This is a genomic window from Variovorax ginsengisoli (assembly GCF_030486595.1).
Classification (GTDB): Bacteria; Pseudomonadota; Gammaproteobacteria; order Burkholderiales; family Burkholderiaceae_C; genus Variovorax; species Variovorax ginsengisoli_B.
The window spans coordinates 111,915-155,260 of sequence record NZ_JAUJZH010000019.1 but is presented as its reverse complement, the minus strand read 5'-3'; the positions used below and the strand labels follow the sequence as shown (position 1 = coordinate 155,260).

Annotated in this window: 42 protein-coding genes (1 of these 42 only partly in view); 26 read left to right on the top strand and 16 right to left on the bottom strand. The window is 69.7% G+C overall.

The genetic code is table 11. The features are described from left to right. From QZH52_RS24395 to QZH52_RS24385, 3 genes are all read left to right on the top strand, one after another. On the top strand, window positions 1-385 hold a 385-nt coding region (locus QZH52_RS24395; protein WP_301813088.1), incomplete at its 5' end, for a hypothetical protein. Between the two features lie 116 nt (window positions 386-501). Next, complete coding sequence (locus QZH52_RS24390; RefSeq protein WP_301813086.1) at window positions 502-2,406, top strand: ATP-binding cassette domain-containing protein; 1,905 nt, start codon at window positions 502-504, stop codon at window positions 2,404-2,406. Window positions 2,407-2,481: 75 nt separating this feature from the next. After that, window positions 2,482-4,227, top strand: a complete 1,746-nt coding sequence (locus QZH52_RS24385) for a phospholipase D family protein (RefSeq protein ID WP_301813085.1) — start codon at window positions 2,482-2,484, stop codon at window positions 4,225-4,227. A gap of 19 nt (window positions 4,228-4,246) precedes the next feature. On the opposite strand, the gene QZH52_RS24380 is transcribed toward QZH52_RS24385, so the two are convergent. After that, window positions 4,247-5,671 carry an aminotransferase-like domain-containing protein gene (locus QZH52_RS24380; RefSeq protein WP_301813083.1) on the bottom strand — a complete coding sequence of 475 codons (1,425 nt, stop codon included), beginning with the start codon at window positions 5,669-5,671 and terminating at the stop codon, window positions 4,247-4,249. A gap of 102 nt (window positions 5,672-5,773) precedes the next feature. Between QZH52_RS24380 and QZH52_RS24375 the strand changes: the two genes are divergently transcribed. The 10 genes from QZH52_RS24375 to QZH52_RS24330 all read left to right on the top strand — a co-directional run bounded on the left by QZH52_RS24375 (window position 5,774) and on the right by QZH52_RS24330 (window position 15,179). After that, entirely contained in the window at window positions 5,774-6,373 is a 600-nt protein-coding gene (locus tag QZH52_RS24375; RefSeq protein ID WP_301813081.1) for a LysE family translocator, read from the top strand. Beyond that, window positions 6,370-7,299 carry a DMT family transporter gene (locus tag QZH52_RS24370; RefSeq protein WP_301813079.1) on the top strand — a complete coding sequence of 310 codons (930 nt, stop codon included), beginning with the start codon at window positions 6,370-6,372 and terminating at the stop codon, window positions 7,297-7,299. Before QZH52_RS24375 ends, QZH52_RS24370 begins: the two co-directional genes overlap by 4 nt. A 25-nt stretch (window positions 7,300-7,324) precedes the next feature. Then, window positions 7,325-8,539 (top strand): aminotransferase-like domain-containing protein, encoded by a 1,215-nt coding sequence (locus QZH52_RS24365; RefSeq protein ID WP_301813077.1) that lies wholly within the window; start codon window positions 7,325-7,327, stop codon window positions 8,537-8,539. 21 nt (window positions 8,540-8,560) lie between these two features. Next, window positions 8,561-9,196: a LysE family translocator gene (locus QZH52_RS24360; protein ID WP_286520153.1), complete on the top strand. Its 636-nt coding sequence runs from the start codon at window positions 8,561-8,563 to the stop codon at window positions 9,194-9,196. A gap of 2 nt (window positions 9,197-9,198) precedes the next feature. Beyond that, window positions 9,199-9,840 (top strand): glutathione S-transferase, encoded by a 642-nt coding sequence (locus QZH52_RS24355; RefSeq protein ID WP_301813075.1) that lies wholly within the window; start codon window positions 9,199-9,201, stop codon window positions 9,838-9,840. Between the two features lie 8 nt (window positions 9,841-9,848). Continuing rightward, entirely contained in the window at window positions 9,849-10,754 is a 906-nt protein-coding gene (locus QZH52_RS24350) for a PhzF family phenazine biosynthesis protein (RefSeq protein WP_301813074.1), read from the top strand. A gap of 30 nt (window positions 10,755-10,784) precedes the next feature. Further along, window positions 10,785-11,471, top strand: a complete 687-nt coding sequence (locus QZH52_RS24345) for a VOC family protein (protein WP_301813072.1) — start codon at window positions 10,785-10,787, stop codon at window positions 11,469-11,471. A gap of 507 nt (window positions 11,472-11,978) precedes the next feature. Next, on the top strand, window positions 11,979-14,147 hold the full coding sequence (locus QZH52_RS24340; protein WP_301813071.1) for a PAS domain-containing hybrid sensor histidine kinase/response regulator: 2,169 nt from the start codon (window positions 11,979-11,981) through the stop codon (window positions 14,145-14,147). A 123-nt stretch (window positions 14,148-14,270) separates the two neighbouring features. Continuing rightward, complete coding sequence (locus tag QZH52_RS24335; protein WP_301813070.1) at window positions 14,271-14,420, top strand: hypothetical protein; 150 nt, start codon at window positions 14,271-14,273, stop codon at window positions 14,418-14,420. 84 nt (window positions 14,421-14,504) lie between these two features. Continuing rightward, window positions 14,505-15,179, top strand: coding sequence for a histidine phosphatase family protein (locus tag QZH52_RS24330; protein WP_301813067.1), 675 nt, complete (start codon window positions 14,505-14,507; stop codon window positions 15,177-15,179). 3 nt (window positions 15,180-15,182) lie between these two features. On the opposite strand, the gene QZH52_RS24325 is transcribed toward QZH52_RS24330, so the two are convergent. Genes QZH52_RS24325 through QZH52_RS24305 form a run of 5 tightly spaced genes read right to left on the bottom strand, consistent with a single transcriptional unit; the run spans window position 15,183 to window position 20,581 of the window. After that, on the bottom strand, window positions 15,183-15,947 hold the full coding sequence (locus QZH52_RS24325) for an SRPBCC family protein (RefSeq protein WP_301813065.1): 765 nt from the start codon (window positions 15,945-15,947) through the stop codon (window positions 15,183-15,185). Next, window positions 15,937-16,413, bottom strand: coding sequence for a (2Fe-2S)-binding protein (locus QZH52_RS24320; RefSeq protein ID WP_301813063.1), 477 nt, complete (start codon window positions 16,411-16,413; stop codon window positions 15,937-15,939). The genes QZH52_RS24325 and QZH52_RS24320 overlap by 11 nt, the downstream gene beginning before the upstream one ends. Then, on the bottom strand, window positions 16,410-17,288 hold the full coding sequence (locus QZH52_RS24315) for an FAD binding domain-containing protein (protein ID WP_301813061.1): 879 nt from the start codon (window positions 17,286-17,288) through the stop codon (window positions 16,410-16,412). The genes QZH52_RS24320 and QZH52_RS24315 overlap by 4 nt, the downstream gene beginning before the upstream one ends. After that, entirely contained in the window at window positions 17,281-19,578 is a 2,298-nt protein-coding gene (locus QZH52_RS24310; protein ID WP_301813059.1) for a xanthine dehydrogenase family protein molybdopterin-binding subunit, read from the bottom strand. The genes QZH52_RS24315 and QZH52_RS24310 overlap by 8 nt, the downstream gene beginning before the upstream one ends. Window positions 19,579-19,588: 10 nt before the next feature. Beyond that, window positions 19,589-20,581, bottom strand: coding sequence for a Bug family tripartite tricarboxylate transporter substrate binding protein (locus QZH52_RS24305; RefSeq protein WP_301813057.1), 993 nt, complete (start codon window positions 20,579-20,581; stop codon window positions 19,589-19,591). Window positions 20,582-20,822: 241 nt separating this feature from the next. On the opposite strand from QZH52_RS24305, the gene QZH52_RS24300 reads away from it, so the two are divergent. Then, window positions 20,823-21,383, top strand: a complete 561-nt coding sequence (locus tag QZH52_RS24300) for a MarR family winged helix-turn-helix transcriptional regulator (RefSeq protein WP_301813055.1) — start codon at window positions 20,823-20,825, stop codon at window positions 21,381-21,383. Window positions 21,384-21,387: 4 nt separating this feature from the next. Here QZH52_RS24300 and QZH52_RS24295 read toward each other — a convergent pair whose 3' ends face one another. Then, window positions 21,388-21,684: a hypothetical protein gene (locus tag QZH52_RS24295; protein WP_301813103.1), complete on the bottom strand. Its 297-nt coding sequence runs from the start codon at window positions 21,682-21,684 to the stop codon at window positions 21,388-21,390. A 64-nt stretch (window positions 21,685-21,748) separates the two neighbouring features. Next, the gene (locus QZH52_RS24290; RefSeq protein WP_286533785.1) at window positions 21,749-21,997 is read right to left on the bottom strand and encodes a GlsB/YeaQ/YmgE family stress response membrane protein; all 249 of its coding nucleotides are present in this window, start codon (window positions 21,995-21,997) and stop codon (window positions 21,749-21,751) included. Window positions 21,998-22,133: 136 nt separating this feature from the next. Here QZH52_RS24290 and QZH52_RS24285 point away from each other — a divergent pair, with 136 nt between their 5' ends. Further along, window positions 22,134-22,763, top strand: coding sequence for a YbhB/YbcL family Raf kinase inhibitor-like protein (locus QZH52_RS24285; protein WP_301813052.1), 630 nt, complete (start codon window positions 22,134-22,136; stop codon window positions 22,761-22,763). Window positions 22,764-22,781: 18 nt separating this feature from the next. Here QZH52_RS24285 and QZH52_RS24280 read toward each other — a convergent pair whose 3' ends face one another. Together QZH52_RS24280 and QZH52_RS24275 are read right to left on the bottom strand one after the other, a co-directional pair. Continuing rightward, a complete protein-coding gene (locus tag QZH52_RS24280; RefSeq protein WP_301813050.1) occupies window positions 22,782-23,600 on the bottom strand; it encodes a creatininase family protein in 819 nt (272 codons plus the stop codon). Further along, window positions 23,597-24,526: a LysR family transcriptional regulator gene (locus tag QZH52_RS24275; RefSeq protein ID WP_301813048.1), complete on the bottom strand. Its 930-nt coding sequence runs from the start codon at window positions 24,524-24,526 to the stop codon at window positions 23,597-23,599. The genes QZH52_RS24280 and QZH52_RS24275 overlap by 4 nt, the downstream gene beginning before the upstream one ends. A gap of 85 nt (window positions 24,527-24,611) precedes the next feature. Here QZH52_RS24275 and QZH52_RS24270 point away from each other — a divergent pair, with 85 nt between their 5' ends. After that, the gene (locus QZH52_RS24270; protein ID WP_301813047.1) at window positions 24,612-25,622 is read left to right on the top strand and encodes a zinc-binding alcohol dehydrogenase family protein; all 1,011 of its coding nucleotides are present in this window, start codon (window positions 24,612-24,614) and stop codon (window positions 25,620-25,622) included. 12 nt (window positions 25,623-25,634) lie between these two features. Here QZH52_RS24270 and QZH52_RS24265 read toward each other — a convergent pair whose 3' ends face one another. Further along, window positions 25,635-26,981 (bottom strand): PQQ-dependent sugar dehydrogenase, encoded by a 1,347-nt coding sequence (locus tag QZH52_RS24265; RefSeq protein ID WP_301813045.1) that lies wholly within the window; start codon window positions 26,979-26,981, stop codon window positions 25,635-25,637. A gap of 113 nt (window positions 26,982-27,094) precedes the next feature. On the opposite strand from QZH52_RS24265, the gene QZH52_RS24260 reads away from it, so the two are divergent. The 5 genes from QZH52_RS24260 to priA all read left to right on the top strand — a co-directional run bounded on the left by QZH52_RS24260 (window position 27,095) and on the right by priA (window position 34,487). Next, window positions 27,095-27,841: an alanyl-tRNA editing protein gene (locus QZH52_RS24260; RefSeq protein ID WP_301813043.1), complete on the top strand. Its 747-nt coding sequence runs from the start codon at window positions 27,095-27,097 to the stop codon at window positions 27,839-27,841. A gap of 39 nt (window positions 27,842-27,880) precedes the next feature. Continuing rightward, entirely contained in the window at window positions 27,881-30,073 is a 2,193-nt protein-coding gene (locus QZH52_RS24255; protein WP_301813041.1) for a protein-disulfide reductase DsbD family protein, read from the top strand. A gap of 91 nt (window positions 30,074-30,164) precedes the next feature. Then, on the top strand, window positions 30,165-30,857 hold the full coding sequence (locus QZH52_RS24250) for a redoxin domain-containing protein (protein WP_301813040.1): 693 nt from the start codon (window positions 30,165-30,167) through the stop codon (window positions 30,855-30,857). A gap of 58 nt (window positions 30,858-30,915) precedes the next feature. Next, window positions 30,916-32,019 carry a uroporphyrinogen decarboxylase gene (gene hemE, locus QZH52_RS24245; protein ID WP_301813039.1) on the top strand — a complete coding sequence of 368 codons (1,104 nt, stop codon included), beginning with the start codon at window positions 30,916-30,918 and terminating at the stop codon, window positions 32,017-32,019. A 371-nt stretch (window positions 32,020-32,390) separates the two neighbouring features. Further along, window positions 32,391-34,487, top strand: a complete 2,097-nt coding sequence (gene priA, locus QZH52_RS24240) for a replication restart helicase PriA (RefSeq protein ID WP_301813038.1) — start codon at window positions 32,391-32,393, stop codon at window positions 34,485-34,487. An 89-nt stretch (window positions 34,488-34,576) separates the two neighbouring features. Here the strand turns inward: priA and QZH52_RS24235 are convergent, their stop codons facing one another. Then, on the bottom strand, window positions 34,577-34,783 hold the full coding sequence (locus QZH52_RS24235) for a hypothetical protein (RefSeq protein WP_286533772.1): 207 nt from the start codon (window positions 34,781-34,783) through the stop codon (window positions 34,577-34,579). Window positions 34,784-34,986: 203 nt separating this feature from the next. On the opposite strand from QZH52_RS24235, the gene QZH52_RS24230 reads away from it, so the two are divergent. Continuing rightward, window positions 34,987-35,667, top strand: a complete 681-nt coding sequence (locus tag QZH52_RS24230) for a hypothetical protein (protein ID WP_301813037.1) — start codon at window positions 34,987-34,989, stop codon at window positions 35,665-35,667. On the opposite strand, the gene QZH52_RS24225 is transcribed toward QZH52_RS24230, so the two are convergent. Beyond that, the gene (locus tag QZH52_RS24225) at window positions 35,640-36,695 is read right to left on the bottom strand and encodes an AEC family transporter (RefSeq protein ID WP_436411626.1); all 1,056 of its coding nucleotides are present in this window, start codon (window positions 36,693-36,695) and stop codon (window positions 35,640-35,642) included. The two genes, QZH52_RS24230 and QZH52_RS24225, sit on opposite strands and share 28 nt — an antisense overlap. An 83-nt stretch (window positions 36,696-36,778) precedes the next feature. Between QZH52_RS24225 and QZH52_RS24220 the strand changes: the two genes are divergently transcribed. Genes QZH52_RS24220 through QZH52_RS24210 form a run of 3 tightly spaced genes read left to right on the top strand, consistent with a single transcriptional unit; the run spans window position 36,779 to window position 40,475 of the window. Continuing rightward, window positions 36,779-38,881 carry an ATP-dependent helicase gene (locus tag QZH52_RS24220; RefSeq protein WP_301813036.1) on the top strand — a complete coding sequence of 701 codons (2,103 nt, stop codon included), beginning with the start codon at window positions 36,779-36,781 and terminating at the stop codon, window positions 38,879-38,881. Next, window positions 38,878-39,336 (top strand): hypothetical protein, encoded by a 459-nt coding sequence (locus QZH52_RS24215; RefSeq protein ID WP_301813035.1) that lies wholly within the window; start codon window positions 38,878-38,880, stop codon window positions 39,334-39,336. The genes QZH52_RS24220 and QZH52_RS24215 overlap by 4 nt, the downstream gene beginning before the upstream one ends. Further along, on the top strand, window positions 39,333-40,475 hold the full coding sequence (locus QZH52_RS24210) for a phospholipase A (RefSeq protein WP_301813033.1): 1,143 nt from the start codon (window positions 39,333-39,335) through the stop codon (window positions 40,473-40,475). Before QZH52_RS24215 ends, QZH52_RS24210 begins: the two co-directional genes overlap by 4 nt. A gap of 101 nt (window positions 40,476-40,576) precedes the next feature. On the opposite strand, the gene QZH52_RS24205 is transcribed toward QZH52_RS24210, so the two are convergent. Together QZH52_RS24205 and QZH52_RS24200 are read right to left on the bottom strand one after the other, a co-directional pair. Further along, on the bottom strand, window positions 40,577-42,100 hold the full coding sequence (locus QZH52_RS24205; protein WP_301813032.1) for a DHA2 family efflux MFS transporter permease subunit: 1,524 nt from the start codon (window positions 42,098-42,100) through the stop codon (window positions 40,577-40,579). Beyond that, window positions 42,097-42,558, bottom strand: a complete 462-nt coding sequence (locus QZH52_RS24200) for a MarR family winged helix-turn-helix transcriptional regulator (protein ID WP_301813030.1) — start codon at window positions 42,556-42,558, stop codon at window positions 42,097-42,099. Before QZH52_RS24200 ends, QZH52_RS24205 begins: the two co-directional genes overlap by 4 nt. Before the next feature lie 63 nt (window positions 42,559-42,621). On the opposite strand from QZH52_RS24200, the gene QZH52_RS24195 reads away from it, so the two are divergent. After that, window positions 42,622-43,290, top strand: coding sequence for a YceH family protein (locus QZH52_RS24195; RefSeq protein ID WP_301813029.1), 669 nt, complete (start codon window positions 42,622-42,624; stop codon window positions 43,288-43,290). A 24-nt stretch (window positions 43,291-43,314) separates the two neighbouring features. Here the strand turns inward: QZH52_RS24195 and QZH52_RS24190 are convergent, their stop codons facing one another. After that, window positions 43,315-43,346 carry the 3' portion of an RtcB family protein gene (locus tag QZH52_RS24190; RefSeq protein WP_301813028.1) on the bottom strand. 1,189 nt of this gene lie beyond the right edge of the window, so the window shows 32 of its 1,221 coding nt (coding positions 1,190-1,221); its start codon lies off the right edge, out of view — the gene reads right to left on this strand; the stop codon is at window positions 43,315-43,317.

Here is a 43,346-nt window from a genome sequence, read left to right as displayed (position 1 = left end):
GCTGTATATTTTTAACGATCCGTCAAAACAATCTCTTGTTTTGCTTGCTTCGCTGCGATCAGCGGAGCCTTCGATTATGACACGGTTTTTTAAGAACCGGCAAACTTTTTTCGCTTTCTTTCGCTTCTCACAACCGCTTCACTGGGAAGCCGCTGCAGTTCGCGTTTTCTGCGGAGCCTTCGATTATGACACAGTTTTTTCAACTTCGTCAACCTCGAGAGGTCTTTTTCTTTCCCGCCAGTCACTTCGATCAACTCGCAACCCGGAAGCTGCCTCGTCGCCGTCGTTTTCAGCGGAGCCTTCAATTATGACACGATTCTTAGAACCAGATCAAGACCGAAGGGCCTTTTTTGTTCTCGGCGATCTTGCGATCTTCTTGTTGTAGTCCCCTGAAGTTTCCTTCCTGGAACCCGGCGAAGTTGCCTTCGCGTTTTGCCGAGCCCACGAGTATATGCCACTTTTGGAGCCTCGCCGGCACTTCGCTCCGATAATCGCTCCCACATGGCACTCATCACACTCCTCGACGCGCAACTCGCGTTCGGCCACGTCCCGCTGCTCGACCATGCGGACTTCTCTCTCATCGAAGCGGAGCGCATCGGCTTGATCGGCCGCAACGGCGCGGGCAAGTCCTCGCTGCTCAAGATACTGGCGGGGCTCGAGAAGCCGGACGACGGCACGCTCCAGATACAACAGAACGTGCGCGTGACCTATGTCGCCCAGGAGCCCGTGCTGGACATGGAGGCGGACGTCTTCACGGCCGCCAGCGCGGGACTGGGCGAGGTGATCGCGATCCGCGACCAGTACCTGTCGGGCGCGCCCGGGCTGGACCTGGACGCCCTGCAGTCCCAGATCGAGTCCTTCGACGCCTGGAACTGGGAACAGCGCGTGGAAGAAACGCTGCATCGGCTGCATCTCGATGGCGCCGCCCGCGTCGGCTCGCTGTCGGGCGGCACGCGCAAGCGCGTCGCCCTGGCGCAGGCACTGGTGGCCGCCCCCGACGTGCTGCTGCTGGACGAGCCCACCAACCACCTGGACCTCGATTCGATCGAGTGGCTGGAGCAGTTGCTGATCGACTTCAAGGGCAGCGTGGTGACCATCACCCACGACCGCAGCTTCCTGAACCGAGTCGCCACCCGGATCGTGGAGCTCGACCGCGGCAAGCTCGGCTCCTACCCGGGCAATTTCGAGCAGTACCTTCTACAGAAGGAAGAGCAGCTGGCCCAGGAAGCGGTGATCAATGCCAAGGCCGACAAGCTGCTGGCGCAGGAGGAGATCTGGATCCGCAAAGGCGTGGAGGCGCGCCGCACGCGCAGCCAGAGCCGCATCAGCCGGCTGCAGGAGCTGCGCGCCAACCGCGCGTCCCGGCGCGAGGTGCAGGGCAGCGTGAACATGGACGTGGCCTCGGGGCAGTCGAGCGGCAAGATCGTGGCGGAGCTGACCGAGGCGACGAAGTCCTTCGGCGACAAGACTGTGATCCGCGGCTTCACCGGCACCATCCTGCGAGGCGACAAGGTCGGCCTGATCGGCCCCAACGGCGCCGGCAAGACCACGCTGCTGAAGCTGATCCTCGGCGAGCTCGAGCCCGATGCCGGCAAGATCCGCCGCGGCGCCAACCTGCAGGTGGCCTATTTCGACCAGATGCGCAACGCGCTGAACCTGGACGCCACGCTGGAAGACTTCATCAGCCCGGGCAGCGAATGGATCGAGATCGGCAACCAGCGCAAGCACGTCAAGAGCTACTTGGCCGATTTCCTGTTCTCGCCGGCGCGCGCGCATTCGCCGGTGCGCTCGCTGAGCGGCGGCGAGCGCAATCGGCTGCTGCTGGCCCGCCTGTTCGCGCGGCCGGCCAACGTGCTGGTGCTCGACGAGCCGACCAACGACCTCGATATCGACACACTGGAATTGCTCGAGGACCTGCTGCAGAACTACGACGGCACCGTGTTCCTGGTAAGTCATGACCGGACCTTCCTCGACAACGTGGTGACCAGCACCATCGCCTTCGAGGGCGACGGCCGCTGGCGCGAGTACGAGGGCAGCGTGCAGGACTGGCTGACCCAATCCAAGCGTGCCCGCGAGATCGCGCAGCAGCGCGCCGCGGCCGCACCGCCGCCGGCCACCGCCGCCCCGGTCACTGCCGCGCCGCCCCCCGCGGCCGCCGCCAAGCCCGCGGCGACCCGCAAGAAGCTCAGCTACAAGGAACAGCGCGAACTCGAGACGCTGCCGGCGCGGATCGCCGAGCTCGAGGAAGAACAGAAGCGGATCAGCGAGATCCTGGCGCTCGACGGCGGCGCGATCTACGCCACCGACGCCTCGCGGGCGGCCGAGCTTGCCGAGCGCCATGCCCGCATCGACGAAGAGCTGATGGCCGCACTGGAACGCTGGGAAGCGCTCGGGTCCGCAGGCTAGCGGAGGCTTTGTCCGACGCGGCGGGGGAAGACGGCGCTCTATATATAGCGCCGTCCTGGTTCTTTTCCTCGCCTCATGCCATTTAGAAACGCCCTCGGGCGAACCGCCGCCTGCCTCGCACTCTTCCTGGCCCTGGGCCTCGGGGCCTGCGCGGAACTGCCCAAGGACGTCGATCGGCCGGTCTCGACCGCGCTGCCCGCTCCCGCAACGACACCGCTGGGCGAGCTGGTGCAGCAGCGGCGGGCCGCCGCCGGCACGCGCTACGAATCCGGCTTCGTCCTGCTCGACGGGGCACCGGCCGCGTATGGCAGTCGGCTGGCGCTGGTCGAGGGCGCCCGCAAGACGCTGGACCTGCAGTACTACGCGATCCACGCCGACGCCAGCACGGCCCGGCTGCTGAAGGCGGTGCGCGAGGCCGCCGAGCGCGGCGTGCGGATTCGAATCCTGCTCGACGATCTGCACAGCACCGGCCGGGACGCGGTCGTGATGCGAATGGCGCTGGTGCCGAATGTAGAGATGCGGATGTTCAATCCGCTGGCGGGCGCCCGCGCCTCGACGCTGGGCCGCCTGTTCGGCTCCATCGACGATGCCGCGCGGATCCAGCAGCGCATGCACAACAAGCTGTTCATTGCCGACAACGTGCTGGCGGTGGCCGGCGGCCGGAACCTCGGCGACGCCTACTTCGGCAAGGACCGCAAGGGCAACTTCATCGATCTCGACGTGCTGGTGGCGGGGCCGCTGGTACAGGACCTGTCCCGGAGCTTCGACGCCTACTGGAACAACGAGCGCGCCTACCCGGTGCAGTCCTTGGTCACGGCCAAGGACCTGGACCAGATCCGCGAGCAGGCGCGCGCCGACGCCAAGGCGGAGCGCGAACGGCAGGCCGGCAACCCGCCGCCGGCCGATGGCGCAGCGGACACCGGCGCCTCCGCCGCCGAGGTCCGCGCGCAGGTCTGGGACGAACGGCCATTGGACCTCCGGACCGCCGATTTCGTCTGGGCCCCGGCGGTCGTGCTGGCCGACAAGCCGGGCAAGATCCCGCCGGACGGCGCCAATGCCAGCGCCGATGTCGGCAAGGCACCCGGACTCACGGTGACGCAGACGGGCCGGCGCCCGCAGGGCGGGGCCGCAAAGAACGATGCGTCGCTTGCTGCCGCAGCCGACGCCGCGGCCGATGGCGAGACGGTGGTCGATGGACTGCTGCAGCTGATCGGCCAGGCCCGCAGCGACCTGCTGGTGATCTCGCCCTATTTCGTGCCCGGCGCCGACATGAAACAGGCCTTCGCCGCGGCCCGGGCCCGTGGGGTGCGAATCCGCGTGCTGACCAACTCACTGGCGTCGAACGATGCGCCCGTGGCCCATGTGGGCTACGCCCGGCATCGCGACGAACTGCTCGCGATGGGCGTGGAGCTCTACGAACTGCGCAGCGAGCAGGCCGGACTCGGCAACGCATTCGGTTCAGGCAGCGGCGGCGGCAGCGCGCCGGGCGGATCGCGCTCGATGCTGCATTCGAAGGTGCTGGTGATCGACGGCCGGCTGCTGGTGGTCGGGTCGATGAACCTGGACCTGCGCTCGCAGCACCAGAACACCGAGATCGCAGTGCTGGTGCGCAGCGATACGCTGTCGCGGACGGCCGCCCAGAAGATCGACCAGGTGATGCGCGAAGGCGCTTGGCACGTGGTGCGCAGCGACGGGCGCATGGTGTGGAAGGCGCCCGAAGGCAGCGGCCTCGAGGACGCCACCGCCGAGCCCGACACCAGCGCGGGCCTGCGGGCGATGGTGAAGCTCTTCGGCCCCCTGGCACCGGACGCCCTGCTCTGAGCGCTGGGCGCAGCCCCGGTCAGATCTGGTCGCGGACCCTCGCGAACACCTTCCAGAAGGTCGCGTCCTGCGCGGTCGCGAAGTTGATCCGCATCAGCGTGGTCGGCGGCCGCCGGGCATGGAACAGCGAGCCGGGCGCCAGCAGATAGCCCTCGTCGAGCATGCGCTGGGTCAGCGCGTCGGTGTCGACACCGGTGTCGACCCAGCCGAACAGGCCGGCCGGCTCCGAGGCCAGCGTGCAGCCGGCGGCCAGTGCCAGCTTGACCGTGCGGCCGCGGGCGCCGTCGAGCCTGACGCGCACCCGCTCGGCATGCCGGCGCAGCTGGCCCTGGTCGATGCACCAGGCCAACGCGCGCTCGAACAGCGCGGGCGAGGTCAGGGTCGCGAGCAGCTTGGTCTCGAGCAGGCGGCCGATCAGCGCCGGCGAGGCGGCGACGAAGCCGATGCGCCAGTTGGGCGCCAGGATCTTGGCGAAGCCGCCGACATAGATGGTGCGCTGCAGCCCGTCCATCGCGCAGAGGCGGGTCGCGTGTTCGGGCGCCAGGTGGCTGTAGGTGTCGTCCTCGACGATGTGGAAGTCGTGCCGGTTGGCGAGCTGCAGCACCCGGTGCGCGCTGCCCGGCGTCAGGCTGTAGCCGGTCGGGTTGTGCAGCACGCTCACGCTGACGAAGAGCTTGGGCTTGTGGGCGTCGCCCGCCGTGCAGTAGCGCTCCATCACCTCCAGGTCGGGGCCGTCGGCCTTGCGCGGCACCGGCAGGATGCGCATTCCCAGCGCCTCGAGTCGCGCGAACTCGAGCGCCCAGCCCGGCTCCTCGACCATCACGGGATCGCCGGGCCGCAGCAGGGTGCGGCTCACGATGTCGAGCGCATGGGTGGCGCCGATGGTGGTCACGATCTGCTCGGGCGCGGCCGGCACGCTGATGGCGGCCAGCCGGGTCGACAGGCTGCGCCGCAGGCTGCCGTCGCCCGCGGGCTCGCCATACTGCAGCGACAGTTCCTGCAGCGCCTTGCCGCTGGTCACCCGGCGCACCGCCGCCGGCATGAAGGTCGATTCGAGCCAGTCGGGCGGAAAGACGCCCATGCCGGGCTGCGGCTTGTCGCTCGGGCGATGGAACATGCCGCGGATGAGCGTGCTGGCATCGGCCGCCACCAGGGGCGCGGGTGCCAGGGCCGGCGCCGGGCCGGCGCTGTCCGGCGGCGGACCCGCGGCGGGGCCCGAATCGCGCACGTAGAAGCCGCGCTGGCGGCGCGCCTCGACCAGGCCCTGGGCCAGCAATTGATCGTAGGCGGCAACCACGGTGTGCGGGCTCACACCCTGCTGGCGCGCACACTCTCGAACCGAAGGGAGCCGCGCGCCGGGCGGCAGCAAGCGGTTGCGGATGCGCTCGGAAAAGCGGTCGGCGAGCTGCCCGGTCAGTGACTGGGCGGAGGTTCGTGTCAGCATGACGCGTATTGTTCTGTGTCAACGGGTCGACAGATACAGATGGCTTCCATGTTCGACTATCTGTATCGGTACTGTAATGGTCATCAGTTTAAAGTGTGTCCCATGAACTGGCAAGAATTCACTGCGCTGCTGGTGTTGGCCACGGCGATGAGTTTCTCGCCGGGCCCCAACACCACGCTGTCGACCGCGCTCGCCGCCAACGGCGGCCTGCCCCGCGCCATGCGCTTCGTCTGGGCCGTGCCGGTCGGCTGGAGCCTGCTGCTCGCCCTGTGTGCGGCCGGCATCGGCGCCCTGGTGGTCGCGGCGCCTTCGCTGCGCTGGTTCATCAAGGCCTTCGGCATCGCCTACCTGCTCTGGCTGGCCTGGAAGCTCAGCGGCAGCCGGGCCCTCGGCCAGGCCGACGGCGCGCAGCTGCGGGTCGGCTTCAAGCAGGGCGTGATGCTCCAGTTCCTCAACATCAAGGCCTGGCTGCTGGCGCTGACCCTGGTCGCCAACTTCATCGCCGGCCAGTCCGATGCCTTGCAGCGCTACGCGATCGTGGCGCCGGTGATGCTGGTCTATGCCTTCGCCAGCAACTTCCTCTATGCGCTGGCCGGCGCCGTGCTGCGCCATTGGCTGGCCCAGGGACAGCGCCTGCTGTGGTTCAACCGCGCGATGGCGGCCCTGCTGGCACTCACGGCCTGGTGGATGGCGGGCGCATGAAGACCCGAGACGAAACCCTCGGCATGTGGCTGGGCGTGCTCGGCGTCGCCATCTTCGCGGTGACGCTGCCGATGACCCGGCTGGCGACCGGCACGCAGGCCGCCCCGCAGCTCTCGCCCTGGTTCGTGACGCTCGGGCGGGCGGCGCTGGCCGGCGTCCTGTCGGTGATCTTTCTGCTCGCCACCCGCTCGCCGCGACCGCAGCGCGTGCACTGGAAGCCGCTCGGCATGGCGGTGCTCGGCAACGCGATCGGCTACCCCTTGCTGCTCGCCTATGCGCTGCGCGTGGTCAGTGCCAGCCATGCCGCGGTGATCACCGCGCTGTTGCCGCTGGTGACCGCGGCCTGCGCCGCCTGGGTGCTGCACCAGCGCGCGCGCCTGGGCTTCTGGCTCTGCGCCATCGCCGGCAGTGCGCTGGTGGTCGCGTTCTCGGTGCTGCGGGCCCAGTCGCACGGCAGCGGCTTTGGCTTCGAGTGGGCCGACGTGCTGCTGGTGGGGGCGGTCGTGGCCGCCTCGCTGGGCTACATCTACGGCGCCCAGGTGACGCCGGCGCTCGGCGCCGAGCGCGTGATCTGCTGGGTCTGCGCGATGGCGCTGCCTGTGACCTTGCCCGGCACCCTGCTGCTGTGGCCCGCACAGCCGGTCGCGGCTTCGGCCTGGGTCGGCTTCGTCTACGTCGGCGTGTTCTCGATGTGGATGGGCTTCTTCGCCTGGTACCGCGGGCTGGCGATGGGCGGCGCACTGCGCGTCAGCCAGACCCAGCTGCTGCAGCCCTTCCTCTCGATCCTGGCGGCCGTGCCGCTGCTCGGCGAGCCGCTCGATGTCGTCACGCTCGGCTTCGCCGCGGCGGTGGTGGCCACCGTGGTCGCAGGCAAGAAGCTGTCCCAGCCGCGCGCGCCGCTGGTCGCCGCCGCGGCCTCCCGTTAGTCTCACGCACTCCAAAGGAAACAACATGAACTGGAAACTCGCCGCCCGCGCCGAAAAGATGAATCCTTCGGTGCTGCGTGAAATCCTCAAGGTCACCGAACGCCCCGGCATCATCAGCCTGGCCGGCGGCCTGCCCTCGCCCAAGGCCTTCCCGATCAACGCCTTCGCCGAAGCCTGCGCCGAAGTGCTGCACAAGGATGGCCAGGCCGCCCTGCAGTACGGCGCGAGCGAAGGCTACACCCCGCTTCGCGAAGCGGTGGCCGCGATGCTGCCCTGGCCGGTGGACCCGGCGCAGGTGCTGATCACCACCGGATCGCAGCAGGGCCTGGACCTGGTCGCCAAGGTGCTGCTCGACCCGGGCAGCCGGGTGCTGGTCGAGACGCCGACCTACCTCGGCGCCCTCCAGGCCTTCTCGCCGATGGAGCCGGAGCCGGTCAGCGTCGCCAGCGACAACGAGGGCGTGGTGGTCGACGACATGGTTGCCAAGGCGCAGGACGCACGCTTCATCTACCTGCTGCCCAATTTCCAGAACCCGACCGGCCGCACCATGACCGAGGAACGCCGCGCCGCGGTGTCGGCGGCCGCCGCGAAGGCCGGCCTGCCGATCGTCGAGGACAACCCCTACGGCGAGCTCTGGTTCGACAGCGCGCCGGCGCTGCCGCTGACGGCCCGCAACCCCGACGGCTGCATCTACCTGGGCTCGTTCTCGAAGGTGCTGGCACCCGGCCTGCGCCTGGGCTTCATGGTGGCGCCCAAGGCGATCTTCCCCAAGCTGCTGCAGGCCAAGCAGGCGGCCGACCTGCATTCGCCGAGCTTCAACCAGCGCATGGTGCACGAGGTCATGAAGGACGGCTTCCTGTCGCGCCACGTGCCGACCATCCGGGCCCTCTACAAGCGCCAGTGCGAGGCCATGGTGGCGGCGCTGCAGCGCGAGATGAAGGGCCTGTCGGTCGAGTTCGTCAAGCCGGCCGGCGGCATGTTCCTGTGGGTGCGGCTGCCCGAGGGCATCGATACCGTGGCGCTGCTGCCGAAGGCGGTCGAGCGCGGCGTGGCCTTCGTGCCGGGCGCGCCTTTCTATGCCGGCCAGGGCGATCCGCGCACCTTGCGCCTGTCCTTCGTGACCGCCAGCGTCGACGAGATCGACACCGCGATCGCCGCCCTGGCCGAGGTCGTGCGCGAACAGCTCGCCCACCACATGGCGGCCGAGGTGCAGCGGCAGCTGGCCGCCAGTCCCGCCTGACACGCCCCGCAGCCCTCCGCGATGATCGACGCCGGAAGCTTCCTGCTGTTTCTCCTCGCGGTGCTGGCGTTGTTCGTCTCGCCCGGGCCCAACATGGCCTTCGTGCTCTCGCACGGCGTCTCGATGGGCCCGCGGGCCGGCCTCGCGGCCGGACTGGGCATCGCCGCGGCGGACCTCGTGCACACCGTGTCGGCGGCGACCGGCGTGACGGCGCTGGTGGCGGCCTGGCCGCCCGCCTTCGACCTGCTGCGCTACGCCGGCGCACTCTACCTGCTGTGGCTGGCCTGGCAGGCGCTGCGTGCCGGCAGCGTGTCGCCAAAGGCGCGGGCCGACGCCGCCAGCTTTGCGCGCGTGGTGCGCAGCGCCTGGCTCAACAACCTGGTGAATCCGAAGGCGCTGCTGTTCTTCATGGTGTTCCTGCCGCAGTTCGTCGACCCCGCGCGCGGCAGCGTGCCGATGCAGCTGGTGCTGCTGGGCATCACGCTGTCGCTGGCCGGCCTGCTCTTCAACACCCTGCTCGGCGCCTGCAGCGGGCAGGTCGGCCGCTGGCTGCAAAAACGCGGCGCGGCCGGCTTCCAGCGCGGACTGCTGGCTGCGATGATGGCGGGCCTGGCGTTGCGACTTCTTCTGCTCGATCGCCCATCGAAGGGACTCTGACAATGCTCAATATCTGGGGGCGCATCAGCTCCATCAACGTGCGCAAGGTGGTCTGGTGTGCCCAGGAACTCGGCCTCGACTTCCAGCGCACTGAGGCGGGCGGCCGCTTCGGCGTGGTGCAGACGCCCGAGTACCTGCGGCTCAACCCGAACGCCATGGTGCCGACCATCGACGACGGTGAGGGCGCCGACCGGGTCACGCTGTGGGAGTCGAACGTGATCGTGCGCTACCTGTGCGCCAAGCACTCGCCCGGCAAGCTCTATCCCGAGCCGCTGGCCGCACGCTTCGATGCCGAACGCTGGATGGACTGGCAGCAGACCACCTTGAACCCGGTCAGCGGCGGCGCCTTCAGGCAATGGATCCGCACGCCGCCCGAGCAGCGGCAGCCCGAGGCGATCGCCTATTCGGTGCGCGCCACCGAGCCGCTGTTCGCACTGCTCGACGCCCATCTCGCCGACCGCGCGTTCATGTGCGGCGACAGCTTCACCATGGCCGACATCCCGGTCGGCTGCGAGGCGCACCGCTGGTTCGGGCTGCCCCAGACCGAATACACGCGGCCGGCCTGGCCGCATGTCGAGCGCTGGTTCGCCGACCTGCGCACCCGCGCCGCCGCCCGCGGCGTGCTCGACCTGGCCCTCGAATGACCACCACCATGATCTCCCGCCCCTTCAAGCAGGTCGACGTCTTCACGTCGACGCCCTATTTCGGCAATCCCCTCGCGGTCGTTCTCGACGGCAGCGGCATCGACGACGCCGCGATGCAGCGCTTCGCCGCCTGGACCAACCTGTCGGAGACCACGTTCGTGCTGCCGCCGACCGAGCCGACAGCCGACTACCGGGTGCGCATCTTCACGCCGGGCGGCGAACTGCCCTTCGCGGGCCATCCGACGCTCGGCAGCTGCCACGCGTGGCTGCAGGCCGGCGGCAAGCCGAAGGCGGCCGGCCACATCGTGCAGCAGAGCGCGGTGGGCCTGGTGGCGATCCGGCGCGAGGGCGAGCGCCTGGCCTTCGCCGCGCCGCCGGTGAAGCGCATCGCGCCGAGCCCGACCTTGCTGGCCAAGGTCGCGGCCGCGCTGGGGCTGAAGGCGCAACAGATCGTCACCGCCCAGCTGCTCGACAACGGGCCCGCCTGGCTCGGGCTGCTGCTCGCCGATGCCGACACGGTGCTCACGCTCAAGCCCGACCACCGCGCGCTGCGCGAACTGGGGCAGAAGGTCGGCGTCGCGGGCCTGCCGTCGTCGGCCGCCTCGCCGGTGCTGATCGCGCGCTCGAACCGCGAGGCGCGCGCCTTCGCGCGCACCGAAGAAGCGCCGGCCGACATCGAGGTGCGCGCCTTCGCGGCACCGGTCGGCATCGAGGAAGACCCGGTCACGGGCAGCTTCAACGCCAGCCTGGCGCAATGGCTGATCGCTGACGGGCATCTGCCCGAAAGCTATGTGGCGGCGCAAGGCCAGACCCTGGGGCGCGCGGGCCGTGTGCACATCCAGCGCGATGCCGACGGCCAGGTGTGGGTCGGCGGCGACTCGGTGACCTGCGTCGACGGCAGCGTGATGCTCTGACGACCACGCCGCGCTGAAACGGCCCGCACCATGCCGACGCGCATCGACCACCTCGTGCTGGCCGCCCGCAGCCTCGACGAGGGGGTGCGCTGGTGCGAAGCGACCTTCGGGGTGACGCCCGGCCCCGGTGGCATCCATCCGCTGATGGGCACGCACAACCGCCTGCTGAAGATCGGTTCGGCCGCCTTCCCGCGCGCCTACTTCGAGATCATCGCGATCGACCCGCATGCGAAGCAAGCGCGCGCCGGCGCACGCCACCGCTGGTTCGACCTCGACGACGGCGCGCTGCAGGCCGCGCTGGCGCGCCACGGCCCGCGCTTGGTGCACTTCGTGGCCGAGGTGCCGGACATCGAGGCGGCGGTGCATCGGCTGGCCGCGCTGCGCATCGACCGGGGCCACATCATCGAGGCCTCGCGCGACACGCCGGCGGGCCGGCTCTCGTGGCGCATCACGGTACGCAACGACGGCCAGCGGCTTTTCTATGGCGCGCTGCCGACGCTGATCGAATGGGGGGCCGTGCATCCGACCGACAGCATGGACGAATCCGGCGTCGTGTTGCGCGCGCTTGAGTTGTCGCATCCGCGGGCCGGCGACCTGGCGGCGGCGTTGGGGACGATCGGGTTGTCGGAGCTGTCGCTGGCCTCGGGGGCGCCGGGCCTGCGAGCGATGTTCGACACTCCGCGAGGGCCTGTGACACTGAACTCTGGCGGGGTCTGAGTCCGATTCGATGGCTTCGTCGACCCGGCCCAGGGCGCGTGCGCTATCGAGATCGCGAGTCGTTGCCGGCCAGCGCGCCGGGTCGCATGCGGACGATTTCCGCGTCGCCGTACTTGCGCGAACGCGACCACGCCTGCCGGCGCCTCCTGGCCGGGCACGCGCTTCGAAAGCACCATGCGAGCAAGAGCACAAATCCCCCGATCGGCCATCCCATTCGAAATCCCCCTGAAGCGCTTGACTACGTGACGCCATCTATCGCGGCACCTTGACTGCAAAGCAGCTCGTCCGCGAAACAGCCTGCGGAACACTTCCTCAAAAAACGTTGGAACAATCTCGCCGACACACCGGCGGCGTCTCTGAAAAGACGGAGGTAGTTCGTGCAGTGTTTCTCGAGAAACAGTCAATCCCCAATCTCTCTAGTGCAACTAAATGTGACGAGGACAACGATGGGCGAGCCGCCGCCTTGGCGGTTCACCACGGGAGATCGACATGACATAAGGTTCCACAATGCGTTCGAGGCTGGCCATCGAGCTCCACTGGTTCTGGATGGCGCTGGGTTCGCTGTGCATCATCGTGCTGGCGGCGGTCCAGTTCTTCCATGCCTTGAGCATCCAGCGCCGGGACGACGAACTCCGCGCCATCATCGATGCCGCGCCGCAGAGCCTGTTCTTCAAGGACACGGCCCTGCGGTATCGAGTGGTCACCCGGCTGCGCAAGGGCGCCATGCCGACAGGCCGCGAACTGGTCGATACCGTGATCCTGACCGACCCCAAGATCCGCGAGATCTGCGGCCTGGGCGCCGAGGCCGAGATCAGCTACCACGCGCTCTACCGCATGCTGCACCCGGCCGACCGCGCACGCGTGGCAGCAACGCTGGGCCTGGCGTACCGGCAGGGAACCGGCGCCTATCGCGACCAGTTCCGTGTTCGCGCCCGCGATGGCGTGACGCGCACGGTCGACGTGCGCGGCAGCCTGACGAAACAGGCCGGCCTGCGCCGCGACGAGATCCTGTTCACGGGCATCGCCAAGGACATCACGCGCGAAGAAGCGCTCAAGGCCGACCTCATCACCAAGGCCGAAGAGGCGCGCTCGGCGCTCGATGCCAAGCGGCAGTTCCTGGCCATGATGAGCCACGAGGTGCGCACTCCCCTCACCGGCATTCTCGGCATGATCGACCTGACGCTCGACACGCCCTTGAGCGACGCCCAGCGCGCCATGTTGACGCGAAGCCGTGAATCCTCGGTCGCACTGCTCACGATCATCAACGACATCCTCGACTTCTCGAAGATCACGGCGCGCAAGCTCGACCTCGAGAGCCGGCCGTTGTCCCTGCGCAGCCTGGTCGAGGACATCTGCATGACCCTGATGCCCGAAGCCGCGCGCAAGGGCATCGACCTCGGCTTCGAGGTCGATGCGCAGATTCCCGAGATCGTCCTCGGCGACGCCGTCCGGCTGCGCCAGGTGCTGACCAATCTCGTCGGCAATGCAGTCAAGTTCACGAAGCAGGGCGGCGTCAAGGTCGTGGTCGACCGGAGCGCCGGCGAGGCGCTGCTGCTGAGCGTGCAGGACAGCGGCATCGGCATCGACCCGGAGGCCGCGAAGACCATCTTCCTGCCGTTCAAGCAGGCCGATATCGCGACCACTCGGCGCTTCGGCGGGACCGGCCTGGGGCTGACCATCGTCAAGCAGCTGGTCGAGCTGATGGGCGGGCGCGTCCATTGCGAGAGCGAGCCTGGCGTTGGCAGCCGCTTTGTCGTGGCGCTGCCGCTGCAGCCCTGGATCCCCGGCGCGGGGGCGGTGCAGGGGCAGCCGGCGGCCGATCGGCCGGCAGCGGATGCGCTCGCGCGCTCAAGCACCACAGCTCCCATGGGCGAGGGGCGACGGCTGCTGCTGGCCGAAGACCATCCGATCAACCGCGAGGTCGTCGTCATGCAACTCGCCAAGCTGGGCTTCGCGTGCGACTGCGCCGAGGATGGCGAGGAGGCCTGGGAGCGGCTGCTGGCACCCGGCGCGGCCTATGCGATGCTGCTGACCGACTGCCATATGCCGCGGCTCAACGGCTACGACCTCACGACGCGCCTGCGCGAGCGCGAGGCGGCACTGGGCCTGCCGCGATTGCCGATCATCGCCTTGACCGCCAACGCCCTGCAGGGCGAGCACGAGCGCTGCCTGGCCCTGGGCATGGACAGCTACCTGTCCAAGCCGTTGCAGCTGCATGAGTTTCGTGAGGCGCTGGCCGGGATCCTGGCGCGAGGGCGGCCAGAGGGCCCCGCGCTCCCGCACGGCGCCGTGTCGCAGGCCACGTCAACGGCGCCGTACTATCCGGCCCTGACCCAGCTCTGCGGCGGACAACTCGACAAGGTGGCGGAGCTGCTGCGCATTTTCATCAGCACCACCGAAGGAGACCTGAAGGCGATGGACTTGGCGGCGGACGCGGACGACTCCCAGCAACTCAAGCAATTGGCCCATCGGCTCAGTTCGGCCTGCCACCAGCTCGACGAGACCCGAGCCACCGCCGCGCTCAAGGCCATCGAGCGCCAGGTCAGGGCCGGCGCAGCCGGGCTGGCGGCCGATGTCCGCGCTTTGCACGCGGCAACGCGGCTGGAACTGGCCGAGGTGCTCGCGCGCGCATCGGCGTTCGTGCGGACGCACGCGCCAGCGGCCGCCATCGAATGAAGAGCAAGGACGCGGGCATGGCCGAGATCTCGCTGGCGACCAGGCGGTGGCGCGGGCCCGCCCACAGAGCAGCTTCGACAGGAACAGCGGCGAGTCCGCGCCGCTGTCGCCGCGCGACTCGAGGTGCTGCACCTGTTCGCCTCCAGGCTTTCGGTCACCGAGATCGCCGAGCGTCCGTCGCGCAGCATCAAGACCGTGAGCCGGCAGAAGAACGACCTCGATGTCTTCGTCGACGCCAGCGAGCACCGGCTGACCTCGCAACCCGAGGGCTGACCGCTTGGCGAACCGCGGCGAGCGAGTCCATCCCGGTCGCCGCCGCGACCATCCCCGGCCCGCAACGCGGGCAAAATCCCCTCCATGGGAACCCTCTACCTCGTGCGCCACGGGCAGGCCAGCTTCGGCGCCGCCGACTATGACCAACTCAGCGACCTGGGCCGCAGGCAGTCCGTGCGGCTGGGCGAGTACTGGCGCGAGCGCGGCATGCGCTTCGACGCCGTGATCGCCGGCACGCTGAAGCGCCATCGCCAGACCTGGGAAGGCATCGCCGAGGGCTTGGGGATCGGGCACGAGGACGTGCTGCCCTGGCCCGGGCTCAACGAGTACGACAGCGAGGCGATCATTGCGACGGTCCATCCGGGCAAGCTCGAGAAGCCCGACTCGCCGGAGATGTACCGCCACCATTTCCGCCTGCTGCGCGACGGACTGGGCGCCTGGATGCAGGGGCGCACCGAACCGGTCGGCATGCCCAGCTACCTGGATTTCCTGGCCGGCGTGACGACCGCGCTGGACCACGTGCGCGACAAGCACCACGGTGCGAAGGTGCTGGTGGTGTCCAGCGGCGGTCCGATCAGCACCGCCGTGGGCCATGTGCTGGGCACCAGCCCCGAGACCACGGTCGAGCTGAACCTGCGGATCCGCAACACCGCGGTGACCGAATTCGCCTTCACGCCGAAGCGCCACATGCTGCTGACCTACAACACGCTGCCGCACCTCGACGGCCCGGCCTACGAAGGCTGGGTCACCTATTCCTGAGGACTACTTCGTCACTTCGCGCAGCCAGGCCGAGCAATCGGCTGCGGCTTCGATCGGCCAGTCGATCTTGAGCAGCGTGTCGCCACGCTGCAGTTCGATGCGGATTTGACGGCCGTCCGCCGCGCTGCCATGGACGAGCCGCGACCACCAGCCGCGGCCCGCTGACGCGGGGGCAGCCGGGACGGCCGTGGGCGTCGTTGCAACCGGCGCCGCAGCGGGCGCCACGACAGCCGCAACGGGCGGCGCGGCAGCTCTGGCTGGTGCCGCAGCCCGGATCGGCGCCGCCGGATACCTCGCCGGCGCGGTGGCTGCCACTGAAGGCCCGCCTTCCAGCCGCGCCACCAGGTTCTGGCCGAACTCCTCCCACATCCGGTCGGCCTTGGTCTTCATGACGCTGAGCCCGAAGGTGCCGAGCCGCCCGAGCATGTCGACCTTGACCTTCATGCGCAGCTCGGTGCGGCCGTCCGGCAGCTCGGCCAGGAACAGCTCGCTCTGCTGCTTCAGCGAGCTGGCGACCGAGGCGTCCTCGCCGGTGCCTTCGCAGCGCAGGTAGCGCGGCGCCTGCTGCTCGACGATGGTCGTGCGCAGCTTGAATTTGGCGTTGATGAAGGAGATCTTGACGTGGATCTGGGCGATGTACTCGACCTCGCTCACGACCTCGATCGACTTCATGCCGGGCACGCAGCTGCCCATCACCTGGGGGTCGAGCAGCATCTGCCAGACCTGCGCCGCGGGCGCGGCGACCGTCATCGTCTTTTCAATTTCCACGCATCTTCTCCGCAGCGTTCAGGACGGATTCGACGATCTGCGTGTAGCCGGTGCAGCGGCACAGGTTGCCGCTGAGGCCATGGCGCACTTCGTCGACCGTCGGGTTCGGGTTTTGGGCCAGCATCGCGCACGACGCCATCAGGAATCCGGGGGTGCAGTAGCCGCATTGCAGGCCGCCGCATTGCATGAAGCTCTGCTGCAGCGGATGCAGCGCATCGCCGCTGCCGAGGCCCTCGACGGTCGTGATGCGGCAGCCGTCGGCCTGCACCGCCAGCGACAGGCAGGACTTGACCACCTCGCCGTCGACGATCACCGAGCAGGCGCCGCAGGTGCCGGTCTCGCAGCCGCGCTTGGTGCCGGTCAGGTGCAGGTCGTCGCGCAGGAAATCAGACAGCATGCGTCGCGCCGGCACCTCCATCGATTGCGCCTCGCCGTTGACGGTGATCGCGATCAGGTGCTTGCTCATTGCTTGTCTCCATCGATGGCCAGATCGAACAGCCGGGCGATGGTGCGCCGGGCCACCACCCGCACCATGTCGCGGCGATAGTCCTCGCTGCCGCGCGAATCCGAGACCGCGAGGATGTCCGCGCTCGCGATCTCGGCCGCCTCGGCCGCCACGTCGGCGGTGACGGCCTTGCCGGCCAGGAAGGCCTCGGCGCGCGCCACGCGGGCCGGGATCGGGGTCGAGGCGCCGACCACCAGTCGGGCTTCGTGGCAGCGGGCGCCGCTGCGGCGCACCGACAGCGCGACGTTGACCAGCGGCCGGTGCTCGGCCGAGGTGCGCCGGAAGCGGGTGTAGCGGCCGGCGGCGTCGGCCGAGGGCGCCGGCACGCGGATGTCGACCACCACTTCGTCGGGCTCGATGGCCGTGACGTAGTAGTCGACCAGGAACTCCTCCATGCCCAGCACCCGCTCGCCGCGCGAGCTGGCCAGCGTGACCCGGGCGTCGAGCGCCATCAGGCAGCTGGGCGGATCGGTGGCCGGGTCGGCATAGCAGAGGTTGCCGCCGATCGTGCCCTGGTGGCGCACCTGCGGGTTCGCCACCTGCGCCGCCATTGCGGCCAGCATCGGGTAGTGCTGCTGCACCAGCGGCGAGCGCGCCACGTCGCAATGGCGCGAAAGCGCGCCGATGCGCAAGCCGTCGCGGGCGTCGAAGGAGATGCCGCGCAGTGCGTCGAGCCGGGCGATCGAGATGATGTGGGTCGGCGTCAGCATGCGCTGGCGCATCGCCAGCATCAGGGCGCTGCCGCCGGCCATCACGCGGCAGTCGTCGCCGAGCTCGGCGAGCATGCGGCTGGCCTCGTCGATCGTGGCCGGTTGCAGGAAATCGAAATCACGCATCACGCGCTCCTTGCAGTTCGCGCAGGCCCGCCAGTACCTTCTCGGGCGTGATCGGCAGGTCGCGGATGCGCACGCCGATGGCGTCGTAGACCGCGTTGGCGATCGCCGGCGCGCCGGGCAGGATGGCGGTCTCGCTGGCGCCCTTGGCGCCGTAGGGGCCGTTCGGATCGTTCGACTCGACGATGCCGCCGCGCAGCATCGGCACCGCGTCGCTGGTGGCCATCGTGTAGTCGGCGAAGTTGCCGTTGGCCATGCGGCCGCCTTCGAGTTGCAGCTGCTCGTAGAGCGCCCAGCCGATCGCCTGTACGGTGGCGCCGTTGGTCTGGCCGTGGATCGCCAGCGGGTTCAGCGCCTTGCCGCAATCGTCGGAGACGAAGCTGTCGAGCACCGTGACCTGGCCGGTCTCGGTGTCGACCTCGACCTCGACCGCCTGGGCCGCGAACGAATAGGCCGGCGCGATGTTGCCGTAGACCTGGTCGTCGTGCATCTGCGTGCGCGCGTCCCAGCTGCCGCTGACCTGCAGGCCCTCGCCGCCGTGCCGCCAGACGTGCAGGCGCGCCAGCATGGCCAGCGTGCAGCTGCGTTCGGGGTCGGCGATGACCCGCACCGTGCCGTTGGCGCATTCGAGCTGCTCGACCGGTCGCTCGAGCTGGGTCGCGGCCAGCGCGAGCAGCTTGTCGCGGGCCATGCGCGCGGCCACGATCGCCGCGTTGCCGCCGGCGATCGTCACTCGCGAGGCCAGCGAGCCGATCGCGATCGGCGAGGTGTCGGTGTCGGGCGGGACCACGTGCGTGTGGTCCAGGGGGATGTCGAGCTCGTGCGCCACCACCTGGCTCAGCATCGTCATCGCGCCCTGCCCCATGTCGGCTTCGCCGCTGTGGATGAAGACGCGGCCGTCTTCGTTGACCTTGACAACCACGGTCGAACCGTCCCAGTTGCCGATCGTGCGGTTGCCGCTGACGTGCATCGCCGCCGCCATGCCGACGCCGCGGCGGCGGGCGCCGGTGCCCTTCGGCGCGGCGCGCTTGGCCTCCCAGCCGATGGCGTCGATCGCCTGGTCGATGCATTCCTTCAGGCCGGTGCTGCCGATCTGCCAGCCGTGGATCGAGGTCTCGCCGGCGCCGATCGCATTGAGCTTGTGGATCGCGACCGGATCGAGGCCGAGCTGCTCGGCCATGGTGTGGATGTGGCTGTTGAGCGCGAACAGCATCTGCGAGCCGCCGAAGCCGCGGAAGGCGCCGTGCGGCGGCGTGTGGGTGTAGACCAGCGTGGCGTGGGAGCGCACGTTCGGGTTGCGGTGCATGTTATCGCTGCGCATCGCGCTCACGTGCATCACCTCGGCCGCCAGACCGCTGTAGGCGCCGCAGTCGGCCACGATGCGCACCTCCTTGGCGACGATCAGGCCGGCGCGCGTCATGCCGAGCTTGAGGGTGATGCGCTCGGGCACGCTCGAGGGCGCCGCCAGGAAGTCCTCGAGCCGGTTGTTGACGAGCCGGACCGGCTTGCCGGTCTTGCGCGCCAGCAGGCCGGCGATCAGGTTGTTGGCGTCTTCGACCAGCTTGCCGCCGAAGCCGCCCCCGGTGGTCGCCTGGTGCACCCGGATGCGCGAGATCGGCATCTCCAGCGCCGCCGCGAGCCTCAGCCGCGCCTGCGTCACCGACTGGGTCGAGGTCCAGACCACCAGCCGGCCATTGGGCTCGAGCGCTGCGACCGTGGCCATCGGTTCGAGGTAGCCCGGGTACTGCGCATGCGTGGTGTAGGTGGCCTCGTGCACCAGGTCGGCCGAGGCGAAGCCGGCGTCGGCGTCGCCGCGCTCGAAGCGGATCTCGTGCGAGACGTTGTTGCGGCCCGGATGGACGCCGGGCGCCTCCTCGTCGAGCGCCTCCTCGGGCGTCAGGATCGCCGGCAGTTCCTCGTACTCGACTTGGATGTGGTCGAGCGCGTCGCGTGCGATCTCCTCGCTCGCTGCCGCGACGGCAGCCACTTCTTCGCCGGCGAACCGGACCACGCCCTCGGCCAGGATGCGGCGCTCCTTGTGATGCACGCCCCACATCACGCGCGGTGCGTCGGCGCCGGTCAGCACCGCCTTGACGCCCGGCAGCGCCAGCGCCGCCGAGGTGTCGATCGCGACGATGCGCGCATGCGGATAGGGGCTGCGCAGCACCGCGCCGTGCAGCATGCCCGCGACCTTGAGGTCGCCCGCGTACTGGGCGCGCCCGAGCACCTTGGCGCGCGCATTCACCTGCGGCACGTCCTGCCCCAGCGTGGACTGGTTGATTCGCGACGTCATGGCGCAGCTTCTAGTCGGCCTGAACGCCCAGGTCGCGGATCACCTTGCCCATCACCTCGTAGTCGGAGGCGTTGGTCTTGCCCAGCAGCTCGGGCGCGCCGCCCACCGGCAGGGCACCGAAGGTGGCGAGCTTCTCGACCACCTCGGGCGACTTCAGGATCTCGTTGAGCTGGGTGTTGAGCAGCTTGACCACTTCGGCCGGCGTTCCCTTGGGCGCGAAGAAACCGTTCCAGGCACCGACCACCACGTCCTTGTAGCCGGCCTCGGCCACGGTCGGCACGTTGGGCGCCAGCTTCGAGCGCTGGGCGTCGCCGATCGCCAGCGGCACCAGCCGGCCCTGCTGGATGTACTGCGTGACCGGGCCGAAAGTGACCCAGGCGGTGTCGACATGGCCTGCGACCACGTCGGTCACCGAGGGGCCGACGCCGCGGTAGGGCACATGGGTGATCTTGACGCCGGCCTCGCGGTTGAGCCACTCGCCGAGGATGTGCATCGGCGAGCCGGCGCCGGGGCTGGCGTAGCTCAGCGGCTTGCCGCCCTTCACGCTCTTGATCATGTCGGGCACCGACTTGACCCCGGCGGCCGGATTGGCGACCAGCACCAGCGGCTGCACCGCCGTCTTGATGATCGGCTCGAAGCCGTGCAGCACGTCGTAGCCCGCGCTCGGCGACAGCTTCATCACCAGCGGCGCGGTGGTGAATGGGTTCGGCGTGAACAGCAGCGTGTAGCCGTCCGCGGGCGCCCGGCCGACGAAGTTGTTGCCGAGCGCGCCGCCCGCGCCCGGCTTGTTGTCGATCACCACCGGCTGCTTGAGGCGCTGCGACAGCTTGTCGGCGAACAGCCGCGCGATGGCGTCGGTGTCGCCGCCTGGCGGGTAGGACACCACGACGGTGATCGGCTTGGTCGGGTAGGCACCGGCTGTCTGGGCTTGTGCGGCACCCAGCGTGGAGGTGAGCACGCCTGCGATGGCGGCGGTGACGAAGAGTCGGCGGGCGGATTTCATCGAGGGGCTCCAGCAAGGGGCATGGGGGTCGGCCAGGGGTCAAACTGTTTGTTTCGCATATGGATCAAGCACCCATCAGAGAAACGTGCAACCGTATTCTTCACTTTTCTTGTTGATCAATCAACTAGGCACAATAGCGTATTGACAAATCAACCGAAATGCTCTGAACAGGTCTTTTCCTGCGTTCAATGAGACGATTCACCCATTGCCCCTGCCGCGAGCGCCCTCACCCGCCCTGACCATGGACCCCAACGAAGAACAAGAAGCCCCCCTGCCACGGCCGGCTGCCGAGGCCGGGTGCGGGCATGACGCATCGCCCTGGACCGGCCTGGAGGAAGGCGGCGCCAGCCTGGCGATCGACGATTTCCTGACCACCATGATGAGTCACGCCAGCAATGCGCTGCGCCGCGCCATCACCGTGCCCTACGCCGAGCAGGCCGGCCTGACGGTGTCGGAGTGGCGCATGCTGTCGGTGCTGGCCGAGGCGCGGCAGCTGCCTTTCATGGAGCTGGTGACGCGCTCGGCGGCCGACAAGGCGCAGGTGAGCCGCACGCTGCGACTGCTCGAGAGCCGGGGACTGCTGTCGCTGCACGCCGAGCAGCTGGGCGCGCGCAAGTGGCAGACCTGCCGGATCAGCCCGCTCGGCCAGGCGCTCTACGAGCAGATCATTCCGCTGGCACGCCAGCGCCAGGCGGCCGTAATCCGCCAATTGAGCGCCGACGACCGGGTGGTGCTCTACCGCGCCCTCAAGACCCTGCGCCGCATCGGCGAGGCCGCCGCGGACGGCCGCGACGCGAAGTGAGGGATCAGGCCTGCCAGACCCCGTAACCCGCTTTGCGCAGCGCGATGCCGAGTTCGACTTCCATCTCGCGCGCCGCTTCGTAGGGCATCGGGTTGTACATCGCGTACAGCGCCGGCAGCAGACGCAGGCCGTGGTCGCGCACGAAGCCGTTGGCCTGGATGCCGGCCTTGTGCTTGTCGAAGCGCACGTCCGGATCGAGCCCGGTCATGCCGACATAGACGAAGGGCATGCCCAGCCGGTAGTCGGGATTGGCGCGCCGGAAGCGCGCCACGTTCCAGACCCGGTCGTCGAGTTCGACCACGTAGACGTGGTGGTGGTGGCGGCTGCGCGCCTTGCGGGCCGGCTTTGCGGGGCCCGGCGCGGGTTCAGGTCTTGCGCTTGACAAGTCCGTACAGGAACAAGAGCACGATCGCCCCGACCACCGAGGCGATGAAGCCCGCGCCCTGGCCCGCCGTGTACCAGCCCATGGCCTGGCCGACGTAGGTCGCGATCAGCGAGCCGGCGATGCCGATCAGCGTGGTGATGATGAAGCCGGCCGAGTCGTCGCCCGGTTTGATCGCCCGAGCCACCAGGCCCGCGACGAAGCCGATCAGAATGGTCCAGACGATGCTCATACGAGTCCTTGGAGTTGTGGGGGCGGACGCCCCAGCCCGGCCGGCGGCGTCCGAATCGATGATAGCGGGCCGCGGCCGACAACGCCTGTCGTCCAGCGCCCGCATCCAACCACCGGCGCTGCTATATAACGGACGAATGCTCGAGAAGCTCCCTGACGTGATTGGCCACGCCCTGCACGGCGTGCGCGCCGGCCTGGACGAAATCGCCTTCAACACCATCGGCCTGCGTGCCGGCATGGCCTCGATCCGGGTCACCAGCCTGGCCTTCGTCGACCATGCGCCGCTGCCCGATCGCTACACGGCCGATGGCGTCGGCCGCTCGCCGCCGCTCGAATGGGTCGGCGTGCCGGCCGACGCGGCCGCGCTGGTGGTGGTGGTCGAGGACGCCGATTCGCCGACGCCTCATCCGCTGGTGCACGCCCTCGTGGTCGATCTGCCGCCCGCGGACGGCAACCTGCACGAAGGCGCCCTGCCGAGCGTCGACAACGAAGGCGACGGCAGCCATGCCGGCCTCAACTCCTACCTCCAGGCGGCCTGGCTGCCGCCCGACCCGCCGCCCGGCCATGGCGTGCATCGCTATGCGTTCCAAGTTTTCGCGCTCGGCACGGCGCCATCGTTCTCGTCCCATCCGGGGCGCGACGAGGTGTTCGAGGCGCTGCGTGCGCATGCCATTGCCAGCGGCCTGCTGATCGGCACCTGCGAACGGCCCGACGGGTCGATCAAGCTGCCGGAATCCGCACCCGCGGGACCGCTGGTCGCCGGCTGATCGGCAGCGGAGCAACGTTCAGGGCAGCGGCTGCGTGTAGGCCGTCGCCAGCGGCAGCCGTGAGACCTCGCCCAGCAGCGCCGCCAGCTGGGCTGCGCTGGCGTCGACAAGTGCCCGGCCCTTGTCCGCGCTCGCGGCGGCGGCGTTGCCGGCCGCACCCGCGGGGTTGTAGTCCTCCATCGCCCAGCCCAACTTCGCGCTGCGGCCGTTGCCGAGGATCGGGTAGTCGGCGGCGCGCTGGCGCGAGGTCGAGCCGAAGTCGCGGGCCGCGCCCATCGCCACCTGACCGGGTGCCAGCGCCAGCATCATCGAGGTCTCCATCTCGCCGGCATGGACGCCGAAGCGGTGCTCGTCGGCGCTGAACTGCGCACCGGCTTCGCCCAGCGGCAGGTTGAACCAGCTGCTGCTGTAGACGATGAGCCCGTGCGCCGCCCGCAGCTCGCGCGCCACGATGTCCATGGCGCCCGAATGCCCGCCGTGGGCGTTGAAGAGCACCAGCTTGCGCAGGCCGGCCCGCGCGACGCCGGCGCCGATCTCGCTCCAGAGCTGGATCAGCGTGGTGGAGGACAGGGTCAGCGTGCCGGGAAAGCGCGCGTGCTCGGGGCTCAGGCCGATCTGCTGGGTCGGCAGGAACAGCACCGGCAGCTCGGCCGGCAGCAGCGGCAGCGTGGCGGCGACGATGCCGTCGACCAGCGCCGAATCGACGCCCAGCGGCAGGTGCGGGCCGTGCTGCTCGGTGGCGCCCAGCGGCAGCACCGCGACCGTGGCGGCCGGGTCGAGGGCGGCGAAATCGCGCGTCGTGAGCTGGGACCAGAAGCGGCTGGCGGGGGCTGTCATGCGGTGATCTTAGGGCCAGTTTCCTGGGTCGGGTTCGACGCGAACTTCAGCGCCAGGAAGTCGACCAGCGCCCGCACCCGCGCCGGCACGAAGCGGCCGCTCGGCAGCAGCGCATGCAGCGGATAGGGCTCGGTGTCCCAGTCGGGCAGCAGGCGCATCAGGGCGCCAGAGGCCACGTCGCGCTGCAGGTCGAGCGCGGACTTCAGGGTGATGCCGTGCCCGGCCAGGGCCCATTCGCGCGCCAGCGAGGCATCGTCGACCACCCGGTCGCCATCGACCCGGACCTCGGTCCAGTGGCCATGGCGGGCGAAGCGCCACAGCCGCTGCCGCCGTCCGCCGCGGTGGAAGGTGAGGCAGTTGTGCTGCAGCAGGTCGTGCGGCGTCTGCGGCGCCGGATGGCGGCGCAGGTAGGCCGGCGAGGCGCACAGCGCCGGACGGGAGTCGGCCAGCCGCCTCGCCACCAGCCGCGAGTCGGCCAGCGGCCCGTAGCGCAGCGCCATGTCGACCTCGTCGCGCATGACGTCGAGCGGCCGGTCGCCGACCGACAGCGCCAGCTGGAGGCCCGGGTGCAGCGCGAGGAAGTCGTCGAACCAGGGCAGCAGCGTGACCCGGGTCAGGTCGGAAGGCGCCGCCACCCGCACCGTGCCCACCAGCGCGCCGCGATCGGCCTGCACCAGGGATTCGCCCTCTGCCAGCAGCTCGAAGGCGCGCACCGCGTAGTCGAGCAAGGTCTGGCCTTGCGGCGTCAGCCGCATCGCCCGGGTCGAGCGCTCGAACAGGCGGGCGCCGAGTTGCGACTCGAGCCGCTTGAGGGTCGCGCTGGCCGCCGCCGGCGTGATGCCGAGCGCCGAGGCGGCCGCCGTGAGCGTGCCGCCGCGCGCCGTGTGGACCAGCACCTGCAGGTCGGCGATATTTTCAATCTTCATTTGAAAGTGAAGCTTTCTTGAGGCCTCTTATCAATTTTCGATTGCCACTCTACATTGAGCGTGTCGCAACGATCAAGGAACTCCCATGAAAGCCGTCGGCTACCGCCAGTCCCTCCCCATCGACAACCCGGCCGCGCTCGAGGACCTCGAGCTGCCGGCCCCGACACCCGGCCCCCGCGACCTGCTGGTGCGGGTGAAGGCGATCTCGGTCAATCCGGTCGACACCAAGGTGCGCCGCAACGCAGCCCCCGAAGCCGGCCAGGCCAAGGTGCTGGGCTGGGACGCGGTCGGCACGGTCGAGGCGGTGGGCGGCGCCGTCACCCGGTTCAAGCCCGGCGACCGGGTCTACTACGCCGGCTCGATCGTCCGTCCCGGCGCCAACAGCGAGCTGCACACGGTCGACGAGCGCATCGCGGCGCTGGCGCCCCGCAGCCTCGACGACGCCCAGGCGGCGGCGCTGCCGCTGACCACCCTCACGGCCTATGAGCTGCTGTTCGACCGCCTCGGCGTGCCCCAGGGCGGCGGCGCCGGCCAGACCCTGTTGATCGTCGGCGGCGCCGGCGGCGTCGGCTCGATCCTGATCCAGCTGGCGCGCCAACTGACCCAGCTGCGCGTGATCGCCACCGCCTCGCGCCCCGAGACCCGGGCCTGGTGCCTCGAGCTCGGCGCCCATGCCGTGATCGATCATTCGAAGCCACTGGCCGGGGAACTGAAGGCGGCCGACTTCGGCGAGGTCGAGATGGTGGCCAGCTTGACGCAGACCGGCCAGCACTACACGCAGATCATCGAAAGCCTCCAGCCGCAGGGCCGGATGGCGGTGATCGACGACCTGCCCGTTCTCGACGCCATGCCGCTGAAGACCAAGTGCATCTCGCTGCACTGGGAAATGATGTTCGCCCGTTCGCGCTTCGAGACCGCCGACATGGCGCGCCAGGGCGAACTGCTGGCCGAGGTGGCGCAGCTGGTCGATGCCGGCCGCATCCGCACGACGGCCAACGCGAGCTTCGGCGCCATCAACGCCGCCAACCTGCGCCGGGCCCACGCGCTGATCGAGAGCGGCAAGGCGCAGGGGAAGGTGGTGCTGGCGGGGTTCTAAGCCCCGTTCACACTACTTTTTCCTGACCCGCCAGACCGCGTTGCCGACATCGTCGGCGACCAGCAGCGCACCGCTGTTATCGAACGCCACGCCGACCGGGCGGCCCTGCGCCTTGTCGTCGGCGGTCAGGAAGCCGGTCAGGAAATCGACCGGCGGACCGCTGGGCCGGCCGCCGATGAAGGGCACGAAGACCACCTTGTAGCCGGCCAGCGGCTTGCGGTTCCAGGACCCGTGCTCGCCGATGAAGGCGCCGTTGGCGAACTCCACGGGCATGGCCCCCGGGCGCGAGAAGGCGATGCCGAGCGGCGCCCGGTGCGAACCCAGCGCGTAGTCGGGCACCACCGCGGCGGCGACCCGGTCCGGGCGCTGCGGGTTCACGCGGGCATCGACATAGCCGCCGTAGTAGCTCCACGGCCAGCCGTAGAAGGCACCGTCCTTGACCGAGGTCAGGTAGTCGGGCACCAGGTCGCTGCCGAGCTCGTCGCGTTCGTTGACCACCGCCCACAGCACATCGGTGTCGGGCTCCCAGGCGAGCGCCGTGGGGTTGCGCAGGCCGCTGGCGAACAGCCGCTTCTCGCCGCTCTTCAAGTCGACCTCCCAGACGGCGGCGCGCCCCTCCTCGGCCTCCATGCCGTTCTCGCCCACGTTGCTGTTGGAACCGACCGTGACATAGAGCTTCGTGCCCTCGCGGTTGGCGACCACGTGCTTGGTCCAGTGGTGGTTGATGCCGGCGGGCAGGTCGGTCACCTTGACCGGCGCCGCCGTGACCTGGGTCTGGCCGTCGGCATACGGCACCTTGACCAGCGCGTCGGCATTGGCGATGAACAGTTCGTTGCCGACCAGCACGACGCCGAAGGGAGAGTTCAGGTTCTGCATGAACACCTGCTTCAGTTCGGCGACCCCATCGTGGTCGGCGTCGCGCAGCAGGGTGATGCGGTTGGCGCTCGGCACCCCGGCGCCGGCGCGCTTCATGACCTGGCTGGTGACCCACTGCTTGATCCGTGCGACCAACCCGCTGCCGCCGTCGTGACTGCCTTCGGGCTTCGGCGGCTTGTTGCTCTCGACCACCAGCACGTCGCCGTTGGGCAGCGTGTAGACGGTGCGCGGATGGTCCAGGCCGCGGGCCAGCGCCGTCACCGCGAAGCCGTCGGGCGCGGTCGGGCCGGCGGTGTCGGTCCAACCCACGACCGGCGCGACATTGACGGTCGGCAGCAGGGCCTGGCGCGGTGCCGGCAGCGTCGGCGTCGGCCCGGTCTCGGCTTCCGGCGCCAGCTTCGCGGCGTCGCCGCAGGCGGCCAGCAGCAGCGCCGCCGCAGCCGGGGCGAGCAGCGAGCGCCGCATGAAAAGGGGTGGGGTCATGGGCAAGTTCATTCTGGCGCCATCCTGCCCGCCCCGCATCGCCGCCGGTGTCGGCTGCGGGCGCTTTCGGGCGTGGGCCGGCTCCCCCGCCGCCGCGCCGCTACCATCGGGCCATGACCGACGACCTGTTCCGCTCCGATGCCTACCTGCGCGACTGCGAGGCCCTCGTGGTCGCCGCGGACGAAGGCGGCATCGTGCTCGACCGCACCGTTTTCTATCCGCTGGGCGGCGGCCAGGCCGGCGACAACGGCCGGCTGGTGCTGGCCGACGGCCGCGAGATCGCGATCGCCGATACCCGCAAGGCCAAGGATGCCGACGGCAGGCCCACCGACCATATCGTCCATGTCCCGGCCGCGGGCCAGGAGGCCCTGGTCGCCGCGCTGCAGCCCGGCGTGCGCGTCACCGCCGCGATCGACTGGGAGCGCCGCCACAAGCTGATGCGCTTCCATACCGCCACCCACCTGCTGTGCCACCTGGTGCCGCAGCCGGTCAATGGCTGCTCGATCACGCCCGACTACGCGCGGCTCGATTTCCACATGACCGACCCGCTCGACAAGGAGGCCCTGACGGCCGGCCTCGCGCGGCTGGTGGCGGCCGCCCATCCGCTGGTGGTCGGCGCCATCAGCGATGCCGAGCTCGACGCCAACCCGGCCCTGGTCAAGAGCATGAGCGTGCAGCCGCCGCGCGGCACCGGCACGGTCCGCACGATCCGCATCGGCAGCGGCGACCAGGCCATCGATTTCCAGCCCTGCGGCGGCACCCACGTGGCGAACACCGGCGAGATCGGCTCCGTGGTGGTCACCAAGATCGAGAAGAAGAGCGCCAACAGCCGGCGCGTGGTGCTGGGGTGGGGCGGATGAGCCGGAACTTCGCCTCGCGCGCCCGCTCCGACTGACGGCATGTCCCTCCTTTCCCGATTCCGCCTCGCGGCATTCCTCTGCGCCAGCCTCGCGGCCTGCCTGCCGGCCGTGGCCCAGCTGTCCGCCAGGACCGGCCCGGTGGTCACCACCCCGCATGTGCGGGCCGAGCTCGTCGCCCATGCCCCCGAGGGCGTGTCGCCGGGCGCGCCGCTCTGGGTCGGCCTGCAGATCGCCCACCAGCCCGGCTGGCACACCTACTGGAAGAATGCGGGCGACTCCGGTCTGCCGACCGAGCTTGCATGGTCCCTGCCGGCGGGCGTTTCCAGCGGCGACATCGCCTGGCCCGTGCCGCGCAAGATCCCGATCGGCAACTTGGCCAACTACGGCTACGAGAACACCGTGCTGCTGCCGGTGCCGCTCAGCGTCGGGGCCGACTTCAGGCCGCAGCCGGCGCTCACTGGCGCGGCCGAGATGGAAGTTCGGCTCAAGGCCTCCTGGCTGGTGTGCAGCAAGGAGTGCATTCCCGAAGACGGGGAATTCCTTCTCAAGCTGCCGCTGCAGGGCTCGACGGCGCTGCACAAGGCCGATTTCGATGCCGCGCTCGCCGCCCAGCCCGCCGCGCTGGCGCAGCCGGGCCGGATCGCCATCGACGGCGACAAGCTGCAGGTGCGCCTCGACGGCCTGCCCGCCGCCGCCCAGGGCAAGACCCTGGAGTTCTTTCCCGAAACCGCCGAGGTGATTCGCACCGGCGCCGTGCTGGGCAAGGACTGGACCCAAACCTGGCAGGGCGATGCCTGGACCGCCACCGTGCCGCTGGCCGACCAGCGCAGCGCCAGCCCCGCCGTCATGCCGGTGGTGGTGGCGCTCGCCGAAGCCGATCGCCAGCCCGGCCAGCCGGCCGCCTGGCGCGCCGAGGCGCCGGTGGCCGGCAGCTGGCCGAGCGTCGCGGCGCCGGCCCAGGTGTCGCCGGCCCTGACGGCAGCGCTCGCGGCCAATGCCACGCCGCCCGCGCCGCGGCCGGCACCGCCCTCGGCCGGCTTCGTCGCCGCCCTGCTCGGCGCGCTGATCGGCGGCCTGCTGCTGAACCTGATGCCCTGCGTCTTCCCGGTGCTGGCGATCAAGGTACTGGGTTTCACGCGCCATGCCGACGACCGCCGCGCCCACCGGCTGGCTGCCCTGGCCTACACGGGCGGCGTGATCCTTTCCTTCCTGGCCCTGGGTGGCGCGATGCTCGCGCTGAGGGCCGCCGGCGCCCAGCTCGGCTGGGGCTTCCAGTTGCAGTCGCCCGCGGTGGTGGCGCCCCTGGCCGCGCTGTTCACGCTGATCGGGCTCAACCTGGCCGGCCTGTTCGAGTTCGGCCGCATGGCGCCGGCATCGATCGGGGCCGTGCAGGCCCGCCATCCGGTGGCCAACGACTTCCTGTCGGGCGTGCTGGCGGTGGTGGTCGCATCGCCCTGCACCGCGCCCTTCATGGGCGCCTCGCTGGGTTTCGCGATCGCCCTCCCCGCCGGCCAGGCGCTGCTGATGTTCGCGGTGCTCGGCCTTGGCCTGGCGCTGCCCTACCTGGCGGCCGGCTTCGTGCCCGCCGTGGCCCGGCTGCTGCCCCGGCCGGGCGCCTGGATGAACACGCTGCGCCGCCTGCTCGCGTTCCCGATGTTCGCCACGGTGGCCTGGCTGGTCTGGGTGCTGGGCCAGCAAAGCGGCATCGACGGCGCCGGCGCCCTGCTGGGCCTGCTCGTCTGCCTGGCGGCGATCGCCTGGAGCCTGACCCTGCGCGGCCGCACCCGCCTGGTGCTCGCCGGCCTGACGGTCGCCCTCACGGCCGTGCTGGCCGGCGCCATCGGCGGCCACGTCGTGCGGCCGCTCGAACCGGTCGCGACGGCGGCGGCGGGCCAGCGCTGGCAGCCCTGGTCGGCCGAGCGCGCCAGCGCCCTGGCGGCGGCCGGGCAGCCGGTGTTCATTGACTTCACGGCTGCCTGGTGCGTGACCTGCCAATACAACAAGCGCAGCACCCTGGCCGATGCCGAGGTGCTGGCCGACTTCGATGCCCGCCGGGTGGCGCTGCTGCGCGCCGACTGGACTCGGCGCGATCCGGCCATCACCGAGGCCCTGATGGCGTTGGGCCGCAGCGGCGTGCCGGTCTACGTGCTGCAGGCGCCCGGCCAGCCGCCCGTGGTGCTGACCGAGATCCTGGGCAAGAATGAACTCCGCGAAGCACTCGCCCGGCTTTGACCCCGGGCCCTAACGGGTTGTCACATGGACATGAAGAATCCGTTCTAAGCTGTCGCGGTTATTGAGTATTTATTCAGGAGTCCCAGCCGACATGTCCACATCGTCCACCTCCGGCTCTCGTTCCTACCGCGCCGCTCGCGATGCCCGCGCGGCCCTCAGCCGGGCTTCGCGGCGCGCCATCATGACCGCCGCGGTGGCGCTCGGCGCCACCTTCATGCTCAACGCCCAGGCCGCCGCGGCGCCTGCGGTCGGCCAGCCGGCACCCGATTTCGTCGCCGTCGACACCGCCGGCACCTCGCACCGCCTGTCGGATTTCGCCGGCAAGTTCGTGGTCCTCGAATGGACAAACCCGGGCTGCCCCTTCGTCGGCAAGCACTACGGCAGCGGCAACATGCCCGCCACCCAGAAGGCCGCCACCGCCAAGGGCGTGGTCTGGCTGTCCATCAACTCGACCGAGCGCGGCCACGGCGACTACCTGAAACCGGAGGCGCTGGCGGCCTGGATGAAGGCTCAATCGGGCGCCCCCACCGCGCTGCTGATGGACGAGGACGGCGTCATCGGCCGCACCTACGGCGCGCGCACCACGCCCCACATCTTCATCGTCGACCCCAAGGGCACCCTGGTCTACGCCGGGGGCATCGACAGCATTCCCTCGGCCCGCGCCGAGGACATCAAGACCGCCACCAACTACGTCAACCAGGCCTTGGGCGAGGCCTTCGGCGGCAAGGCGATCAGCGCCGCCGCGACCCGCCCCTACGGCTGCTCGATCAAGTACAAGACCTGAGAGCGCCTCCGGGCGGCCGGCCCGGCCCCCGCCCGGACTCCCCTGCGACAATCGGGGGATGCCTTTCGCCCCCCTGAAGAACGACACCTTCCTGCGCGCCTGCTGGCGCCAGGCCACCGACCACACGCCGGTCTGGTTGATGCGCCAGGCCGGGCGCTATCTGCCCGAATACCTGGCGACCCGGGCCAAGGCCGGCAGCTTCATGGGCCTGGCCACCAACGTCGACTACGCGACCGAAGTCACGCTGCAGCCGCTCGAGCGCTTCCCGCTCGATGCCGCGATCCTGTTCTCCGACATCCTGACGGTGCCCGACGCGATGGGGCTGGGCCTCTCGTTCGAGGCCGGCGAAGGCCCGCGCTTCGCGCGGCCGGTGCGCGACGAGGCCGGCATCGGGGCCCTGGCCGTGCCCGACATGGACAAGCTGCGCTACGTCTTCGACGCGGTCGCCTCGATCCGCCGCGCGCTCGACGGCCGGGTGCCGTTGATTGGATTCTCGGGCAGCCCCTGGACCTTGGCCTGCTACATGGTCGAAGGCGCGGGATCGAGCGACTACCGGCAGGTCAAGACGCTGCTCTACAGCCGCCCCGACCTGATGCACCGCCTGCTCGCGGTCAATGCCGATGCCGTGGCCGCCTACCTCAACGCCCAGATCGACGCCGGTGCCCAGGCCGTGATGGTGTTCGACAGCTGGGGCGGCGTGCTGGCCGACGGCGCCTTCCAGGCCTTCAGCCTGGCCTACACGCAGCGCGTGCTGTCGCAGCTGCGCCGTGACGGCGCCGACGGCCGGCCGGTGCCGCGGATCGTGTTCACCAAGGGCGGCGGGCTCTGGCTCGAGGACATGCAGCCGCTGGCCTGCGAGGTGCTGGGCCTGGACTGGACCGTGAACCTCGGCCAGGCCCGCGCGCGCGTCGGCGAAGGGCCCGGCGGCAAGGCCCTGCAGGGCAACATCGACCCCAACGTCCTGTTCGCGCACCCGCGCCAGATCGAGGAAGAAGTGGCCAAGGTGCTGAACAGCTTCGGCCGCCCGCACACCGACCCCGACAGCACCGGCCCGACCCACATCTTCAACCTCGGCCACGGCATCAGCCAGTTCACGCCGCCCGAGCATGTCGCGACCCTGGTGGCCGCGGTGCATGCGCAGTCGCGGATGCTGCGTGCTTGAGCGTTTTGTTATGACTTGTAAGTACCTGAGAACGGCTGCCCGGCGTTTGTCAAGCGCCAAAAGCGTAAGGAGGGACTGACTTATGCACAAAACAGCTGTTGCGGTGCGCAAAATCCGCCGAGCCGCGATCTGGCCTGCTCCTAAAGCGATAGCGAAGCTAAGTCATTGATTCATATAGGGTTTGAACTTTGCTTTTTTTACGGGCATTCCAGCCGGAGCCTTGATTTTCAAGGGTTCGCGCGGTGTCGAGCCCTGATATCAACAAAGTTATCCACAGAAACTCTGGATGGACCGCAAAGCACTGGAAAATCAACGACTTATGCTGTTTTGCTCAATTTCGCTTTAACAAACGTGCCTAGCCGGAAGCTGCCTTGAATTGGTGCATCGACGTCGCCGTACAAACTCCGGCGCACAGTGCACTAGGGGATGTACTTAGCTACAAAAGCCCCGTGGCTGTGGCGCCGGGCGCACTGGTGCGGGTGCCGCTGGGCCGCCGCGAGGTGCTGGGTGTGGCCTGGGCGGTGCGCAGCGCCGGCGAGGACCCGGGCTCGGAGATCGAACTCAAGCCGATCGCCGGCGTGCTCGACGCGCTGCCGCCGCTCGGCGACGGCTGGCGCGACCTGGTCGCCTTCGCCGCCCGCTACTACCAGCGCTCGCTCGGCGAAATCGCGCTGGCCGCCCTGCCGCCGCAGCTGCGCGACCTGAGCGCGGTCCAGCTGGCGCGGCGGCTCAAGCGCCAAGCGCCGGCCGCGTGCGTCGGCGGCGAACCGGCGGCCGCCGTGGTGGCGCTCACAGCCGAGCAGACCGAGGCACTGGCCCGCTTCGAGGCCGAGCCCGGCCCCTTCCTGCTGTTCGGCAGCACCGGCAGCGGCAAGACCGAGGTCTACCTGCGCAGCGTGGCGACGCTGCTGGCCCGCGAGCCGGCGGCGCAGGCGCTGGTGATGGTGCCGGAGATCAACCTGACGCCGCAGCTCGAGGCGCGTTTCAAGGCGCGCTTCGGCGCCGACGCGGTGGTCTCCCTGCACAGCGGCATGACCAACCCCCAGCGGCTGGCGAGCTGGCTGGCGGCGCACGGCGGCGCGGCGCGCATCGTGCTCGGCACCCGGATGGCGGTGTTCGCCTCGATGCCGGCCCTGCGCCTGATCGTGGTCGACGAGGAGCACGACCCCAGCTACAAGCAGCAGGAGGGGGCGCGCTACTCGGCCCGCGACCTGGCGGTCTGGCGCGGCCGCCGCGAAGGCGCCAAGGTGATCCTCGGCTCGGCCACGCCCTCGCTCGAAAGCTGGCACCGCAGCCGGCCGGCCGAGGGCGAGGATGCCGGCGGCAGCTACCGGCGGCTGGCGATGCCCTCGCGGGTCGGCGCCGGCGCGCTGCCCGCGGTCCGGCTGGTCGACATGAACCTGCAGCCGCCCAAAACCGTGCTGTCGGGCGCGCTGCTCGACGCCATCGGCCAGCGGATCGCGCGCGGCGAACAGAGCATGGTGTTCCTGAACCGGCGCGGCTACGCGCCGGTGCTGGCCTGCGGCGACTGCGGCTGGAAGAGCGAATGCCCGCACTGCAGCGCCTTCCGCGTCTTCCACAAGATCGACCGCACGCTGCGCTGCCACCACTGCGGCTTCACCGAGCGCGTGCCGCGCGCCTGCCCGGCCTGCGGCAACCCGGACATCGCCCCGGTCGGCCGGGGCACCGAACGGCTCGAGGAGCATCTCGGCGAGCTGTTCGCGCCGGTCCGGCGCCCCGACGGCAGCGCGGTGCGCATCGCCCGCATCGATGCCGACAGCACGCGCAAGCAGGGGGCGCTCGAATCGCAGCTGGCCGCGGTCCATGCCGGCGAGGTCGACGTATTGGTGGGGACGCAGATGATCGCCAAGGGCCACGACTTCCGCCGCATCACGCTGGTGTCGGCGATCAACCCGGACGGCGCGCTGTTCTCCAGCGATTTCCGGGCGCCCGAGCGGCTGTTCGGCCTGTTGATGCAGTCGGCCGGCCGGGCCGGCCGCGATGCCGCCTATCTGACGGCGCAGCAAAGCAGCGCCGAGATGTGGATCCAGACCCATCATCCGCAGCATCCGCTGTTCGCGGCGCTGCTTCGCCACGACTATGCGGCCTTCGCCCAGGGCGAACTGTCGGAGCGCGCCGCCGCCGGCATGCCGCCCTTCGCCTTCCAGGCCCTGCTGCGCGCCGACGCGCGCACCCAGGAGGCCGCGCAGGCCTTCCTGAACGCCGCCAGCGCGGCCGCCGAGGCCCTGCCCGGCGCCGACCGGGTCACGCGCTATCCGGCGGTGCCGTTGACGATCCAGCGGGTGGCGAACGTGGAGCGGGCGCAGATGCTGATCGAGAGCGGCTCGCGGGCCGCCTTGCAGAAGCTGCTGGCCGGGTGGCAGCCGCTGCTGCACGGGCTGCGCCGGCAACCCGAGGGGAAGGGCGTGATTCGCTGGCTGGTGGATGTGGATCCGCAGGCCATCTGAATACTTTGTGGCACAGAGCAAAAACTGCGCAGCAGTTTTTGCTCTGTCCTCAACTGACTAGGTTGTCTCCGCCCCCAACTGACGAAGAATCAGAGCAACCCGACCGGCTCCTTCCCCATCTCCACATACTGCAGACCCGAGCGGCGGCGTCTGACCGCACCCGGCAGGGCGAACATCAGCAGGCTCAGCAAGGCCGCCGCCAAGGCGGCACCGGTTCCGAGCGAACCGCCGAACCAAAGCCAGCCGACAGCGGCCAGCCACACCATCCACAGCACCGTGCGCGTCCAAGTCGTCATGCCACTCTCCCGATCCATGCGCCCACTGTAGCAGCGCTAAGGAATACCTAAGCATTAGTCAAACGGAATACTTCACACTATCTGCTTCTGCGAAGCCCCGTTGTAGGAAATACTCTGCAACAACAGTTGACGAAGCGCCGACGCGCTGTCCAAGCTATGGTCGCAGCGGGACCTACTGCGGGGTCTTGCGAAAGGGTCACTTCGTGAAGACGCTATCAGGGACTTTGTGGGGCCTTGTACTGGCTGGCCTGACCGCCGGCGCGCCAGCGGCGGACCTGGAGCTCGAGGGCAACCGCTTGCTGGTCAGCGGGACGCTCGACGGCAGCGCGGTGAAGGATTTCGAAACCCATCTGGCCGGCGGAAAGGTTCGCACCGTGGTGTTCGAGAACGCCTTGGGCGGCTCGGCCGAGGTGGCCGGCGACTACGCCCGCGCCATCCAGGCGGCGGGCGTGAACACCGAGGTCAAGGGCCAGTGCCAGGCGGCCTGCGCCTATGCCTTCCTGGCGGGCAAGGAGCACCGCTTCGGACGCGGCTTCCAGGTCCACGCGTTGCTGATCCCGATGGTCGGGCGGCCGCAGCCCGCCGAACTCGTCACCCGCTGGCGCGGCGACGAAGCCCAGCACACGCTGGCCGAGTTCACGACGCCGGCCGGCGGGGCCGCTCACGGCGCGAGCGATGCGGCTGCCGCGCCGGCGATCGCGCCCGAGGACGGCGCCAAGGAGCGGTGGCAGCCCAACCAGGGCGTGCTGTTCACCTCCTCGCCGACGCTGTTCGGGCGGGTCCGCAACACCTTCTATTGCGACGGTACGCAGGGGCGCGACCTCTCGCGCTGCGAGCTGCTGCCCGACGCCGATCCCTACAAGCTCGGCGTGCTCACGCCCTGACCCAGCCAGCCGGCCGCCAGCGGAAAGCTGAAGAACGCGGCCACGGTGGTCCACAGGATGATGCGGGCGATGCGCCCGTCGTCGGCGCCGAAGCGCTCGGCCAGCATCGAGACATTGCTGGCGCTGGGCAGTGCCGCGGCCAGCACCATCGCGACCAGCGCCGGCCCGCCGAGCGGCACCCCAAGCGCCCGCACGCCATGCGCCAGGGCCCACACCAGCAGCGGATGCGCCAGCAACTTGATCGCCACCACGGGCAGCACGTCCGCCAGCGCCGCCTGGGACGGCGGCGAGCGGCCGGCCGCACTGCCCAGGGCCTGCGCGACCGCCGCGCTGGCGCGGTGTTCGCGCGCCAGCACCGCCGACCGGGCCAGGACCGCGCCGATCGTGAACAGCGCCACCGGCGAGGCCGCCTCTGCCAGCATCGCGACCGTGCGCTCGATCGGGCCCGAGAACGTGAAGCGGGTCGCAGAGGCCAGCACGCCCAGCAGGATCGACCAGGGCATCGGATTCTGGAAGATGCCGCGCAGCGCCTGCCGCAGGGCCTTGGCAGCGCCATGCCCGTCGGCGCCGTCGAGCCGCGACAGCGCGATGCAGAGCGACGAGGTGACCACCATGTCGAAGGCCATCGTGATGATCGTGGTCGATGCCGCCTGGGCGCCGAGGATCGCCACCAGCAGCGGCACGCCCATGAAGCCGGTGTTCGGAAAGGCCGCCACCAGGGCCCCGAAGGCCGCGTCGTTCCAGCCGATGCGCCCATGGCGGCTCAGCGCGACCGTGGCGCCGACCACGATCAGCGCGCTCAGGCACCAGACCAGCGCGACGCCGCCGTCCAGCAACTGGCCGATCGGTGCCCTGGCGCCGAAGCGAAACAGCATGCAGGGCAGCGCGAAATAGAGCACGAAGGCGTTCAGCCCCGGAATCGCCGCCAGCGGCAGCAGGCCGCCGCGGGCCGCGGCATAGCCGGCGGCTATCAAGGCGAAGAAGGGAACGGTGACGAGGAAGATCTGCAGCACGCGGCGATTGTCCATGCGCGGCGCGCCTACCACAGTCGGGCGGCCAGGGCGGCGCAGGGGCGCCCGTATCATTCGCGGTTCCCGCCTCCGAACTCCCCATGTCTTCCGGTCTCAATCTCGCGCAACAAGAAGCCGTCAACTACATGCACGGCCCCTGCCTGGTCCTTGCGGGCGCGGGCTCGGGCAAGACCCGCGTGATCACGCACAAGATCGCGCGCCTGATCCAGGCCGGCCTCGAGCCCAAGCGGATCGCCGCCATCACCTTCACCAACAAGGCCGCCTCCGAGATGCGCGAACGCGCCAAGGGCCTGATCGGGCGCGATGCCAAACAGGTGGTGGTCTGCACCTTCCACGCTTTAGGCGTGCGCATGATGCGCGAGGACGGCGCGGTGCTGGGCCTGAAGCCGGCCTTCAGCATCCTGGACAGCGACGACGTCACCAAGATCCTCAAGGACGCCGGCGGCACCACCGATGCCGCCACCGCGCGGATCTGGCAGTGGACCATCAGCAAGTGGAAGAACATGGGCCTCAACGCGGCCCAGGCCGAGGCCCAGGCGGCCGACGACAACGAGCGCATCACGGCCCGCATCATGGCGCGCTACGAAGAACGGCTGGCGGCCTACCAGAGCGTCGACTTCGACGACCTGATCGGCATGCCGCTGAAGCTGCTGCAGCAGCACGACGAGGTGCGGGCCAAGTGGCAGGCGGCGCTCGGCCACGTGCTGGTCGACGAATACCAGGACACCAACGCGACCCAGTACGAAGTGCTGAAGGCGCTGGTCGGCGAGCGCGGCCGCTTCACCGCGGTGGGCGACGATGACCAGTCGATCTACGGCTGGCGCGGCGCCACCCTCGACAACCTCAAGAAGCTGCCGGTGGACTACCCGAACCTCAAGGTCATCAAGCTCGAGCAGAACTACCGCAGCACCAGCGCGATCCTGCGCGCCGCCAACAACGTGATCGGCCCGAACCCGAAGCTGTTCCCGAAGACGCTGTTCAGCGAACTCGGCGAGGGCGAGCCGGTGCGCATCGTCGATGCCGACAGCGAAGCCCACGAGGCCGAGCGCACCGTGGCACGCATCCAGAGCCTGCGCGCCGGCGACGCCACCGCGCAAGGCCCGCAGCACAAGGAGTTTCGCGACTTCGCGATCCTCTACCGCGCCAACCACCAGGCCCGCGTGTTCGAGCAGGCGCTGCGCAAGGCGCAGATTCCGTACAAGGTCTCGGGCGGCCAGAGCTTCTTCGACCGGGCCGAGATCAAGGACCTGTGCGGCTGGTTCCGGCTATGGGTCAACAACGACGACGACCCGGCCTTCCTGCGCGCCGTGACCACGCCCAAGCGCGGCATCGGCCACACCACGCTTGCCGCGCTCGGCACCTTCGCGAGCCAGTACAAGCTGAGCCTGTTCGAGGCCCTGTTCAGCCCCTCGCTGCCCAGCGTGATGCCCAAGCGTGCGCAAGAGGGCCTGCATGAGTTCGGCCGCTACATCAACGATCTCGAGTACCGGGCCCGCCGCACCATGGGCGCCGAGGACGCGCGCGCTTTCCTGGGTGGATGGCTCAAGGAGATCGACTACGAAAAGCACCTCTACGACGGCGAGGACAGCGAGCAGGCCGCGGCCAGCCGCTGGACCAACGTGATGGAGTTCTGCGACTGGATGTCGCAGCGCTGCGGCGGCACCATCGACGACGCCTCCGGCGCCACTGTCGAGAGCGAGCGCAAGAGCCTGCTCGAAGTGGCGCAGACGATCTCGCTGCTGTCGACCATCAGCGAGCGCGAGCAGGACCAGAACGTGGTCACGCTGTCGACGCTGCACGCCTCCAAGGGCCTCGAATGGCCGCACGTGATGCTGGTCGGCGTGACCGAGGGCCTGCTGCCCTTCAAGCTCGACGACGACGGCGGCCGGCAGGAAAAGATCAGCGAAGACACGCTGACCCGGCTCCAGGAAGAGCGCCGCCTGATGTACGTGGGCATCACGCGGGCCCAGCGCAGCCTGGCGGTGAGCTGGACCAAGCGGCGCAAGAAGGGCCGCGAGATGGTCGCCGCCCAGCCGAGCCGCTTCATCGCCGAGATGGCGCTCGACAAGAAGACCGCCAAGGAAGATCCGCGCGAGAAGCTCAAGGCGCTGCGCGCCGAGTTCGCGCGCAAGGTGCAGGACAACGCGGCTGCCGCTGCCGCCGCGGCCGCCTCCGCGCCATGAAGGGCATTCGCAGGGCCTGGCTGGCCGCGGCCTGCATCGCCTTCGCCGCCGGCGCCGCGGCGCAAGGTGGCCCTGCGGCCTGCCCCGCCAGCGCCTCCGAGCTGCCGCTGCAGGCACTGTTCGGCGACTGGGAAGCGCGCATCGACGGCACCCAGGGCGTGGCAAAAGTCAAGCTCAACCAACATCCCGACTACGCCGGGGTGCGCGGCACAATCGCGCGGGACGGTGACAGTGGCCCCGCGACCGTGTCGCAGCTGGCGGGAGATATCGACGACGACGGCATGCTGAGCCTCGACGAATCGCTGGACGGCCACGCCATCAGCGGCGTCTGGCTGGGCGCGATGCAGCCGGGGTCGTGCGGTCGAGAGTTCAAGGGGGTCTGGCGCGACGCCGCGAACGACAGCACGCATCCGTTCGTCCTGAACAAGATTGGCAATTCGGCAACTGATCGATGAATCAACGCACCCTTCTATTCACCGCTCTTTTCACCGGCCTCGGCGCCACCGGCGCCCTGGCCCAGGCGGTGGACAAGCCGCCGAGTCCCCTTTCCGAATCCGAACTGACCTGGCAACAGTGCCAGCGCCTGACGGGCAGCGGCAACAACGAGGCGCGGCTCGCCTGCTTCGACCGCTGGGCCCAGCAGCAGACCCTGCCCGCGGCCGCGGTGCCGACGGCGCCGTCGGTGCTGGTCGAGACGATGCCGCCGGTGGACGCCACGGTGCCGGCCACGCGGGTGATCACGATCGCCACCGAGGACGGCTGCCGCGACCGCCAATACTCGCTGCTGTCGCGCTTCTGGGAGCTGGAGGCGGGCAGCAGCTGCGGCACGCTGGGCTTCCGCGGCTACCGACCGCTCAGCGTCGGCCTCGGCGTGGCCGCACGTGAGCCCGAGACGGCGACTTCGCCGGCGCCCAACCACACCGGTGTCGACCGGCCCTACCAGGCGCAGGACATGCGCATCGGCCTGTCGCTGCGCACCAAGCTCGCGCAGGGGCTGCTCACCGGCGACGATCCGGTCAAGAAGGACGGCCTCTGGTTCGCCTACTCGCAGCTCTCGACCTGGCAGGTGTTCAACGAAGATCTGTCGCGCCCGTTCCGCACCACCGACCACGAGCCCGAGGTCATGTACAGCTACCCGCTTGACTACAAGCTGCCGGGCGGCTGGCGGCTGCGCTACACCGGCGTGGGGCTGGTGCACCAGTCGAATGGCCAGGACCTGCCCTATTCGCGCAGTTGGAACCGGGTCTACCTGATGGGCGGCGCCGAGCTCGGCGACCAGTTCACGATCACCGGACGGGTCTGGTCGCGCATCTCCGAGAACGCCGCCAAGGACGACAACCCCGACATCACCAAGTACCTGGGCAACGCCGACATCCGGCTCACCTGGCAGATCGATCGCTTGAACCAGGTCGTGGCCTGGGCGCATGGCGGCAAGGGCGCGGTGAAGCTCGAATGGCTGAAGGTCATCGGCGACCCGGTGAGGAGCAACCTGCGCCTGCAGACCCAGCTCTTCTACGGCTACGGCGACACCCTGGTCGACTACAACCGCAAGCGCACGGTGTTCACCATCGGGCTGGCGCTGGTCGACTTCTGAGCGCCCGCGAGGATCAGGCCGGCGCCGGGCCGCCCCAAGGCGGCCTGCGGCCCCCCCGGGGGGCAGCGACCCACACGCAGTGGGGGAGCCGTGGGGGCTCTTCAGTGCGGCACCTCGGCCGCGGCCCCTGGGGCGGCGCGGCCGGGGCTGCGGATCAGCAGCAACAGCGGGATCGCGGCCAGCGTGACCGCCATCATGATGCCGAAGTCGGACAGGTAGCCGATCAGCACGCCCTGGCGCGTGACCTCGCCGTTCAGCATCGCGAGGCCGGCCGGGCTGGACGGGTTCAACAGATGCGGCAGGCCGGCGAGGCCATGGTTGCCCGGCCCCACGGTGGCGGCGAGCGTCGCATGGGCCCGGCCCGAGTTTTCGGTCAGCAGGGCCTGCACGATCGAGATCCCGACGCTGCTGCCGATGTTGCGCAACAGACTGAAGACCGGCGTGCCCTGGTTGCGCAGCCGCGGCGCCAGGGTCGCGAAGGCGGCGGTCGACAGCGGCACGAAGGTGAAGCCGATGCCCAGGCCCTGGATGAAGCCCGAGACGATGATCAGCGAGCTGTCCATCTCGAGCGTCAGGCGCGTCATCTGCCAGAGCGAGAACGCGGTCAGGCCGAAGCCCACGGCCATGATGGCGCGGACGTCGACCCGCTGCACCAGCCGGCCGACCACGATCATCGCGATCATGGTGCCGATGCCGCGCGGCGCGGTCACGGCGCCGGTGTAGACCACCGGGTAGCCCATCAGCCCTTGCAGGAAGCTCGGCAGCAGCGCCATCGTGCCGTAGAGGATCATGCCGACGATGAAGGCGAACAGCAGGCCGGTGACGAAGTTGCGGTCCTTCAGCAGGTCGCGGTTGAAGAAGGACACGCCCTGCACGGTCCAGGTGTGGACCACGAAGAAGGCGAAGGCGATCAGCGCCGCCGCGGCCTCCATCCGGATCTCCCAGGAATCGAACCAGTCGAGCTGCTCGCCGCGGTCGAGGAACAGTTGCAGCATGCCGATCGCGAGGCTCAGCGTGACGAAGCCGAAGATGTCGAGCCGCTCGCCCTGCGGCCGGCTCTCGGGCAGGAAGCGCATGATGCCCCAGAGCGCGAAGATGCCCACCGGCAGGTTGATGAAGAAGACCCAGCGCCAGTCGAAGTTCTCGGTCAGCCAGCCGCCCAGCAGCGGCCCGAGGATCGGCCCGACCATGATCCCGGCGCCCCAGATCGCCATCGCCTGGCCGACCTTCTCACGCGGATTGATGTCGAGCAGCACGGCCTGCGACAGCGGCACCAGCGCGGCACCGAACACGCCCTGCAGCAGCCGGGCGGCGACGATCTCGACCAGCGAGTTCGCCAGCCCGCAGAGCGCCGAGGCGATCGTGAAGCCGATCACCGAGACCATGAAGACCTTGCGCCGTCCCCAGTGGCCGCACAGCCAGCCGGTCAGCGGCAGCGCGATCGCCGAGGCCACGATGTAGGAGGTCAGGACCCAGGTGATCTGGTCCTGCGAGGCCTGCAGGCTGCCCTGCATGTGGGGCAGCGCGACGTTGGCGATGGTGGTGTCCAGCGCCTGCATGATGGTGGCGAGCATGATCGACACCGTGATCAGCCCGCGATGGGCGACGCCCGGAGCGGGGTTCATCGCAGCTCCTCGGTTTGCAGCGACAGCAGGCCCTCGCGGGCCTTGGCGAGCAGGGCGACCAGCTGGGCCCGTTCGGCCGGCGCGAACTGCGCCAGCGCGCGCGCCTGCAGGCCGTCGCTGAGTCCGAGCGCGGTGTCGAGCGCCTGTTCCGCGCTGGCCGCCGCGCGGACCAGGCGCACGCGCCGGTCGCTCGGGCTGTCCTGGCGATGGATCCAGCCGGCCGCCTCGAGCCGGTCGCACAGGCTGCCGACCGCCATGGCGCTCAGGTCGAGCCGCTGCGCCAGCTCGACCTGCGACATCGGCGCCTCGTCGCCATGCATCGCCAGCGCGCCGAGCACCCGGCACTGGGCCCGCGACAGGCCGATGCGTTCGCGCGCCAGCCGGTCGAACTGCTCGCCGTAGAGTTTGGCGACGTCGTTCACGAGGAAGCCGAAGCGCTGGCTGAAGTCTCTTTTCATAAGGGGCCTTATTATAAATAGGCTTAGTAGTTCGTGCAGCCCGTCCAGCGCGACAATCCGGCGATGACCTCCTCCCTGCCCACTCTCTCGCTGCTCGAAACCCGCGTCCTCGGCGTGCTGGCCGAGAAGCAGCGCACCGTGCCCGACAGCTATCCGCTGACGCTCAACGCGCTGGTCGCGGGCTGCAACCAGAAGACCAGCCGCAATCCGATCCTGGAGGTGACGGACGCCGAGGCCACCGCGGCGCTGGACAGCCTGCGCGGCTACAGCCTGGTGTCGGAGAGCAGCGGCGGGCGGACCTTCCGCTATGCCCACAACATCGACGGCGTGCTGCGGATTCCTTCGCAGTCGATCATCCTGCTGACCGTGCTGATGCTGCGCGGGCCGCAGACCGCGGGCGAATTGCGCATCGCCTGCGACCGGATGCACAACTTCGCCGACATCTCGGCGGTGGAAGGCTTTCTCGACGAGATGGCGGAACGCCCGGCCGGCGCGCTGGTCGTGAAGCTGGCGCGGCTGCCCGGGGCGCGCGAGAGCCGCTGGGCGCATCTGCTGAGCGGGACGCCGGCGGAAGATGCGGCGAGTCCGTCGGCGGTCGCCGGTGGCAGCACCGATGTGTCGCTCGGCGAGGTGGCGGCGCTGAAGGCCAACGTGGCGCGGCTCGAGGGCGAGGTCGCGAGCCTGAAGGCGCTGGTCGCGCGCATCTGCTCGGAGCTCGGGATCGAAGGCTGAGAAGGCCCGAGCGCCGCGCGGCGCTCAGCCCTTCACGCACACCACCTGCTTCAGGG

Coding starts and splice junctions, on each gene's coding strand:
- QZH52_RS24265 (WP_301813045.1), bottom strand. CDS start 26,981: ATGACCCCACCCCTTTTCATGCGGCGCTCGCTGCTCGCCCCGGCTGCG.
- QZH52_RS24350 (WP_301813074.1), top strand. CDS start 9,849: ATGATCTCCCGCCCCTTCAAGCAGGTCGACGTCTTCACGTCGACGCCC.
- hemE (WP_301813039.1), top strand. CDS start 30,916: ATGCCTTTCGCCCCCCTGAAGAACGACACCTTCCTGCGCGCCTGCTGG.
- QZH52_RS24285 (WP_301813052.1), top strand. CDS start 22,134: ATGCTCGAGAAGCTCCCTGACGTGATTGGCCACGCCCTGCACGGCGTG.
- QZH52_RS24345 (WP_301813072.1), top strand. CDS start 10,785: ATGCCGACGCGCATCGACCACCTCGTGCTGGCCGCCCGCAGCCTCGAC.
- QZH52_RS24235 (WP_286533772.1), bottom strand. CDS start 34,783: ATGACGACTTGGACGCGCACGGTGCTGTGGATGGTGTGGCTGGCCGCT.
- QZH52_RS24385 (WP_301813085.1), top strand. CDS start 2,482: ATGCCATTTAGAAACGCCCTCGGGCGAACCGCCGCCTGCCTCGCACTC.
- QZH52_RS24280 (WP_301813050.1), bottom strand. CDS start 23,600: ATGACAGCCCCCGCCAGCCGCTTCTGGTCCCAGCTCACGACGCGCGAT.
- QZH52_RS24210 (WP_301813033.1), top strand. CDS start 39,333: ATGAATCAACGCACCCTTCTATTCACCGCTCTTTTCACCGGCCTCGGC.
- QZH52_RS24310 (WP_301813059.1), bottom strand. CDS start 19,578: ATGACGTCGCGAATCAACCAGTCCACGCTGGGGCAGGACGTGCCGCAG.
- QZH52_RS24260 (WP_301813043.1), top strand. CDS start 27,095: ATGACCGACGACCTGTTCCGCTCCGATGCCTACCTGCGCGACTGCGAG.
- QZH52_RS24315 (WP_301813061.1), bottom strand. CDS start 17,288: ATGCGTGATTTCGATTTCCTGCAACCGGCCACGATCGACGAGGCCAGC.
- QZH52_RS24220 (WP_301813036.1), top strand. CDS start 36,779: ATGTCTTCCGGTCTCAATCTCGCGCAACAAGAAGCCGTCAACTACATG.
- QZH52_RS24275 (WP_301813048.1), bottom strand. CDS start 24,526: ATGAAGATTGAAAATATCGCCGACCTGCAGGTGCTGGTCCACACGGCG.
- QZH52_RS24380 (WP_301813083.1), bottom strand. CDS start 5,671: ATGCTGACACGAACCTCCGCCCAGTCACTGACCGGGCAGCTCGCCGAC.
- QZH52_RS24195 (WP_301813029.1), top strand. CDS start 42,622: ATGACCTCCTCCCTGCCCACTCTCTCGCTGCTCGAAACCCGCGTCCTC.
- QZH52_RS24390 (WP_301813086.1), top strand. CDS start 502: ATGGCACTCATCACACTCCTCGACGCGCAACTCGCGTTCGGCCACGTC.
- QZH52_RS24215 (WP_301813035.1), top strand. CDS start 38,878: ATGAAGGGCATTCGCAGGGCCTGGCTGGCCGCGGCCTGCATCGCCTTC.
- QZH52_RS24305 (WP_301813057.1), bottom strand. CDS start 20,581: ATGAAATCCGCCCGCCGACTCTTCGTCACCGCCGCCATCGCAGGCGTG.
- QZH52_RS24365 (WP_301813077.1), top strand. CDS start 7,325: ATGAACTGGAAACTCGCCGCCCGCGCCGAAAAGATGAATCCTTCGGTG.
- QZH52_RS24300 (WP_301813055.1), top strand. CDS start 20,823: ATGGACCCCAACGAAGAACAAGAAGCCCCCCTGCCACGGCCGGCTGCC.
- QZH52_RS24360 (WP_286520153.1), top strand. CDS start 8,561: ATGATCGACGCCGGAAGCTTCCTGCTGTTTCTCCTCGCGGTGCTGGCG.
- QZH52_RS24270 (WP_301813047.1), top strand. CDS start 24,612: ATGAAAGCCGTCGGCTACCGCCAGTCCCTCCCCATCGACAACCCGGCC.
- QZH52_RS24205 (WP_301813032.1), bottom strand. CDS start 42,100: ATGAACCCCGCTCCGGGCGTCGCCCATCGCGGGCTGATCACGGTGTCG.
- QZH52_RS24340 (WP_301813071.1), top strand. CDS start 11,979: ATGCGTTCGAGGCTGGCCATCGAGCTCCACTGGTTCTGGATGGCGCTG.
- QZH52_RS24290 (WP_286533785.1), bottom strand. CDS start 21,997: ATGAGCATCGTCTGGACCATTCTGATCGGCTTCGTCGCGGGCCTGGTG.
- QZH52_RS24370 (WP_301813079.1), top strand. CDS start 6,370: ATGAAGACCCGAGACGAAACCCTCGGCATGTGGCTGGGCGTGCTCGGC.
- QZH52_RS24355 (WP_301813075.1), top strand. CDS start 9,199: ATGCTCAATATCTGGGGGCGCATCAGCTCCATCAACGTGCGCAAGGTG.
- QZH52_RS24200 (WP_301813030.1), bottom strand. CDS start 42,558: ATGAAAAGAGACTTCAGCCAGCGCTTCGGCTTCCTCGTGAACGACGTC.
- QZH52_RS24330 (WP_301813067.1), top strand. CDS start 14,505: ATGGGAACCCTCTACCTCGTGCGCCACGGGCAGGCCAGCTTCGGCGCC.
- QZH52_RS24255 (WP_301813041.1), top strand. CDS start 27,881: ATGTCCCTCCTTTCCCGATTCCGCCTCGCGGCATTCCTCTGCGCCAGC.
- QZH52_RS24250 (WP_301813040.1), top strand. CDS start 30,165: ATGTCCACATCGTCCACCTCCGGCTCTCGTTCCTACCGCGCCGCTCGC.
- QZH52_RS24225 (WP_436411626.1), bottom strand. CDS start 36,695: ATGGACAATCGCCGCGTGCTGCAGATCTTCCTCGTCACCGTTCCCTTC.
- QZH52_RS24320 (WP_301813063.1), bottom strand. CDS start 16,413: ATGAGCAAGCACCTGATCGCGATCACCGTCAACGGCGAGGCGCAATCG.
- QZH52_RS24375 (WP_301813081.1), top strand. CDS start 5,774: ATGAACTGGCAAGAATTCACTGCGCTGCTGGTGTTGGCCACGGCGATG.